The sequence below is a fragment of the Roseobacter sp. EG26 genome (assembly GCF_049830555.1).
Lineage (GTDB): Bacteria > Pseudomonadota > Alphaproteobacteria > Rhodobacterales > Rhodobacteraceae > Roseobacter.
This window is the reverse complement of the sequence record NZ_JBNBLH010000004.1, coordinates 333285-389890: the sequence shown is the minus strand read 5'-3', so window position 1 is coordinate 389890 and position 56606 is coordinate 333285. Positions and strand designations below refer to the sequence as shown.

General features: G+C 58.9%; 55 protein-coding genes (2 of these 55 cut by a window edge). 31 read left to right on the top strand and 24 right to left on the bottom strand.

From position 1 onward, the window contains the following. Both aspS and ACOTTU_RS12115 read left to right on the top strand, forming a co-directional pair. Window positions 1-150, top strand: the final stretch of a protein-coding gene (gene aspS / locus ACOTTU_RS12120; RefSeq protein WP_425658278.1) for an aspartate--tRNA ligase. It extends 1626 nt beyond the left edge of the window; 150 of the gene's 1776 nt are visible here — the last part of the coding sequence; the start codon falls outside the window, past its left edge; its stop codon occupies window positions 148-150. 50 nt (window positions 151-200) lie between these two features. Continuing rightward, on the top strand, window positions 201-944 hold the full coding sequence (locus ACOTTU_RS12115) for a GNAT family N-acetyltransferase (protein ID WP_425658277.1): 744 nt from the start codon (window positions 201-203) through the stop codon (window positions 942-944). Here ACOTTU_RS12115 and ACOTTU_RS12110 read toward each other — a convergent pair. After that, window positions 933-1652 carry a response regulator gene (locus ACOTTU_RS12110; RefSeq protein WP_425658276.1) on the bottom strand — a complete coding sequence of 240 codons (720 nt, stop codon included), beginning with the start codon at window positions 1650-1652 and terminating at the stop codon, window positions 933-935. The genes ACOTTU_RS12115 and ACOTTU_RS12110 overlap by 12 nt on opposite strands. Before the next feature lie 162 nt (window positions 1653-1814). Between ACOTTU_RS12110 and mce the strand changes: the two genes are divergently transcribed. Both mce and ACOTTU_RS12100 read left to right on the top strand, forming a co-directional pair. Continuing rightward, complete coding sequence (mce, locus tag ACOTTU_RS12105; protein ID WP_425658274.1) at window positions 1815-2219, top strand: methylmalonyl-CoA epimerase; 405 nt, start codon at window positions 1815-1817, stop codon at window positions 2217-2219. Window positions 2220-2241: 22 nt separating this feature from the next. Next, a complete protein-coding gene (locus ACOTTU_RS12100) occupies window positions 2242-2538 on the top strand; it encodes a DUF1467 family protein (RefSeq protein ID WP_425658273.1) in 297 nt (98 codons plus the stop codon). Here the strand turns inward: ACOTTU_RS12100 and ACOTTU_RS12095 are convergent. From ACOTTU_RS12095 to ACOTTU_RS12080, 4 genes are all read right to left on the bottom strand, one after another. Next, window positions 2492-3193, bottom strand: a complete 702-nt coding sequence (locus tag ACOTTU_RS12095; protein ID WP_425658271.1) for an EI24 domain-containing protein — start codon at window positions 3191-3193, stop codon at window positions 2492-2494. The genes ACOTTU_RS12100 and ACOTTU_RS12095 overlap by 47 nt on opposite strands. Continuing rightward, entirely contained in the window at window positions 3190-3768 is a 579-nt protein-coding gene (locus ACOTTU_RS12090; protein WP_425658270.1) for a nitroreductase family protein, read from the bottom strand. The genes ACOTTU_RS12095 and ACOTTU_RS12090 overlap by 4 nt, the downstream gene beginning before the upstream one ends. A 16-nt stretch (window positions 3769-3784) precedes the next feature. After that, window positions 3785-4885 carry a class II histone deacetylase gene (locus ACOTTU_RS12085; protein WP_425658268.1) on the bottom strand — a complete coding sequence of 367 codons (1101 nt, stop codon included), beginning with the start codon at window positions 4883-4885 and terminating at the stop codon, window positions 3785-3787. 84 nt (window positions 4886-4969) lie between these two features. Continuing rightward, complete coding sequence (locus tag ACOTTU_RS12080; RefSeq protein WP_425658266.1) at window positions 4970-5449, bottom strand: VOC family protein; 480 nt, start codon at window positions 5447-5449, stop codon at window positions 4970-4972. Between the two features lie 220 nt (window positions 5450-5669). On the opposite strand from ACOTTU_RS12080, the gene ACOTTU_RS12075 reads away from it, so the two are divergent. Beyond that, a complete protein-coding gene (locus ACOTTU_RS12075; RefSeq protein WP_425658265.1) occupies window positions 5670-6176 on the top strand; it encodes a hypothetical protein in 507 nt (168 codons plus the stop codon). Here ACOTTU_RS12075 and trpS read toward each other — a convergent pair. Then, the gene (gene trpS, locus ACOTTU_RS12070) at window positions 6173-7189 is read right to left on the bottom strand and encodes a tryptophan--tRNA ligase (protein WP_298919552.1); all 1017 of its coding nucleotides are present in this window, start codon (window positions 7187-7189) and stop codon (window positions 6173-6175) included. The genes ACOTTU_RS12075 and trpS overlap by 4 nt on opposite strands. 77 nt (window positions 7190-7266) lie before the next feature. Between trpS and ACOTTU_RS12065 the strand changes: the two genes are divergently transcribed. Then, the gene (locus ACOTTU_RS12065) at window positions 7267-7953 is read left to right on the top strand and encodes a rhomboid family intramembrane serine protease (RefSeq protein ID WP_425658263.1); all 687 of its coding nucleotides are present in this window, start codon (window positions 7267-7269) and stop codon (window positions 7951-7953) included. Window positions 7954-7959: 6 nt separating this feature from the next. Here the strand turns inward: ACOTTU_RS12065 and murJ are convergent, their stop codons facing one another. The 3 genes from murJ to ACOTTU_RS12050 are packed head-to-tail and all read right to left on the bottom strand — an operon-like array spanning window position 7960 to window position 13467. Then, the gene (gene murJ / locus ACOTTU_RS12060) at window positions 7960-9504 is read right to left on the bottom strand and encodes a murein biosynthesis integral membrane protein MurJ (RefSeq protein ID WP_425658261.1); all 1545 of its coding nucleotides are present in this window, start codon (window positions 9502-9504) and stop codon (window positions 7960-7962) included. Continuing rightward, the gene (locus ACOTTU_RS12055) at window positions 9501-12278 is read right to left on the bottom strand and encodes a [protein-PII] uridylyltransferase (protein WP_425658259.1); all 2778 of its coding nucleotides are present in this window, start codon (window positions 12276-12278) and stop codon (window positions 9501-9503) included. The genes murJ and ACOTTU_RS12055 overlap by 4 nt, the downstream gene beginning before the upstream one ends. 10 nt (window positions 12279-12288) lie before the next feature. Continuing rightward, entirely contained in the window at window positions 12289-13467 is a 1179-nt protein-coding gene (locus ACOTTU_RS12050) for a penicillin-binding protein activator (RefSeq protein WP_425658257.1), read from the bottom strand. A gap of 84 nt (window positions 13468-13551) precedes the next feature. Between ACOTTU_RS12050 and rsmI the strand changes: the two genes are divergently transcribed. The 3 genes from rsmI to gshB all read left to right on the top strand — a co-directional run bounded on the left by rsmI (window position 13552) and on the right by gshB (window position 15795). Next, window positions 13552-14409 carry a 16S rRNA (cytidine(1402)-2'-O)-methyltransferase gene (gene rsmI, locus ACOTTU_RS12045; RefSeq protein ID WP_425658255.1) on the top strand — a complete coding sequence of 286 codons (858 nt, stop codon included), beginning with the start codon at window positions 13552-13554 and terminating at the stop codon, window positions 14407-14409. Between the two features lie 3 nt (window positions 14410-14412). Next, window positions 14413-14793 carry a YraN family protein gene (locus ACOTTU_RS12040; protein WP_425658253.1) on the top strand — a complete coding sequence of 127 codons (381 nt, stop codon included), beginning with the start codon at window positions 14413-14415 and terminating at the stop codon, window positions 14791-14793. Between the two features lie 66 nt (window positions 14794-14859). Continuing rightward, window positions 14860-15795 carry a glutathione synthase gene (gshB, locus tag ACOTTU_RS12035; RefSeq protein ID WP_425658251.1) on the top strand — a complete coding sequence of 312 codons (936 nt, stop codon included), beginning with the start codon at window positions 14860-14862 and terminating at the stop codon, window positions 15793-15795. Here gshB and ACOTTU_RS12030 read toward each other — a convergent pair. The 4 genes from ACOTTU_RS12030 to cobU all read right to left on the bottom strand — a co-directional run bounded on the left by ACOTTU_RS12030 (window position 15792) and on the right by cobU (window position 19224). Then, entirely contained in the window at window positions 15792-17306 is a 1515-nt protein-coding gene (locus tag ACOTTU_RS12030; protein WP_425658249.1) for a YifB family Mg chelatase-like AAA ATPase, read from the bottom strand. The genes gshB and ACOTTU_RS12030 overlap by 4 nt on opposite strands. 78 nt (window positions 17307-17384) lie before the next feature. Next, window positions 17385-18065, bottom strand: coding sequence for a glutathione S-transferase (locus ACOTTU_RS12025; protein WP_425658247.1), 681 nt, complete (start codon window positions 18063-18065; stop codon window positions 17385-17387). 59 nt (window positions 18066-18124) lie between these two features. After that, window positions 18125-18706 (bottom strand): histidine phosphatase family protein, encoded by a 582-nt coding sequence (locus ACOTTU_RS12020; RefSeq protein WP_425658245.1) that lies wholly within the window; start codon window positions 18704-18706, stop codon window positions 18125-18127. Next, window positions 18703-19224 carry a bifunctional adenosylcobinamide kinase/adenosylcobinamide-phosphate guanylyltransferase gene (gene cobU / locus ACOTTU_RS12015; protein WP_425658363.1) on the bottom strand — a complete coding sequence of 174 codons (522 nt, stop codon included), beginning with the start codon at window positions 19222-19224 and terminating at the stop codon, window positions 18703-18705. Before cobU ends, ACOTTU_RS12020 begins: the two co-directional genes overlap by 4 nt. 97 nt (window positions 19225-19321) lie before the next feature. Here cobU and ACOTTU_RS12010 point away from each other — a divergent pair, with 97 nt between their 5' ends. From ACOTTU_RS12010 to ACOTTU_RS11985, 6 genes are all read left to right on the top strand, one after another. Next, entirely contained in the window at window positions 19322-20200 is an 879-nt protein-coding gene (locus ACOTTU_RS12010; protein ID WP_298919536.1) for an RNA polymerase factor sigma-32, read from the top strand. Then, a complete protein-coding gene (locus ACOTTU_RS12005) occupies window positions 20197-21021 on the top strand; it encodes a ChaN family lipoprotein (RefSeq protein ID WP_425658244.1) in 825 nt (274 codons plus the stop codon). Before ACOTTU_RS12010 ends, ACOTTU_RS12005 begins: the two co-directional genes overlap by 4 nt. A gap of 72 nt (window positions 21022-21093) precedes the next feature. After that, window positions 21094-22287, top strand: a complete 1194-nt coding sequence (gene coaBC, locus ACOTTU_RS12000) for a bifunctional phosphopantothenoylcysteine decarboxylase/phosphopantothenate--cysteine ligase CoaBC (RefSeq protein ID WP_425658242.1) — start codon at window positions 21094-21096, stop codon at window positions 22285-22287. 27 nt (window positions 22288-22314) lie between these two features. Further along, a complete protein-coding gene (gene dut, locus ACOTTU_RS11995; RefSeq protein WP_298919531.1) occupies window positions 22315-22767 on the top strand; it encodes a dUTP diphosphatase in 453 nt (150 codons plus the stop codon). Beyond that, window positions 22767-23828, top strand: coding sequence for a HesA/MoeB/ThiF family protein (locus ACOTTU_RS11990; RefSeq protein WP_425658240.1), 1062 nt, complete (start codon window positions 22767-22769; stop codon window positions 23826-23828). The genes dut and ACOTTU_RS11990 overlap by 1 nt, the downstream gene beginning before the upstream one ends. A gap of 74 nt (window positions 23829-23902) precedes the next feature. Continuing rightward, a complete protein-coding gene (locus ACOTTU_RS11985) occupies window positions 23903-25918 on the top strand; it encodes a M3 family metallopeptidase (RefSeq protein ID WP_425658238.1) in 2016 nt (671 codons plus the stop codon). A 2-nt stretch (window positions 25919-25920) separates the two neighbouring features. Here ACOTTU_RS11985 and ACOTTU_RS11980 read toward each other — a convergent pair whose 3' ends face one another. The 7 genes from ACOTTU_RS11980 to ACOTTU_RS11950 form a co-directional block, all read right to left on the bottom strand. Further along, on the bottom strand, window positions 25921-26853 hold the full coding sequence (locus tag ACOTTU_RS11980) for a 2-hydroxyacid dehydrogenase (protein ID WP_425658236.1): 933 nt from the start codon (window positions 26851-26853) through the stop codon (window positions 25921-25923). Window positions 26854-26862: 9 nt separating this feature from the next. Beyond that, window positions 26863-28002 carry a rod shape-determining protein RodA gene (rodA, locus tag ACOTTU_RS11975; protein ID WP_298919524.1) on the bottom strand — a complete coding sequence of 380 codons (1140 nt, stop codon included), beginning with the start codon at window positions 28000-28002 and terminating at the stop codon, window positions 26863-26865. Beyond that, entirely contained in the window at window positions 27999-29942 is a 1944-nt protein-coding gene (mrdA, locus tag ACOTTU_RS11970; protein WP_425658235.1) for a penicillin-binding protein 2, read from the bottom strand. Before mrdA ends, rodA begins: the two co-directional genes overlap by 4 nt. 31 nt (window positions 29943-29973) lie before the next feature. Continuing rightward, window positions 29974-30513, bottom strand: coding sequence for a rod shape-determining protein MreD (locus ACOTTU_RS11965; protein WP_298919520.1), 540 nt, complete (start codon window positions 30511-30513; stop codon window positions 29974-29976). Next, the gene (mreC, locus tag ACOTTU_RS11960; protein ID WP_298919518.1) at window positions 30510-31412 is read right to left on the bottom strand and encodes a rod shape-determining protein MreC; all 903 of its coding nucleotides are present in this window, start codon (window positions 31410-31412) and stop codon (window positions 30510-30512) included. The genes ACOTTU_RS11965 and mreC overlap by 4 nt, the downstream gene beginning before the upstream one ends. Before the next feature lie 74 nt (window positions 31413-31486). Further along, window positions 31487-32527 carry a rod shape-determining protein gene (locus ACOTTU_RS11955; RefSeq protein WP_195819615.1) on the bottom strand — a complete coding sequence of 347 codons (1041 nt, stop codon included), beginning with the start codon at window positions 32525-32527 and terminating at the stop codon, window positions 31487-31489. A 333-nt stretch (window positions 32528-32860) separates the two neighbouring features. Continuing rightward, a complete protein-coding gene (locus ACOTTU_RS11950; RefSeq protein WP_425658232.1) occupies window positions 32861-34429 on the bottom strand; it encodes a 2-isopropylmalate synthase in 1569 nt (522 codons plus the stop codon). 276 nt (window positions 34430-34705) lie between these two features. Between ACOTTU_RS11950 and ACOTTU_RS11945 the strand changes: the two genes are divergently transcribed. The 9 genes from ACOTTU_RS11945 to ACOTTU_RS11905 all read left to right on the top strand — a co-directional run bounded on the left by ACOTTU_RS11945 (window position 34706) and on the right by ACOTTU_RS11905 (window position 43651). Continuing rightward, window positions 34706-35371: an SDR family NAD(P)-dependent oxidoreductase gene (locus ACOTTU_RS11945; RefSeq protein WP_425658230.1), complete on the top strand. Its 666-nt coding sequence runs from the start codon at window positions 34706-34708 to the stop codon at window positions 35369-35371. Next, window positions 35368-36885, top strand: coding sequence for a cryptochrome/photolyase family protein (locus ACOTTU_RS11940; RefSeq protein WP_425658228.1), 1518 nt, complete (start codon window positions 35368-35370; stop codon window positions 36883-36885). The genes ACOTTU_RS11945 and ACOTTU_RS11940 overlap by 4 nt, the downstream gene beginning before the upstream one ends. 247 nt (window positions 36886-37132) lie before the next feature. Next, the gene (locus ACOTTU_RS11935; RefSeq protein ID WP_425658227.1) at window positions 37133-37810 is read left to right on the top strand and encodes a response regulator; all 678 of its coding nucleotides are present in this window, start codon (window positions 37133-37135) and stop codon (window positions 37808-37810) included. Continuing rightward, window positions 37797-39158 carry an ATP-binding protein gene (locus ACOTTU_RS11930; protein WP_425658225.1) on the top strand — a complete coding sequence of 454 codons (1362 nt, stop codon included), beginning with the start codon at window positions 37797-37799 and terminating at the stop codon, window positions 39156-39158. The genes ACOTTU_RS11935 and ACOTTU_RS11930 overlap by 14 nt, the downstream gene beginning before the upstream one ends. 237 nt (window positions 39159-39395) lie before the next feature. Beyond that, entirely contained in the window at window positions 39396-40028 is a 633-nt protein-coding gene (locus tag ACOTTU_RS11925) for a MarC family protein (protein ID WP_425658223.1), read from the top strand. Then, entirely contained in the window at window positions 40025-40324 is a 300-nt protein-coding gene (locus tag ACOTTU_RS11920; RefSeq protein WP_425658221.1) for a YrhK family protein, read from the top strand. The genes ACOTTU_RS11925 and ACOTTU_RS11920 overlap by 4 nt, the downstream gene beginning before the upstream one ends. 3 nt (window positions 40325-40327) lie before the next feature. Next, on the top strand, window positions 40328-41008 hold the full coding sequence (locus ACOTTU_RS11915) for an endonuclease/exonuclease/phosphatase family protein (protein ID WP_298919507.1): 681 nt from the start codon (window positions 40328-40330) through the stop codon (window positions 41006-41008). Continuing rightward, on the top strand, window positions 41008-42438 hold the full coding sequence (cls, locus tag ACOTTU_RS11910) for a cardiolipin synthase (RefSeq protein WP_425658219.1): 1431 nt from the start codon (window positions 41008-41010) through the stop codon (window positions 42436-42438). The genes ACOTTU_RS11915 and cls overlap by 1 nt, the downstream gene beginning before the upstream one ends. Before the next feature lie 106 nt (window positions 42439-42544). Beyond that, window positions 42545-43651, top strand: coding sequence for a S1C family serine protease (locus tag ACOTTU_RS11905; protein WP_425658217.1), 1107 nt, complete (start codon window positions 42545-42547; stop codon window positions 43649-43651). 80 nt (window positions 43652-43731) lie between these two features. On the opposite strand, the gene ACOTTU_RS11900 is transcribed toward ACOTTU_RS11905, so the two are convergent. After that, a complete protein-coding gene (locus ACOTTU_RS11900; RefSeq protein ID WP_425658215.1) occupies window positions 43732-45414 on the bottom strand; it encodes an amidohydrolase in 1683 nt (560 codons plus the stop codon). A gap of 208 nt (window positions 45415-45622) precedes the next feature. Here ACOTTU_RS11900 and ACOTTU_RS11895 point away from each other — a divergent pair, with 208 nt between their 5' ends. After that, window positions 45623-46987: a diguanylate cyclase domain-containing protein gene (locus tag ACOTTU_RS11895; protein WP_425658213.1), complete on the top strand. Its 1365-nt coding sequence runs from the start codon at window positions 45623-45625 to the stop codon at window positions 46985-46987. A 184-nt stretch (window positions 46988-47171) separates the two neighbouring features. Here ACOTTU_RS11895 and ACOTTU_RS11890 read toward each other — a convergent pair whose 3' ends face one another. Then, window positions 47172-48560 (bottom strand): MORN repeat-containing protein, encoded by a 1389-nt coding sequence (locus tag ACOTTU_RS11890; protein ID WP_298919499.1) that lies wholly within the window; start codon window positions 48558-48560, stop codon window positions 47172-47174. A 181-nt stretch (window positions 48561-48741) separates the two neighbouring features. Here ACOTTU_RS11890 and ACOTTU_RS11885 point away from each other — a divergent pair, with 181 nt between their 5' ends. Next, entirely contained in the window at window positions 48742-50400 is a 1659-nt protein-coding gene (locus tag ACOTTU_RS11885) for an NAD+ synthase (RefSeq protein ID WP_425658210.1), read from the top strand. A gap of 81 nt (window positions 50401-50481) precedes the next feature. Continuing rightward, complete coding sequence (locus tag ACOTTU_RS11880) at window positions 50482-51291, top strand: alpha/beta hydrolase family esterase (RefSeq protein ID WP_425658209.1); 810 nt, start codon at window positions 50482-50484, stop codon at window positions 51289-51291. A 36-nt stretch (window positions 51292-51327) separates the two neighbouring features. Here ACOTTU_RS11880 and ACOTTU_RS11875 read toward each other — a convergent pair whose 3' ends face one another. Then, entirely contained in the window at window positions 51328-52257 is a 930-nt protein-coding gene (locus ACOTTU_RS11875; protein WP_425658207.1) for an MBL fold metallo-hydrolase, read from the bottom strand. A gap of 104 nt (window positions 52258-52361) precedes the next feature. Here ACOTTU_RS11875 and ACOTTU_RS11870 point away from each other — a divergent pair, with 104 nt between their 5' ends. From ACOTTU_RS11870 to ACOTTU_RS11860, 3 genes are read left to right on the top strand one after another with little or no spacing between them, the layout of a single operon-like run. Further along, a complete protein-coding gene (locus ACOTTU_RS11870; RefSeq protein ID WP_425658205.1) occupies window positions 52362-52772 on the top strand; it encodes a DUF1801 domain-containing protein in 411 nt (136 codons plus the stop codon). Between the two features lie 60 nt (window positions 52773-52832). Next, window positions 52833-54158 (top strand): glutamate--tRNA ligase, encoded by a 1326-nt coding sequence (gene gltX / locus ACOTTU_RS11865; protein WP_425658203.1) that lies wholly within the window; start codon window positions 52833-52835, stop codon window positions 54156-54158. Between the two features lie 30 nt (window positions 54159-54188). After that, on the top strand, window positions 54189-55586 hold the full coding sequence (locus ACOTTU_RS11860; RefSeq protein WP_425658201.1) for an MATE family efflux transporter: 1398 nt from the start codon (window positions 54189-54191) through the stop codon (window positions 55584-55586). On the opposite strand, the gene ACOTTU_RS11855 is transcribed toward ACOTTU_RS11860, so the two are convergent. After that, window positions 55533-56123: a gamma-glutamylcyclotransferase family protein gene (locus ACOTTU_RS11855; RefSeq protein WP_425658199.1), complete on the bottom strand. Its 591-nt coding sequence runs from the start codon at window positions 56121-56123 to the stop codon at window positions 55533-55535. The genes ACOTTU_RS11860 and ACOTTU_RS11855 overlap by 54 nt on opposite strands. 173 nt (window positions 56124-56296) lie before the next feature. Between ACOTTU_RS11855 and gcvH the strand changes: the two genes are divergently transcribed. Further along, window positions 56297-56606, top strand: partial view of a glycine cleavage system protein GcvH gene (gene gcvH, locus ACOTTU_RS11850; RefSeq protein ID WP_425658197.1) — the 5' portion only. The gene runs 53 nt beyond the window's last position; 310 of the gene's 363 nt are visible here — the first part of the coding sequence; its start codon is at window positions 56297-56299; the stop codon falls past the right edge of the window.

Here is a 56606-nt window from a genome sequence, read left to right as displayed (position 1 = left end):
GTGATGTTGCTTGCTGAGGAGAGTAATATTCGCGAAGTCATTCTCTTCCCAATGAACCAACGTGCCGAAGACCTGATGATGGCGGCACCCTCCGATCCGACAAGCGATCAGCTTATGGAGCTTGGCCTGCGTGTGATCCCGCAGGAATGACCCTGTGAATTGTGGTTGGCGTCGTGCCAACCGCAGTCTAACCTCCCCACATGCAAGGTTCTGACGATATGAAACCCGCTTTGGGTTTTCCCGTACCCAATTGGTCTGTGCCACCCGCCCCGGAAGGCATTCCCCTGAAGGGTTCATACGCAGAGCTTGAGCGTCTGGATGCGGACGCACATGCCGCCTTGCTGTACCGGGCCTACGAGGGTGAGGATCAGGTATGGGACTATCTGCCCTATGGCCCGTTTTCATCCTCAGCGCTGTACCACCGCTGGGTCAGGGAAGCGGGAGGGTATCCTTCGACGCTGTTTTACGCCGTTCGCAACCTGGAAAGTGGAAACTGGGAAGGGGTTGCGAGCTATCTCAGGATTGACCCGCAAAATGGCTCGATCGAGGTGGGCCACATCAATTACAGCCCTTCGCTGCAGCGCACACGCGCAGCGACAGAGGCGATGTACCTGATGATGGAGTGGGCGTTCGCAAACGGATATCGGCGCTACGAATGGAAATGCAACGCACTCAATCTGGGTTCGCGCCGGGCCGCACAGAGATATGGGTTCAGTTTTGAAGGCGTTTTTCGTCAAGCCACAGTGATCAAAGGCCGCAATCGCGACACTGCGTGGTTTGCAATCATTGATGCCGAATGGCCAGCCCTGAAATCCGCGTTCGAAGCCTGGCTCGCCCCATCAAACTTTGACACTGATGGTCGGCAGCGGGAGCGCCTGGGTGACTTGACGCAGCTGGTGCGCGTTGCAAGCGACCCGGCACTTTTGCCGGCATCAGATAGCTAGCTTCTGCGTCAACCGCTCTTGAATAAGGCCCGCTATCACTGCCGTTTCGGAGCCGGCCGGCTCACCTGCCGCACGCTTTTTCGCCAAGGCGGCGGCGGCCTTCTCTAATCCGTGATCTTGTGCAGATCTTGCAACGCCGCCAAGGAATTGAGCCACATAATCAAGTGCACGATCATCAGGTGGGTCTTCCAGAACATCGGCGATATGCGCCATGTCATCCTGAAAGGCCATGCGGTCAGGGTGTATCACTTCGTCAGAAAGTTCCCGCAACCCGACAGGCTGGCGATCTGCTGGAAGATTGGACAAAACGGCCTGCTGGAACGCTGCAAGGGATGTGATCGGCTTTTCAAGAAACCCGTCAGCGCCAGCCTGTAGGGCCAGCTCTTGCCCGGTTGTATCACCGGAAGTGCCCAAAACCACGTCAACGCGTGGTTCGGATTGGGTCAACTCGGTGATCAAATCCACGCCGTTCCCGTCAGGGAGACCGAGATCGACGATAACAACGGAAGGGCGGTAGACCTGCAGGTGGCGACGGGCCGATCGCAGACAATCTGCGCGTCTGATCCGCGCGCCGCTGCGCAAGCACAACAGCCTCATCGCTTCGCAGGCAAAACGGCTGTCTTCGATCACAAGTACCGTCAATCCAAGCAACGGGCGTGTGGCCGTGGGCGCGGGTATTGTCGCAGCAAAAGGGTCGTTCTTGTCCATAATCGCCTCCAGGGTGACTCGGGTTTCGACTCAGCATGGCGCATATATGGCTAACAGCGCGTTAATGGCGAAGCAGGCCTGCCTGCGGCGGTCCGTCACTTGCATAAGCCGTGGCATCACAGCATAAACTCGCTCAGTAAAAATAGCGTTGGAGCACGCCCCATGATCGGTCGTTTGAACCATGTCGCCATTGCGGTGCCTGACCTTGACGCCGCTGCCGAACAATACCGTTCAGCGCTTGGTGCCCAGGTTGGCGCGCCACAGGATGAGCCTGATCACGGCGTGACAGTCATATTTATTGAGTTGCCCAACACCAAGATTGAACTGCTTTATCCGCTGGGTGAAGCAAGCCCTATTCAGGGGTTTCTGGATAAGAACCCCGCAGGCGGCATTCATCATATCTGCTATGAAGTGGATGATATTCTGGCGGCCCGCGATCACCTCGTGCAAACCGGTGCGCGGGTACTGGGGTCTGGCGAGCCGAAGATCGGTGCGCATGGCAAACCCGTCCTCTTTCTGCACCCCAAGGACTTCAATGGATGCCTTGTCGAACTGGAACAGGTTTGACCTTTGAAAAGGAGACGCCCCGATGGGGATAACATCCGCACTTGTCTTATTCGCGGTCATCTGGGCAATGACGTTTCTGGTCGTTCTACCCATTCGGGTGCAAACACAGGGTGATCTGGGTGAGGTCGTGCCCGGTACCCACGCAGGGGCGCCAGAAGTTCATAACCTGCGCAAAAAGGCATGGATCACTACCGCGGTCAGTCTGGTGTTATGGGCGATCATCGCCTCGATCATCGTTTTTGAAGTGATCACCGTGCGCGATCTGGACTGGTTTAACCGCGGCGCTCCTTCAGTTGAGTCAAGTGGAACAGGTGGGTAAAGGTTGCTGCACCCAATATCGGGATCACCAGATTCAGAAGCGGCACTGACAAGGGAATGGCCATCAACACGCCAGCAGTCCAGATTGTCGCCATGTGACGGGATCGCAGGTCTTTGGCTTCGGTGCGGCCAACGCGGCGCATGGCAGCAAGCATGAAGTATTCACGACCGAGCAGAAATCCGTTCAGGCCCCAGAAAATCAACGGCGCGGCGGGTGCGAAGATCAAATACAGGATCAGGGCCAACAGGTTGGCACCAATCAATACCCCAAGGAAATTCACCGTATCACGAATGGCATCGCCAATGGGGACAGCGCTCGCTTTTGGCAGATGGGGGTAATGCTCGTCTTCGACGGCCTGGGCCACGGTGTCGAGGAACATGGAGGTGATCGCAGAGGCCACCGGAACCATCAAGAAGACCGAGAGTATTGCCAGCAAAAATGCTGACCCCCAGCCCACCAGGTCATTGAGCCAGCGCACGTCACCAATGAACGGCAGTGTCGTTTGGTCACCTACCAGCCCCGACAATAGCCAGACAAAGCCGGCGGAAACAGCGATAAGCAAGGCAAGGGTCAGTGCGACCCCAAGCAGTAGTACCCGCCTGAAACGCGGGTCTGGCAATTGGCCCAAGGCAGCGAAAAAGGCGTTCAGGATCATACGTTTATCCAGGTGGTGATGCTGTCGAGATCGGGGCGGGGCCGTTCAGGTGGGGCGGTTGTTTCCGTGCCAATATGGATGAAGCCTGCGATACGTTCATGGGGTTCCAGACCGAGCGCTTGTTGCATAAAGGGGCGGTCATGGCTTGGCCAGCCGCTGAGCCAATTGGCCCCCCAACCGGACGCAAGTGCGGCGTTCAGCAGCGCCAGGCAAACGGCACCGGCGGAATAGGTCTGCTCAAGCGCTGGAATTTTCTCGGAAGGTTTTTGAACTTCGATGACGGCAATAGCTAGGTGGCCCTGATCGAATTGTGTGCGACCCTTGGCGATCTGATCGGCATCTAGTCCCAGCGCTTTTCCACGGGTTTCCGCGATCCCGGCCAGTCTGGCCATTGCGGGTTTTTCCACGACGATAAAGCGCCAGGGTTCCAGTTTGCCATGATCAGGGGTGCGCGCCGCGGCCAACAGCAGAGGTTTCAATGCGTCTGCTGATGGCACCGGGCCTATCAATGTCTTGGCCGGGCGTGATCGTCTGGTCAACAAGAAGTCAAGGGCGTCGGGGTTTGGTTTGGGCATTAAGGGAATCCAGCGGTTAGAGTTGTTGAGCGAGGTAGTCGATTTCACCTTTGAGAAAGGCGTCAAACCGTGGACCTGGCTGTCGAACGTCGAGGGCTGGGCCGAGAGGGTCAGGGGCAGTGATTTTGCTACCAGAGAGAGCCTCTAGCGTCGCGTGGCCGCAAAACGGCACATAGACCTCAGAATAGCCGCCTTCGTGAACAAGCACCAGACGGCCACCGCAATTCTCCTCCGCGATTTGCTTGATGCGCAATGTCATCTGGCGAAACGTGTCCGCTGTGGCCAACATCCGTGCCAGGGGATCAATCGCGCTGGCGTCAAAGCCGCAGGCAACAATAATAATGTCGGGTTGGAACGCAGCGATCCGGGGCAGTACGATTGTGTCCATCGCATGCAGATAGGCGGTGTGACCAGCTCCGGCAGGCAAGGGCAGGTTGATGTTGAACCCTTCGCCTGCGCCACGCCCTCTGTCGGCGATTGCACCGGTATCGAGTGGATAGTTTCCTTCTTGGTGCAGCGAAATGGTCAATACGTCGTCACGATCATAGTAGATCGCTTCTGTGCCATTGCCGTGATGCACATCCCAATCCAGAACGGCAACACGTTGCGCCATGCCTTTTGATTGCGCGTGCTCAATGGCGATGGCGATATTCGCCAGAAGACAAAAGCCGTTTGGGAAATCCGGCAGACAATGGTGGCCGGGGGGACGTGACAGCGCATAGGCATTGTCGAGCGCGCCTGTCATCACCGCATCAACGGCAGCCACGGCAAGCCCTGCGGAGAGAGCGGCAATTTCATATCCTCCGGCAGCAAAGGGCGTGCGACGCCCCAGTTCCCCGCCTCCCGCGTCAGACAAGCGCTTGAACTCATCCAGATAGCCTTCCGGATGCACCCGCAACAAATCTTCACGGCTGGCCATGGCTGCGGAGCGCATGTCGAGATCGGACGAAAGCCCCGTTACATCCATCAGGTTCTTGAGACGTCTCTTTGTCTCGGGGTTTTCAGGTAGACCGCCCGCGGCCAAAGGCTGAACATGGCCGCCAAGAGGGAGCGTGTAGGCGTAGTTGCCCCCGGCATGCCAAAAGCACTTCTCATCCCAGAAAAAGCCTGTCGCCATCGTTTTCTCTCTGTATTCAGTTGATCGGAAACTGACCCAGCAGGTTGGAATTGTCCATGCATCCAAGCCTGCGCGCCAAAGCGGTTAGTCGGTCTCCTTGAGCAAGGCCGCCACATCCAATGGCTCGTTTACCATTGCAAGCTCTCCATCGCTGTCGCGAGGCCAGGCATTCGGAGCGCGATCGCGGTAGAGTTCAATACCGTTTCCGTCAGGGTCCTTGAGATACACAGCCTCACTCACACCATGATCTGCAGCGCCATCCAAGGAGAGGCCAGCATCCAGGACCCGTTTTAAAACGCTCGCGAGGCTCTTGCGATCGGGATAAAGAAAAGCCGCGTGATAGAGTCCGGTGTGACCCTTGGGCGGAGGTGTCCCACCCGCGCTGTCCCAGGTGTTCAGCCCGATGTGATGGTGATAGCCGCCAGCTCCCAGAAACGCTGCGGCGTCGCCATATCTCTGGGTCAGATCAAACCCCAAAACATCCCGGTAAAACTGGATCGCGCGATCCAGATCGGCCACTTTCAGATGAATGTGACCAACCGAAGCCTGTTTGGCATTATCCATTTTTGATCCCCTCGAGTTTCTGCATTTGTCCCCACATAGGGGTCGACGGGCCGTGTCGCCAGCTACGAAACCGCGCATCCCCTGTGCGTCACTAAAAAATCACGATCGGCGAAAACTCGCCCTTTGCGGGAAGAAACTAAGAGAATTTTCGCTGCTCGTGGTATGATTTTTATTGTTACGGGGAGGTAACACCATGTCACGCTTCGGAAAATTCCCCAGATTGGCTGATCTGGTAAGAAAAGTCACGCATTCCACTCACACGGGATACTTGTCGCTTTGTCTGGCTTTGGTGCTGTCTCTGGCGGTGTTGTGGCCAAAATTTTTCTTCATCGTGGGTGCCGGCATCATCGGCGCCGCAGTGGGTTTTTGGCGGCATTATGGGCAATATGCCGAAAACCCTGTTCAGATTTTGAGGCCGACGTTTGGCGTTTCAAGAAAGTGGACAATTGGTCTGATCAGCCTCTTCTTTATGGTTCTCTCGGTCACCTTTTTTCTCAGCGGTTTGTTCGCTCCTGAAGAAAACCACTTCATTTCGGTGCTCTACCTGACCTTCGCAAATGGCTGTTTTTCGTTCAGCATTGCGTATTTCACCGCGGGAAGTATCGCGATATCGGACGCAAAGGAGCGTCTTTCCGCAGCAACGGTCGCGCAAGCGCGCACTTGGCAACAAGAAATCGAGGCGAGCAGCAGTATTAGCATACTGTCTGACCTCTTTCACAAAGCCTAACGCACCATCCCCATGATTTCATAGGTTTTTTCCAGAATTGGCACCGTGATCTCGCGCGCCTGGGCGGCCCCACGCCCCAGGATGCGATCGATCTCGTCAGGCTCGGACATCAAGCGGGCCATTTCCGTCGAAATAGGAGAGAGCTTTGAGACCGCCAGTTCGGCCAATAGCGGCTTGAAAGTACCGAATTGCTGGCCGCCGACCTCGCTTAAAACCTGCTCGACTGTCTGATCGTTCAGCGCTGCGAAGATGTTCACCAGGTTGCGGGCTTCGGGGCGTTCCGCGAGACCGTCAACTTCAGACGGCAAGGCATCGGGGTCGGTTTTTGCCTTGCGAATTTTCTTGGCAATTGTGTCCGCGTCATCTGTCATATTGATCCGAGATGCATCCGATGGGTCGGATTTTGACATCTTCTTGGATCCGTCGCGCAAGGACATTACCCGCGTCGCGGCGCCCTCAATGACCGGTTCGGTCAGCGGAAAGAAGTTAACGCCGTAGTCGTGGTTGAACTTGGCCGCGATATCGCGCGTCAACTCCAGATGCTGTTTCTGATCGTCGCCTACAGGCACATGGGTGGCATGATAGATCAGAATATCCGCGGCCATCAGCGCAGGGTAGCCAAAAAGACCAAGCGAGACATTCTGCGTGTTCTTGCCCGCCTTGTCTTTGAACTGGGTCATCCGCTGCATCCAGCCCATGCGCGCCACGCAGGAGAAAATCCATCCCAGTTGCGCGTGCTCGGGCACCTGGCTCTGGTTGATGAGGATCGACTTTTCCGGGCTGATGCCGCTGGCTATGAAACCCGCTGCCAATTCGCGCGTGTTCCGAAGCAGGTCGGTCGGGTCTTGCCAGACCGTCACAGCATGCAGATCCACCATGCAGTAGACGGTCGGCATGCCCTCATCCTGCATTTTGACAAATCGCTTGATTGCGCCCAGATAGTTGCCAAGTGTCAGCCCGCCCGACGGCTGAATGCCGGAAAAGACACGTGGCGTAAAAGTCGAAGTGGTCATGTCAGGCTCCATTCGGGCTGGAAATGCAATTTGCGCTGGCTTACCCATGGGCCGGAGTATCGTCAAGGAATGAGCCCATGCACGACCACAAAGAAGCGCCTCCGGTCAATCCACTGCCGCCTGTCGTTGTAGTCCTCTTTCTGGCCGTGGCCCTGCCGGAGGCGGCATTCAGTCTGGGCGCACAAGGTCTGATCGGCGGGCCTGAAGCGGTTGGATGGCGTCTGGCCGCCATTCAAACCTACGGATTTTCCGGCGATATTTTCGACTGGATGGTGAGCAATGGGCGCTGGTTGCCCGAACACATGATACGTTTCCTCACCTACCCATTTGTGCACACCAGTTTTACCGGCACGCTATTCGCGGCTGTCTTTCTGCTGGCACTGGGCAAACTGGTTGGCGAAATCATGGGGCAAATCGCGGTCCTTATCCTCTTCTTCGGGAGCGGAATTTTCGGTGCCTTGGTCTACGCGCTTTTACTGAATGATCCGGAATGGCTCGTCGGTGGGTTTCCCTCTGCCTATGGCCTGATCGGCGGGTATTCTTTTGTGATGTGGCAAAGCCTCGCGGCGCGCGGTGAGGAGCAATTGCGCGCATTCAGCCTCATTGCGATGCTGATGGGTCTGCAATTGATCTGGGGTGTGTTTTTTGATGTGGGCAACGGATGGCTGGCCGATCTTTTCGGCTTTGTATTCGGTTTCGCAGCCTCAGCGGTTTTGGTGCCCGGTGGCATTGCGCGTGTCCTGGCGGTCTTGCGGCGCAACTAGGCGACATCAGGCAGATCGTCGAAACGCCCCTTTGATTTCGGAGAGTTTGATCGCCCCGATTATATGCGCAATTCCGAAATAGCTGATCATGCCTATCGCAATGAGGGCGGTCAGCGCCAGAGCCCGCCACCAGGGCAGGCCTAAAAACGGGCTCAGGGCAACATTGCTGAACCAAAGAGCAATGCCCATCAGGCCGGAAGCCAGGACCAAACGCCATATGCGTTGGCGAAATCGCGTATCGAAACGCGCTACATCGCCATATTCGGCGGCACCTGTGCGCAGCAGAGCAACCATCAGCCAGGCGGCCAGGGTCGTTGCGATGGCAGGCGCAATCCAACCAATGAAAGGTGCAAGCCCGATGGCGACCGCTGCGTTCACCACCATGGACACAACCGCGTAGTGAAAGGGTCGGCGCGTATCCTCGCGTGCAAAAAACAGAGGCTGCAGTATCTTTTGCAACACGAATGCAGGAAGCCCCAGCCCGTAAATGGCAACGGCGGTGGCGATGGCCGCCGTGTCATCGACCGTTGCAGCTCCGCGTTCAAACAAAACAGACACCAAGGGGAATGGCACCACAATCAGAGCCACGGCCGCCGGGATCGTCAGCGCGAGGGATATTTCGGCAGCCCGGCTCAAGGCCAGTTTGGCTCCTGCATCGTCGTTGGCCTGAAGGCGGCGCGAGAGATCAGGTAGCAGCACGACGCCAACCGCGATGCCCACAACGCCCAAGGGAAGTTGATAAAGCCGATCCGCTGCAAAGAGCCATCCGACGGCCTTGTCGAAATAGCTGGCCACCTGTTGTCCGACCAGCAGGTTGATCTGTACGACCCCACCCGCCAGCGCCGCCGGAATGGCGACCTTGATCAACCGTCGCATGTCCGGTGTCAGACGGGGCCGCCTCGGCATGATCGAAAACCTTGCGCGTTTGGCTGCATGCCAGAGCAGCGCCAATTGTAGGACACCGGCAACGGGAATGGCCCAGATAAGCGCGCGCGCGATATCCCCGCCAAGATAGGCGGCAGTCGCCATGGCGGAGATCAGCAGGATGTTAAGCAGAACGGGTGCCGCTGCCGCCGCTGCGAACCTGCCAGCGGCATTCAACATGCCCGACAGCAAAGCCGCCAGCGAGATGAAGAGAACATAGGGAAAGGCGACGCGCCCGAATTCGACGGAAAGACCAAATTGCTCCTGCCCTGCAAAACCAGAGGCCAGCGCGTAGATCAGCCATGGCATGGCGGCCATGGCAATCAGCGTCAGTATGATCAGGATGCTGGCCAGCCCCGCAAAAGCGTCAGAGGCGAAACCATCGGGGTCATCGCCGCTTTCCAGGCGCTTAGAGAACATCGGCACAAAGGCCATGTTGAAAGCGCCCTCGGCAAAGAAACGGCGAAACATGTTGGGCAATCTGAAGGCCACGACATAGGCCTGATACAGCGGCCCTGTGCCCAGATACGCCAGGATCATAGCGTCCCGCACAAAGCCCAGAATACGGCTCATCAAGGTCCAGCCGCCAACGGTGAAAAAGCCGGACATCAGGCGGATGGGCTTCACGCGCTGGCCCTTTCAACGCCTTCGTCAATGGCCTGGCGGAGTTTTTTCTCCAACGTGCGCTGTTTGCTCTGAGAATAGTATTTGAGGCCGAACATGTCCTTCACATAGAAGGTGTCGACCACCTGTTCGCCGTAGGTCGCAATGACTGCATTTGCGATATAGACGTTCGCCGCCGCCAATGTGCGGGCAAGATCATACAGCAGGCCCGGACGGTCGCGGGTATCCACCTCGATGATCGTGTAGATTTCGGACCCGTCATTGTCGAATGTGATGTGGGTTGGCACCTTGAAGGCACGCTCGCGTTTCTTGATCTTGTCGCGGGATTTGAAGGCTTCGCGCGCGACAACTTCACCGCCCAGCGTCTTTTCGATCATCTGGCGCAGTCGTGGCAGGCGCGCGGCATCATAGGGGTTGCCGTCGCTGTCCTGTATCCAATAGGCGTCGGTCACCATACCGTCCTTGGTCGTGTAACTGCGCGCGTCCACAACGTTCGCCCCGACCAGCGCCAGTGCACCGGCAAGCCGTGCAAAGATCCCCGGATGATCGGCCATCACAAAACACACACGGGTGGCATCCCGGTCGTCATCGGGATGCAGGTCAATCAGGATTTCATCGTCTTTCACATCCCTTAGCATCTGTGCAAAGACCACATGTGCCGTTACGTGCAGCGCCTGCCAATACGGGTCATAGTGTCGTGAGGTTTCTTTTTGCAGGTCCTTGCGGGGCCAGTCGCTGAGGGCCTCGCGCAGCGCGCGTTTGGCCTCCGCACCGCGGTTTTCGCGGTTCAGGTCTTCCAGACCGGTTTCCAGCGCGCGCCGGGTCTGACGGTATAACGCGCGGATCAGGACAGCTTTCCAATTGTTCCACGTATTCGGTCCAACGCCGCGAATATCGCAGACCGTCAGCACACAGAGTAAATCCAGCCGTTTCACGGTTTGGACAGCCTTGGCAAAATCGCGCACCGTGCGTGGATCAGCAATATCGCGTTTCTGGGCCATGTCGGACATCAGCAGATGGTAGCGCACCAACCATTCGACGGTATCCGTATCCGTTTTCGACAGCCCGAGACGCGGCGCAATTTTCCGCGCCATCTGTGCCCCCAGAATGGAGTGATCTTCCGGGCGTCCCTTACCGATGTCGTGAATGAGCAGTGCGGTGTAGAGAACCTTGCGATCCACCCCGCGCTTCAGGATCGAGGAGGCAACGGGCAGGTCTTCTTCAAGCTCACCCCGTTCGATCTGGGCCAGATTTGCGATACACTGGATGATGTGCTCATCCACCGTGTAGCTGTGATACATGTTGAACTGCATCATCGCGACAATATGCTCGAACTCCGGCAAAAAGGCAGACAGCACGCCCAGCTCATTCATCCGGCGCAGCGCTCGTTCCGGGTTGCCGTGTTTGAGCAGCAGATCGAAGAAAATGCGCCGTGCTTCGGGGGCCGCGCGGACATCGTCGTCGATCAGGTTTAGATTGGATTTGACCAACCGCATCGCATCGGGGTGGATCAGCATGCCCGTGCGCAACGCTTCCTCGAAGAGCCGCAGGAGATTTAGCTTGTCGGACAGAAAGGATTGGTCATCTTTCAGCGCAATGCGGTTACGCATGACCTTAAACCCCTCCCGAACCTTTGGACGCCGCCGGAATATCCGTTCCAGAATGGGCTCCGCCTTGACGTGATCAGCTTCCAGTTTCGTCAGGAAGATGCGGGTCAGATCACCCACCTCGGTTGCATGCAGGAAGAACTGCTGCATGAAGATTTCAACGCCGCGACGGCCCCGCGCGTCTTCATAGCCCATGGCTTCGGCCACCATGACCTGCATGTCGAATGTCAGCTGTTCCGACGCGCGGTTATTGATCAGGTGAAGATGTCCACGCACCGCCCACAGAAAATTTTCTGCGGCGACAAACCCACGGTATTCATCGGCGGTGAAGACATCCAGACCCACCAGATCAGCAGCATCTTTGACGCTGTGAATGTACTTGGCGATCCAGTAGAGCGATTGTAGGTCACGTAATCCGCCCTTGCCTTCCTTGACATTCGGCTCAACCACATAGCGCTGACCGTGCTTGATGTGCCGGGCTTCACGCTCGTTCAGTTTCGCTTCGACAAATTCCCGCCCGGATCCTGAAAACAGCTCCGTGCGCAGACGGTCGGCGAGATCCTGGGTCAGCGCTTCATCGCCCGCCAGATAGCGGTGTTCCAGCATGGCCGTGCGGATGGTGAAATCTTCGGCTCCCAAACGCAGGCATTCTGCAACGGTTCGGCTGGCATGTCCGACCTTGAGTTTCAGGTCCCACAGGATGTAGAGCATGGATTCGATCACGCTCTCGGCCCAGGCGGTGATCTTGTAAGGCGTCAGAAACAACAGATCGACATCTGAAAATGGGGCCATCTCTCCGCGGCCATAGCCGCCCACGGCGATCACGGCGAGATGCTCGCTGGCCGTCGGGTTGGGTTTCGGATGCAACACCTCTTGCGCCACATGCAGCGCAGATTTCACCAAACAATCGGTCAGATAGGTATAGGCACGCGTCATCGGTCGCGCTTCGAAGGGATGGTTCTGAAAAGCCTCTGCGATCTCAGCACGCCCCTTTTTTTGCTGAGCTTTCAGAATTTTCACGGCCTGCGAACGAATGTCGGCAGGCGTGGATGCTTTCTGCAAGGCCGCCGTGAGGTCGCGGTTGAATGCCTGCGTGTCAAAAATCTGTTCGGACGCACAGATCAAATCGCCCACCGTGGGCACATCAATCTGCTGAACTGAAAGGGCCATTTCTGAAGCCTTAGAAACCCGCGCCGCCAAACGATTGCGGTGCCGGGCTGAGTATGACGACCTGAGCGTCCGAAATGGTAGCCACCGCAAGTCCGCGCTCGTTCGTGCCGTCAGGACGCAAACGGAAAATGCCGCTGGCACCCCGGAACCCGGCGCCTTGTGTCAGTGCCCCTCCAGTCAGGGCATCCGACTGCCCTTGGCTGACCAGCGCGCCGATCGCTGCAATGCCATCAAAGGCGAGGCCCCCGATGGGGTGAGGCAGGCTGCCATAGGCGCCTTGGTACTGCGCGCTGAAATTGGCGGTTGCAGAAGGGTCGGGGACCGCGAACCATCCGCCCTGCACGCCTGGTAGGCTGAGTGTCTGAGGTGGAATATCCCAGCGCGTGAGGCCGATGAATTGTGATGTCGCGGTTGTGACCCCGGCTTCGGGTAGCAATTGTGACAGAAGCGGAAGTGCCGTCGCCGTGTCGGTTGTCATGAAAACAGCGTCCGCGGCATTGCTTTGCACGGCAGACTTGATTTGCGGGATGGCTGCGATCACGTCTTGCTGCGATAGCGCGTAGCCAACGGAGCCTACCACTGAGGCACCTTGCGCATTGACCGCATTGCTAATCGCGTCGCGACCCTGGGTGCCGGCATCATCCTGCCCATAAACCACCACAAACCGCTCTTTTCCCTGAGCGCGTGCGTGGCCCACCATTCGATTTGCCGTGTTTTGAAAGGTCTGGCCAAGGATGAAAACATTCCCGCCAGCAATCGCGGCGTTGTTGGAAAATGACAGAACGCTGACACCTTTCCCGGATACGGCGTTGCCAACCGCATTTGCGGAAGCTGCATAAACCGGCCCGAGGATGATCTTTGCGCCTTCATCAATGGCCTGTTCGGCGCGTGCAGCGGCCGTTCCGGCGTCGCCCGCCGTTTGATAAACACGCAAGTCAATGGTCGCGCCATTGAGATCCCGCATTGCCAGTCTTGCCGCATTTTCAAGGCTTTGTGCCAAAATCGCATCGCCGGTCTGTCCGGATCCGCTAGGCACAAGCAAAGCCACTGGCACAGCTTCGCCCGTGTTGATGCTGGGCCCGATCCCGAAGCCACCGGGAACCTGATCGCACGCTGCAACGGCCAGCGCAACAAGAGGTAACAGGGCGGCGCGCAAGACCTTGCGGGCGAATGGGAAAACGGCAAACATATGCGGGTACTCCAGCAGTCAGGGTGTTCGCGCGGATGCGCGGATTTGGAGCAATCATAAACGTCACGAAAGGCGGGTCCAGCTTTGAATTTCCAAAAGGTGGCTTTGAGCGCAGGTCTCTACTTCATTGGCGTCCCTATCGGTACCGCGCGGGACATTACACTGCGCGCCCTTGATGTCTTGGCCTCTGCCGATGTGCTGGCCGCCGAGGATACACGCAGTTTGCGGCGATTGATGGATATTCACGGGGTGCCGCTGGCCGGTCGTTCCTTGGTTGCGTTGCACGATCACAGTGGGGCGGGGGTCACTGAGCGCCTGATCCGAGCCATCGAAGAGGGACGTTCTGTTGCCTATGCTTCGGAGGCCGGAATGCCCCTGATTGCCGACCCGGGTTTCGAATTGAGCCGGGCGGTTGGGCAGACAGGGCATTTGCTGACCTGTGCACCGGGCCCTTCAGCGATTTTGACCGCGCTTGTTCTGGCGGGCTTGCCAACAGATGCCTTTCACTTCGCTGGTTTTTTGCCAAGTGCCAAAGCCGCTCGTCGTAGCGCGCTGGAAACCCTGCGAGACGTTCCCGGCACGTTAGTATTCTATGAGAGCCCAAAGCGGCTGGCAGCGATGCTGGAGGATGCGCAAGCTGCGCTCGGCGCTACGCGTTCCGCCGCTGTGTGCCGTGAACTGACCAAGAAATTCGAAGAGACCAGGCGTGGAACACTCCGGGAACTAGCCGAAGCCTATGCGGGTAACGCCCCAAAGGGCGAGGTTGTGGTCCTGATTGACCGTAACCGTTCAGAAACCATTAGCGAAGATAACTTACGGGGTGATCTGGAAGGCGCGTTGGAAAGGATGTCGATGCGGGATGCCGTCGATATGGTCTCCAAAGCGCACAAATTGCCCCGTCGCCAAGTCTATCAACTGGCTTTGGAGCTATCAAAAGGGTGAAGCATGGCGGCAAGAAATGCGCGTGTTGCAATGGGTCAAATGGCTTTTCATGCAGGCTGTGCCGCTGAGGAGAGTGCGGCAGCAGCCTATGAGCGCCGGGGATTTGCCATTCTGGAAAAGCGGTGGCGGGGACAAGGTGGCGAAATCGACCTCATTGCGCGCAAAGATGGCGTGGTCGTGTTCATTGAGGTCAAGAAAAGCAAGAGTTTCGCAGCCGCGGCATCCTATATCGTGGCCTCTCAAATTAAGCGTATCACGGTCTCGGCTGAGCAATATCTGAGTACTCAGCCCGCAGGACTACTGACCGAAGCTCGCTTTGACGCGGCATTGGTTGACAGCGTGGGGTCAGTTCAGATCATCCCGAACGCATTTGATGCATCATGAGATTGTGAGGGCATTGCACCTTAGGGGATGCTGCGCCATGTAAGGGGCAGCAATGCAGGAGTGGCTATGAAAATTGCCTTTCAGATGGACCCGATCGCCAACGTAGACATCAATGCGGACAGCTCGTTCCGCCTTGCGGAGGAAGCGCAGGCGAGGGGGCATGAGCTTTTCTACTATGCGCCGGACCACCTGGCCTATCAGGAAGGACGGATTACTGCGCGCGGGCACGATTTGCGCGTGCAACGCGTCCAGGGCGAGCATGCTCAACTGGGCCATGCCCGCGAAGTCGACCTCGCGGATTTCGATGTCATCTGGTTGCGTCAGGACCCACCGTTTGACATGCACTACATCACCTCAACCCATCTTCTTGATCGTCTGACACCGGGAACGCTGGTGGCGAACGACCCGTTTTGGGTAAGAAACTATCCGGAAAAGCTGCTGGTCCTCGATTATCCGGATCTGACGCCACCCACCAGCATTGCGCGCGATCTCTCCACCATAAAGGCCTTCAAGGAAAAGCACGGAGATATTATTCTCAAACCACTTTATGGCAACGGCGGCGCCGGGGTGTTCCGTCTGGACGCGAATGATCGCAATCTGAGTTCATTGCATGAGCTCTTCACCGGTTTTTCGCGCGAGCCATTGATCGTGCAGAAGTTCCTTCCCGATGTGTCGAAAGGCGACAAACGCATCATTCTTGTGGACGGTGAAGCGGTGGGCGCAATCAACCGGGTGCCAGCAGCGGGCGAGACCCGCTCGAACATGCATGTTGGCGGTCGGCCAGAAAAAATTGGCATGACGGAACGCGATCTGGAGATTTGTGCCGCTATTGGTCCGTTGCTGAAGGAAAAGGGGCAGGTTTTTGTGGGTATTGATGTGATCGGTGACTACCTGACAGAAATCAACGTCACGTCACCCACCGGCATCCAGGAACTGGAGCGCTTTGATGGCGTGAATATTGCCGCGAAAATCTGGGAGGCGATCGAGCTCCGCAAAGGTTAAGCCTCTGCCGGACTGGCAAGACGAAAGCTGACGGCTTCTGCGACGTGCGGGCTGCGCACGTGTTCGGATTGATCCAGATCAGCGATGGTGCGCGCAACGCGCATCACCCGGTGATAGCCGCGCGCGGAAAGCTTGAAACGCTCTGCCGCTCGCAAGAGTAGCGCGCGCCCTTCGGCGTCTGGCTTCGCGATTTCTTCAAGAGCCTCGCCTGCGGCATCGGCATTTGTGCGCATGTCTGCGTGATGTGCGAAGCGGTGGTGCTGCACCGCCTGGGCTGCGGCCACGCGCGCGGCGATGGTCGCGGATTTTTCTCCGTTCGAAGGTAAATCGAGATCCGTATAGGCCACGGGTGGCACGTCGATCCGCAGATCGAAGCGGTCCATAAGCGGGCCTGAAATGCGCCCGAGGTAGTCTTCTCCGCAGAATGGCACCCGCGCACAGGCTCTTTCTGGATCGGAGAGATATCCGCATTTGCATGGGTTTGCGGCGGCAACCAACATGAAGCGGCAGGGATATTTCACATGCGCATTTGCCCGCGAGATCATGACCTGCGACGTTTCCAGCGGTTGGCGCAGGGTTTCCAGAACGTTGCGCTGGTATTCGGGAAATTCGTCCATGAAGAGAACGCCGTTATGGGCCAGGGAAACTTCACCAGGTTTTGCCAACCGGCCGCCGCCGATGATCGCTGCCATGGATGAGGTGTGATGCGGATCACGGAAGGGCCGGTCGCGTGTAATGCCGCCTTCATCCAGCAGGCCGGCGATCGAATGGATCATGGACGTCTCAAGCGCTTCCATCGCGGTCATGGGCGGCAATATTCCGGGCAATCGTTGGGCCAGCATGGATTTTCCGGAACCTGGTGTGCCTACAAAAATCAGATGATGACGGCCAGCCGCGGCAATCTCCAGCGCTCTTTTGGCACGCTCCTGTCCTTTGACTTCTGACAAATCCATGGTCTGGGGTGTAGGGGCAACTTCACCGGGACGCGCCTGTGCGATCGGTACCTGGCCGGTGAAATGACGCACGACATCGCCCAGCGATTTGGCGGCGGTAACACGTGCATCACTTACCCAAGCGGCTTCGCGCCCGCATTCCTCGGGACATAGCAAGTCAAACCCTTCGCTCGCTGCCGTCATCGCGGCGGGCAGCGCGCCTGTGACAGGTACGATTTTGCCATCAAGAGAAAGCTCTCCCAGAGCGATCACGGATTGGGTGATGTCTTTTGGGATTATCTCCAGAGCGGCCAGAAGGGAGACGGCAATGGGAAGGTCAAAGTGGCTGCCTTCCTTGGGCAGGTCCGCGGGGCTGAGATTGATGGTGACTTTCTTGGACGGGAAAGCGATAGCCATGCAAGCCAGCGCTGCGCGTACCCGTTCTTTTGCTTCGGATACGGCCTTGTCGGGCAGGCCAACGATACTGAAGCCGGGTAAACCCGGAGACAATGAACATTGCACTTCGACAAGGCAGGCTTCCACCCCCCGAAAAGCAACCGAATGGGCCAAAGATACCACGATACCCCCTTTGGATCGATATGGTTAATCGGTACTTTACGGGGGTTGATGAAAGGTTAACTCCGACCCGTGTCTGGATCAGACTGGCCAGGCGCGCGTTTGTGCCGTTTTGGGATAGGGGAAAGGATCGTAAGTCTTTTTGAGACCCTCAGCGCGCCATCTTTGAAATACCTGATCGCGGATGACTTGCATGCAGTAGTCGCGCGCCTGATCCGAAACGGGTAGATCGTACCCGATGATCCGCGCCGCGACCGGGGCATAAAAAACATCAGCCAACGAGTAGTCGCCGAATATCCAGCCAGCTTCCGCATCTGACAAGCTGCGCGCTCCGGCCCAAAGCTCTTCAATACGATCAAGATCAGCAAGAACTGCCTCTGATGCCTCAAAACCCTTGTTCACATGCTGCAGCTGCATCGGGCAGGCGTCTCGCAGTGCAAAGAAGCCTGACGCCATCTCCGCGCAGAGCCATCGGGCGCGTGCGCGTTGGGCCGGGTCGGTTGGCCACATCGCCTTGTCAGGATGTCGCTCTGCCAGCGTTTCTGCCATTGCCATGGTTTCTCCCACCACAAGGCCGTCAGCTGTTTTCAGAACGGGAACAAGGCGCGCTGGTGCCAAGTTCGCCAGATCAGATGTCATGGTGCCGCTGTAAAGCCCGATCATGTGAGAGCGAAATGAGAGATCGAATTTCTCCAACATCAGCCAGCCACGCAAGGACCAGCTCGAGAAAGTGCGATCACCGATATATAGATCATAGGTCATGGATGGACCCTAGTCGTGCAGCACCAAGTTAGGCAAATTGTGATCTGTGCGCTGCCCGATCACGGAAGGTGATTGATCTCGGAGACACGCGCCCCCTCTGTCGTCAACGTGATACGGGTAACAGAAAGATTATCGATCTTCTGCGCAATTGCCTTTTCAGGCGTGATTTCCAGCGCGCGCTGTATCTGGGTGAGGATGACACCAATATGTGCAACGGCAATAATATGCTGCGCGGTGTGGGCATCCGTGAGCCGCAGCACAGTTGACGCAACGCGCTCCGCCGTCATGTTCCAGCTTTCGCCTTCGGGTGGTCGCACATCACCGGGCATTTCCCAAAAGGCGCGGCTGAGGTCAGGGTCCCGCTCGGCGACGTCCTTGAAGTGCATTCCGTCCCAGACACCAAAGTTCATCTCCCTCAATCCGCGGTCGTGCGACAGGCGCGTGTGACGGCTGCCGGCAATGGCGTCCGCGGTCTGTACGGCACGTATCAGGTCCGAGGAGATCAGCAGGGCGTTCTGCGGCAGATAGGCGCGTAACCGGGCGATCTGATCGGCATCCGACAAATCCGCTGGTACGTCGCGCCAGCCGACAAAGGCTTTCTCATGGGTCGGACCATGTCGAACCCAATGCCAGGTTGTCATGGCAGACGTCCCTTCAAAACGCTCGGTAATCCCGCCGTGATCATGACAGCGGTGTCTGCCTGAGCGGCCAGGGCGATGTTGAGCCTTCCTTGCGCCTCTCGAAATTTTCGGGCCAACGTGTTGTCTGGCACAATCCCATGACCAACTTCATTTGAGACGATAACAACGGGCGCAGGCGACCCGGCGAGTGCAGTCAAAAGATCGGATTGTGCGGCATCCAAATCGCGTTCATCGATCATTTGATTGGTTAACCACATGGTTGCACAATCCACCAAAACGGCTTGATCTGATTCCAATCGGGACAAGATGGGAGAGAGATTCAAATCTGCCTCAAAATTGAGCCAATTGTCATTTCTGCGGGATTTATGCACCTCGACCCGCATTTTTACTTCGTCATCAAATATTCTTGATGTCGCAATGTAAACCGGAGCTAAACGACTGCTTAACAAAAGGTTTTCGGCCCAAACCGATTTACCCGAGGCCGCACCCCCTAGTACGAAGCTCAATTTTGGCAACATTTTATAAACCTTTGCGGTGAACCAATCGTCTGCATTGTGCGTATCTATATCAATTGTACACGGCAAGGTGTGCTTCATCTGACTGGGAGATGTCGCTATGGCTTTGGATACAGTAAGAGATATGTCGCTCTCGCGGAAAGCGATGAAGGCCGAGTTGTTGGACGCGGAAACAGAGTTGCGACTGGCCTATGCCTGGCGCGACGATCGATGTGAAAAATCCCTTCACCGACTGATCACGGCCTACATGCGGCTCGCGATCTCAATGGCCTCAAAGTTCAAGCGGTACGGCGCGCCCATGAACGATCTGATCCAGGAAGCAGGTCTGGGTCTGATGAAAGCGGCCGATAAATTCGATCCAGACCGCGGCGTTCGTTTCTCTACCTATGCCGTATGGTGGATCAAAGCCTCTATCCAGGACTACGTGATGCGCAATTGGTCGATGGTTCGGACCGGTTCGACGTCTTCACAGAAATCTCTCTTCTTCAACATGCGTCGCGTACAGGCCCGCCTCGAACGTGAGAGTGCTGCGGTGGGCGAGACGCTGGACCGCCATCAGCTGCGCCAGATGATTTCATCTGAGATCGGTGTTCCCCTGCACGATGTCGAGATGATGGAGGGGCGATTGTCGGGTTCGGATTACTCACTGAACGCGACGCAATCGACAGAGGATGAGGGTCGCGAGTGGATTGATGCCTTGGAAGATGACAGTGTCCAGGCGGCAGAAACCGTCGAACACCAGCACGACACCGAACAACTGCGCGCCTGGTTGCTGAAAGCAATGAACGATCTGAACGAGCGGGAGCGGTTCATCGTGCGGGAGCGCAAGCTTCGGGATCAACCGCGCACGCTGGAAAGCCTGGGGCAGGAGTTGTCTCTCAGCAAGGAACGCGTCCGGCAGCTTGAGGCGGCGGCCTTTGGGAAAATGCGTAAATCACTTGAAACGCAATCGCGCGAAGTGCATCACTTCCTGATGTGAACACGTCCATTATTCCGCTTCTGATTATTGCCGGATCAGTCTTTTCGACTGCATCTTCTGTCTGGTCAGAAGATATTATTCCGCCGCCGCCGCAGGTTGCGCGCGCTGCCGATGTGGTTTTCATCGGTGAGCAGCACGACAATCCCGGTCATCACCAACTGCAAGCCCGCTGGGTCGAAGCGCTGGAGCCCAGAGCTCTGGTCTTCGAGATGCTCACACCTTTGCAAGCTGAGGCCGTCACGGAGGACAATCGCCAGGATGAGGCTGCCCTGAAATCCGCGCTGGCATGGGAGACTTCAGGCTGGCCGGATTTTGCGATGTACTATCCGGTTTTCGAGGCGGCACCTCTGGCCAGAATCTACGGGGCAGGTGTGCCTCGTGACGAAGTGCGCAATCTGATGACTGCGCCATTGGGCGCGGCATTCGGGGCGGAAGACGCGATCCGGTTCGGAATAGACAAGGCTTTGTCTGAGGTTGAGCAAATGCAACGTGAACAGATACAGCGCATCGCCCATTGCGATGCGTTGCCGGAAGAGATTCTTCCGACCATGGTATCCATCCAACGCCTGCGAGATGCTGTTTTGGCGCGCGCGTCTAGCAAGGCGCTATCACAGACGGGCGGACCCGTTGTGGTGATAACGGGCAATGGTCATGCCCGAACCGATTGGGGGGCGCCTTTTTTGCTGGCGTTTTCTGACCCGGACATAGAGATTTTTTCGCTGGGGCAGGGTGAGGCAGAGACTGATCCGGATGGCGTTTTTGACACGATCGTGGACGGACCTTCGGTGGATCGTGGCAATCCATGTGATGCCTTCAACTGAGCTTCGGGGGCTGGTGATCGGTTTGTTGGCGGCTTATGGTCTGGGAAAGTTCACCCCGGACAAGGGCGCAAAATGCTGACCGGAAAACATATTTTATTGATCATCGGTGGCGGTATCGCCGCCTTCAAATCGCTCGACCTGATCCGTCGGCTGCGCGAACGAGGGGCAGTCGTCACACCGGTGCTTACCAACGCCGGAGAAGCGTTTGTCACGCCACTGTCTGTATCGGCTTTGGCAGGGCGCAAAGTTTTCCGTGATCTCTTTGACCTGACGGACGAAGCGGAAATGGGTCATATCCAACTCAGCCGCGTTGCCGATCTGGTCATTGTTGCGCCCGCCACGGCGGATTTGATGGCGAAGATGACAAGCGGCGTAGCGAACGATCTGGCAAGCACGTTGCTTCTGGCAACCGACACGCCGGTCATGATCGCGCCCGCGATGAATGTGCGCATGTGGCAGCACGCCGCAACGCAACGCAACCTGGAGACCTTGCGGCGAGATGGCACACAAGTGGTAGGACCCAACGAGGGGGATATGGCTTGCGGTGAATTCGGTCCGGGGCGGATGGCCGAGCCCATGGAAATCATCGCGTCGATTGAGGCGCATCTGACCGATGGACCCCTTTCAGGCAAGCGCATTCTCGTAACCTCCGGTCCAACCCATGAGCCCATCGACCCGGTTCGCTATATCGCGAACAGATCATCGGGCGCGCAGGGAACCGCAATTGCTCGTGGGTTGATTGCACTCGGCGCAGAGGTGATTTTCGTGACTGGGCCGGCTGAAGTCTCTCCGCCGGAAGGTGCACAAGTCGTTTCCGTACAGACTGCCCAGGAAATGCTCACGGCGGTACACGCCGCTTTACCTGTGGAAGCTGGTATTTTCGCCGCCGCGGTGGCGGATTGGCGCGTGGCGGGTGCAAGCGAGCGAAAGCTCAAGAAATCCAAGGATGGTGTGCCGCGCCTTGAGTTTGCAGAGAACCCGGACATTCTTAAAGAGGTGTCGCATCTTGAAGAGAACCGCCCGAAGCTGGTGATTGGATTTGCCGCAGAGACCAACGATGTTGTTGATAACGCCGTTGCGAAGTGGAAGCGTAAAGGCTGTGACTGGATCGTGGCCAATGATGTCTCGACCGGCAGTGGGGTTATGGGGGGCTCTGAAAATACGGTGATGCTGATTGATAAAAATGGTGTCGAGAACTGGCCTACCATGCCAAAGACCGACGTCGCCAGGCGGTTGGCGGAACGCATCGCACAGGCATTGGCGTGATTTTTACCGGTGGCAGAGGGTGATATTTTGGTTCAGATCAAAGTGACCTGGGTCGACGGGGCGGACCGCGAGGTGCCGCTACCCACCTATCAGACGGCGGGAGCTGCTGGCGCAGATGTACGCGCAAATCTGCTCCATGGTGCAGTGACATTACAGCCGGGTGCGCGGGCGTTGGTTCCTACGGGTTTCCAGATTGAAATTCCGGAGGGGTATGAGGTTCAGGTGCGCCCTCGTTCCGGGCTTGCGTTGAAGCATGGCATCATGTTGGTCAATAGCCCGGGCACAATTGACAGCGATTATCGTGGACCCGTTGGCGTGATCCTGTTGAACGCGGGTGAGGGTGCATTTGTCGTGACCCATGGCATGCGTATTGCGCAACTGGTTGTTGCCCCGGTTGTTCGCGGTCGATTTGAAATATCTCAACAGCTTAGCGAGACGGCGCGCGGGGTCGGTGGATTTGGCTCAACCGGAGGCGATTGATGCTGTTAGTCCTGATCATGGCGGCCGCGCTTTGGGGGTTCGGCGCGCTCATGGGCGCCCCCCGTTCAACACGGTTGATGATGCTCGCGGTTCTTTACGTAGGAGTTTTGATCATTCAACTCACCTTACCCACCGGTAACGCGCTGCGTCTCGCGACAGGTGGCAGCGCCGCACCCTGGCTTCTTATAGGAGGCTTTGCAGTCATAGTGCTGGTTTATCGGCGGGTTCTCAAAGCTCTCCGCACAAAGGCGGATGCGGCCCAGGCGCGGCCCCAGACCGACGGTCCCAAACCTGCTTTCAGCGATACGGAACTCAATCGTTACGCCCGCCATTTCGTGCTGCGTGAAATCGGCGGACCGGGGCAAAAAAAGATCAAAGAGGCTCGCGTTCTGGTGGTCGGCGCAGGGGGTCTGGGCGCGCCCGCATTGCAATATCTGGCAGCTGCCGGGGTAGGTACAATTGGCGTGATTGATGACGATGTAGTTGAGAACGCGAACCTGCAACGTCAGGTCATCCACAAAGATGCGGCGATCGGGACACCCAAAGTGTTCTCCGCCCAATTAGAGATGATCGCGCAAAATCCTCACGTGACCATACGTCCCTATCACCGGCGTTTGACCAAAGACATCGCGGCCGAGCTCTTTGCAGATTATGATCTTGTCTTGGATGGAACCGATAATTTTGAGACGCGATATCTGACCAACAGCGTCGCGGTGACGCGCAAAATCCCACTTATCTCCGGCGCGCTCAGCCAGTGGGAAGGACAGCTCAGTGTGTTCGATCCGGCAAATGGCGCGCCTTGCTATCGTTGTATTTTCCCGCAAGCACCGGCCCCCCATCTGGCACCATCCTGCGCGGAGGCGGGGGTGCTGAGCCCCTTGCCCGGCGTCATTGGGGCGATGATGGCCGCTGAAGCTCTCAAGATTATCACTGGCGCGGGTGCGGCCCTGCGCGGACAGATGGTCATATACGACGCGCTTTACGGTGAAAGCCGGACCATTTCAGTCGCGCGCCGGGAAGATTGTCCGACCTGCGGGATCGCGCAAGCAGGAACGGGCTGACGCTGGAAAAGAACAAGGGGGGTGGTTGTGCATCCAGAAGGTGCGGCCTAGCTTGTGCCTCAAAGGAGATATCCATGAAAAATCCGTTGCTACAAGACTGGAAGGCACCTTTTCAGATTCCCCCTTTTGATCAGATCACGGACGAAGATTTCGCCCCGGCTGTCGAGGAGGCGTTGGCGCAACATGCGGCTGAAATTGATGCCATAGCAACGACGGACGCGCCAGCGACTTTTGCCAATACGATTGAGGCGCTGGAGGCAGCGGGCAAGATGCTGGACACGGTTCTGGGGGTTTTCTTCAACGTTGCCGGAGCAGATAGTAACCCGACAAGAGAGGATTTGCAGCGGCAGTTCTCCCCCTTGCTTGCAGCTCATTTTTCGGAAATTTCGAGCAATGAGGCCTTGTTCGCGCGGGTCGCCGAGGTCTGGAATCAACGCGATACATTGACGTTAGCGCCAGAACAATCACGGGTTCTTTTGTTGACCCATCGCGGATTTGTGCGATCCGGTGCCGCTTTGTCCGCAGATCAAAAAGAGCGCATGAAGCAGATCAAGGGACGGCTGGCTACACTTGGCACCAAGTTTACCCAAAACTTGCTGGCCGATGAGCGGGATTGGTTCATGCCCCTCTCAGAAAGCGACATGAAAGGATTACCTGATTTCGTAGTTGACGCTGCCCGTGCCGCCGGGGAAGAAAAGCAGGCGGGCGGTCCGGTTGTCACCTTGTCGCGGTCGTTGATTGTGCCGTTTTTGCAGTTTTCCGAGCGAAGAGATTTGCGCGAAAAGGCCTTCGCCGCCTGGACAGCACGCGGGGCCAACGGCGGTGATACGGATAATCGCGACATCGCGGCAGAAATACTGAGTTTGCGCGAGGAACGAGCAAAACTCCTCGGCTATGAGAATTTCGCCGCCTACAAGCTGGAAACAGAAATGGCCAAGTCCCCGGAGGCCGTGCGGGATCTGCTGATGGCGGTATGGGCGCCTGCGCGACAGCGGGCCGAGGCGGATGCCGAAATCTTGACCCGCATGATGCAGGAAGACGGTGTGAACGGGCCACTGGCACCCTGGGACTGGCGCTATTATTCCGAAAAACGCAGGGTGATCGAGCATGATCTGGATGAGGCTGCCCTGAAACCCTACTTCCAGCTTGACCGTATGATTGACGCGGCTTTTTCCTGTGCAACGCGGCTTTTCCGGCTGGAATTCAAGCCGCTGGAGGTGGCATTTTATCATCCTGACTGCAGGGCCTGGGAGGTCACACGGGACGGGCACCATGTGGCGGTGTTCGTCGGGGATTACTTTGCGCGCGGATCAAAACGCTCTGGCGCATGGTGCTCTGCCATACGGTCGCAGGCGAAATTCCCGAAAGCGCAAACGCCCGTAGTGTTGAATGTGTGCAATTTCGCCAAGGGTGATCCGGCTTTGCTCTCCTATGACGATGCGCGCACGCTTTTCCATGAATTTGGTCACGCGTTGCATCAGATGCTTTCCGACGTGACCTACGAGACCGTTTCCGGAACTTCCGTTGCACGGGATTTTGTCGAGTTGCCAAGCCAGCTTTATGAACATTGGCTCGATGTGCCGGCCGTTCTGGCAGAGTTTGCAACCCACGCCCAAACCGGCGCGCCCATGCCCGAAGACATGCTGGAACGCGTGTTGGCAGCAGCGACCTATGACATGGGGTTTCAAACAGTTGAATATGTCGCTTCAGCGCTTGTTGATCTGTCCTTCCACGATGGCGATGCTCCCAAAGATCCGATGAAGAAACAGACGGAAGTGCTTGCCGCATTGGGCATGCCTGATGCGATCACGATGCGCCATGCAACGCCGCATTTTGCGCATGTCTTTGCGGGCGACGGGTATTCCAGCGGGTACTACAGTTACATGTGGTCGGAGGTGATGGATGCGGACGCCTTTGAAGCCTTCGAGGAGGCTGGCGGCGCATTTGATCCCGAACGGGCGCAGGCGCTCGAAGAACATATTCTGTCAACCGGCGGCAGTCGCGATGCGGCGGAACTCTACACCGCATTCCGGGGGCGTTTGCCGGGGGTCGAAGCCTTGTTGAAAGGGCGTGGCCTGGCGGCGGAGTAAGCTCAGTAGCCGTTGGCGCGGTCAACAAGGTGCATGAAGGGTTCACCTGCCTCGCCGCGCCGCACGTTTTCGGCAATGACCTGAGAAGCCGTGATTGGCCGCGTTTCTGCCGCAACATGAGGGGTCACTGTGACATGCGGATGGGTCCAGAATGGGTGATCTTGCGGCAATGGCTCGGTTCGAAACACATCGAGCGTTGCATGCGCGATCTTGCCACTGTCCAAAGCTGTCAGAAGAGCGGCGTCGTCGATCAGCGGTCCCCGCCCGGGATTGATGATAAATGCCCCGTCAGGCAACTGGGCGAGGGTTTTTGCGTTGAGCGTGTTTTCTGTCTCCGGCGTATCGGGCATCAATAAGATCAGAATCTCGGCATTGGAAAGCGCATCTGCCAAGCCGTTGGCTCCGTGATACAGAGTCAATCCGCTTATTGATTTGGGTCGGCGGCTCCATCCGCTCACATCAAAATCAAGACTTTTGAGTGTTTGGGCCACCGAACTGCCAAGCGCGCCCAGGCCCAGGATGCAAACGCTACGCTCCGCCGCCAAGGGCGGCGTATGCGGTTCCCAGGTGTGATCAGGATTGTTGATGTGGCGATCCATCCCAAGATGGTATCGCATGACATGACCAACAACCCATTCCGTCATCGACCGTGTCATGCCGGGGTCGACCATGCGGGCGAGCGGGATGTTCAGGGTATCGTTGTCGACCACAGCTTCGACTCCGGCCCATAGATTCAGCACGGCTTTGGCGCGTTTGAAAGGGGTGAAATCCTGAAGCGGAGAATTGGGCGCGTAGACGATGTAGTCGACTTCTGCGGCCGCAATCTCCGGCGATAAGTGTACGTTGAGGTCAAGCGCCGAAAACGCGGATTTCAGCGGGCTCCGGTAAGTCTCCCAACGATCAATATGGGCGGCGAACAATACGTTGATGGTCATTCCAGAAAACTACCTGAGGCGATGGACATGGGCGCTCTGCATCAGTCCGAACGCCAGCATCAACACGAGCATGGCCGAACCACCGTAGCTGACGAGAGGCAAAGGTACCCCGACAACCGGTGCCAGCCCCATGACCATCGACATGTTCACGGCAAAGAACAGGAAGAAGTTGAGCGCGATGCCCAGAATGAGAAGGGATGAAAACCGATCCTTGTTCATCAGGGCGGACCAGACGCAAAAGACGATGATCAGCGCGTAGAGACCCAGCAAGGAAAAACCACCCAGAAATCCGAATTCCTCCGCCAGGGTGGTGAATATGAAATCGGTATGTTTTTCAGGCAGGAAATTCAGACGGCTTTGGGTTCCTTGCATAAAGCCGCGCCCGGTCCATCCCCCTGACCCCAGTGCGATCTTGGATTGCGTGATGTGATATCCCGCACCCAGCGGATCAGAGCTGGGATCGAGAAATGTATCAATACGGCGGAACTGATAGTCTTTGATCAGTTGCCAGGACGTCCCGCGCGATTTGAATACGGTCGTGACGAGGCCGATCGCGCTGGCCAGAACGGCGGCAAAATATGCCCAATGAACACCGGCCAGAAACATCAAACCGCCCCCGGCGGCCAGCAGCAAAATGGATGTGCCAAGATCTGGCTGACGCAATACCAAAAACGTCGGGATAATGATGACGATGACAGGCAAAATAACCCAGAATGGGTGGGACGTGCGTTTGGCGGGCAACCAATCGTAATAAGCGGCCAGAAACATCACCAGCGTGATCTTCATCAACTCTGAGGGTTGCAGGCGCATGAATCCCAGGTCAATCCAGCGCTGAGCGCCCATACCCACCGTGCCGAAAAGCTCCACCGCGACGAGCAACCCGATGGTGACCAGATAGGCAATTCCCGCCAAACTGCGCCAAAACCAGATCGGCACCATGGCGACGCCGAGCATCAGGACGAAGCCCATCAAAAACCGCTTCATTTGAGGTTCCGCCCACGGGCTGAACGACCCGCCCGCTACGGAATAAAGCATCAAGAAACCCGCGCCGGAGACCGATGCGAGCAGGATGGCGACGGGCCAGTTCAGATGGAGGATCTTGCGAAAGCCGGTCGGCGCTGTTTTGACCGCATATTCAAGATAGCTCATGCCTGATCCCGCCCGATGAAGGAAGCCTGAGGTTGCATATCGCGGAGTTTTTCCTGCTGTAGCTCGATGCGTTCGCGATCCTTGGCGGGGTAGGCTTCAAGCGGCGGGGCAGCGCCGTAAAGCGCTTGCAGCATGATGTCGCGTGCAATGGGGGCTGCAGCTTTTGAGCCCCCACCACCATGCTCGACCACAACAGCAGCGGCGTATTTTGGTTTATCAATCGGGGCGAAGCTTACAAACAAAGCGTGATCGCGCCGTTCCCAAGGCAAATCTTCATTGCGAATGACGCCCGCACGCCGTTCGGCTGCTGTGATGTTGCGCACTTGACTGGTGCCGGTTTTCCCCGCCATGCGCATGGTGTCCTCGATGATCCGGGAGCCATAGGCAGTGCCGCGACGATCATTGACGACCGCGTTCATAGCGCGGCGCATTTTTCTCAGGTTATTTTCGTTCAAACCGAGATCTTCGCCACCGCGAGAGGGCGTTTCAACGCCATCGATTGACTTGATCAGGCGCGGCTCTACCGCGCGACCAGTGGCGATACGCGCGCTCATCACCGCCAGCTGCATCGGTGAGGCCAGCATAAATCCCTGGCCAATCGAGACATTTACCGTGTCACCAACGCGCCAGTCCTGACCGTAATTGGTTGCCTTCCAATCCATCGTTGGCGCGATCCCTTGTGCAACGGCAGACATCGGGACGTCATGCCGGATGCCGAGGCCGAAACGCTTTGCCATGGCAGAGATTTTTTCGATCCCAATCTTGATGGCCAGATCATAATAGTAGACGTCGCAAGAGCGTTTGAGAGAGGTTTGCAGATCGACCCAGCCATGCCCGGCTCGTTTCCAGCAGTGGAAACGGCGGCCTGAAACCGTCAGATGCCCGGGGCAGTATACTGTTTCGTCGGGCCCTATCAGGCCAGCTTCCAGAGCCGCCATAGCCGTCATCATTTTGAAGGTCGATCCGGGAGGGTAGAGACCCTGCACAGTCTTGCTTGCGAGCGGCCGGTACTTGTTTTCCGTCAGGGATTTGTAATCTTTGACGGAGATGCCCCGGACGAAGAGATTGGGATCAAACGTGGGTGCTGATGCGCAGGCAACAAGATCTCCGTTGTCGCAGTCGATGACAACAGCACTTGCGCTTTCCTCGCTCAAACGGGCCTGAACATAGCCCTGCAGTTTCGCATCGATGGTCAGTTGCAGATCAGACCCCGGGGTGCCTTCGCGCCGATCAATCTCGCGCATGACCCGTCCGGCAGCATTGACCTCGACCCTTTTCGCGCCGGCTTTCCCGCGCAGCATCGGTTCCAGTTTCGTTTCCACGCCGACCTTGCCAATCTGAAAGCGGGGGATGCGCAATACGGGCTCGGGATCGGTGATTTTTTCCAGATCATAATCTGATACCGGGCCGACATAACCCAATACATGCGCAAAATCAGACCCTTGCGGATAAACTCGGCTCAACCCGACCTCCGGCGTGACGCCAGGCAGTGCCGGTGCATTCACAGAGACACGGCTGATGTCATCCCAACTGACATCTTCCGCAATCGTGACGGGCAGGAAGGAGGGCGATCTTTTTAATTCCAGCCTTGTACGCTCTAACGTCTCTTCGTCCAAGGCAATGATCCTGGAAAGCCTTTCAAGGACGAGATCGGTATCCCCTGCATCTTCGCGCACAATCACGATGCGGTAGGATGGCGCATTCTGTGCAAGCCTGAGGCCATTGCGGTCGAAAACTTCGCCGCGCGATGGCGGGATAAGACGAACATTGATCCGGTTTTCCTCGGCCAAAAGCCGAAACTGATCCGCCTGATCAACCTGCAGGAACCGCATGCGTGCCGCGAGCCCGCCAATAAACAATAGCTGTGCGCCGCCCAGCAAGGCCGCACGCCGCGTGATGCGGCGATGGCTGAAGTCTGTTTCCGCGCGGGTTTTTTTCATTGTAGAACCCCTGATCGAAAGGCGGAGTGTTTCATATTCGGCCTCCTGACCCATCCATGTCGCCGGGCATGGCCTTGCGCACGCGCATCAACCCATGGGTGACCGCAACGACAAGCGGATAGAAGAGCATTGTCATGATCGTCTCGAACAGCGTCAAGCCAAAGGCAGGCAATTCCACCAGGGTGATTATCAAAAGCGCGCGATATGCCAAAGCGACGCCTGCCACCACAATGCAAACCGTAAGCCATTCGCGGGCAAACCCTGTGTCACGCAGTCCCCGCGCGCGGTTTTTCAGCCTTTCGCATGCCACAAGTGCCAGAAGCGCCCAAAGCCCGGGGGGGCGTTGCAACAGGAGATCGGCCAGCAAAAAAAGCAACGCGAGGGCAATCGCCGGAACGTATTCGGGACGCCGAATTGACCACGCACAAGCGAAGGCCAAAAGTAGATCCGGCCCAACCCACCGGCGCGGCGTCGTGTCGAGTGGCAAAAGGTGGAAAAACAGGATGACACACACCAGCAAGGTGAAGCCGAGACGCATTGTCCAAAGTCTGGTTTGAGGAAGCTCGCTCACTGGCTGACCTCCTCTTGTGCTATCTGAGCGGGGGTGGGCAATTGAGGGCCGATGATACGGGCCGTGTCAGTGACCGGATCGGTGCCGTGATGGCGCAGCACCCGCAGAAACTCCAGCCGTTGGTAATCGGCGGCCAGCCGCACGCGCAGTTTACCGGCCGGATCGGAGGCGACCTGACCGATCAGAAGCCCGGCGGGGAAAACACCGCCATCGCCTGAGCTGATGACACGGTGTCCCGGTCGTACCAGATCACTATCTTCGAGAAAGTCGATGGGAGGTGCGGAGGTATTGTCGCCCGACACGATCACCCTCTGCCCGGAGGGTTGGATGATCGCCGGAATACGACTGGAGGCATCGGTCAGCAAAATCACGCGTGCGGTGTTCTGCGCAACTCCCGAGATGCGCCCAACGACACCAATGCCATCCATCGTGGCCCACCCGTCAACGACCCCATCGCGGGCACCGACGTTCAGCAGCACCGATTGACGAAAAGGCGATCCGCTATCTGCCAGAACAACGCCGGTAATATACGTCAACCGGGGATCCAGCCGAACCTTGTTCAAATCCAGCAGGCGGGCGTTCTCCTGCTCCAGCTGCAATGCGGCCTCTTTCCAGGCTTGCATCCGGCGTAGTTCAGATCGCAGCTCGCTGTTTTGTTCTGCCAGCCGCTGGTAGCTTTGAAAGTCCTGCAGCAGGTTGACGACACCGGTAACCGGGGCCATCGCCCATTCAAGGTTGGGGACAAAGCGGTCGGCAACCTGCGCACGGAACCGCTCCACGCGCGGGCTGTCGATGCGCCAGACCAGAAAAATGCCCAAAAGACACAAAACCAGAACGCTCAGCAGCAGCCGACGTACCGGGCCGGTAAATTCGCTGCTATTCGATCGGTCCGTTGCCATTTCTTGGCGTCTCCTGCCCCTTCGTCAGCCTGGGCAAACCCTGCCGCAGATTTCGGGCAAATTACCTTCAGGTCTCAGCTGTCATAGTCGATAGCGTGGCGCAATTGCTTCTCGTATTCCAGTGCTTTGCCGGTTCCCAGCGCCACGCAGTTCAGGGATTCATCGGCAATCGAAACGGCCAAACCGGTCTGTTCGCGCAATGCAAGATCGAGATCTCCCAACAACGCGCCGCCGCCCGTGAGCATGACCCCGCGATCAACAATGTCGGCCGCCAGATCGGGCGGAGTGGTTTCCAGCGCGGTCATGACCGCCTCGCAAATCTGTTGCACAGGCTCCGCCAACGCTTCCGCAATCTGGGCCTGTGTCACTTCTATTTCTTTCGGTACGCCATTGAGAAGGTCGCGACCGCGAATTTGCATGGAAGTGCCGCGCCCGTCATCAGGCATACGTGCCGTGCCGATGGATGTTTTTACCCGCTCAGCGGTGGTTTCGCCAACAAGAAGGTTCTGCTGTCGACGCAGGTAGCTGATGATCGCCTCATCCATCCGGTCGCCACCGACGCGAACGGAGCGCGCGTAGACGATATCACCAAGGCTGAGAACCGCGACCTCGGTGGTGCCGCCGCCAATGTCCACGACCATATTGCCAGTAGGGTCGGTGATGGGCATGCCAGCCCCGATGGCCGCCGCAATCGGTTCCGCGATCAGACCCGCACGCCGTGCGCCAGCACTGAGAACCGATTGCCGGATGGCACGCTTTTCAACGGGCGTCGCCCCATGCGGCACACAGACGATGATCTTGGGTTTGGAGAAGGTCGAACGTTTGTGGACCTTGCGGATAAAGTGCTTGATCATTTCTTCGGCGGTGTCGAAATCGGCGATAACACCTTCGCGCATGGGCCGGATCGCCTCGATGCTACCTGGTGTCCGCCCGAGCATCAGCTTGGCGTCTTCACCAACGGCCAGCACCTTCTTGACGCCGTCCTTCACGTGATAGGCGACCACCGAAGGTTCCGACAGAATCACGCCGCGCCCTTTTACGTAGACCAGCGTATTCGCGGTTCCGAGATCGATGGCCATATCGGATGAAAACAGCCCGCGGATTTTGTCAAACATTGCGATTTACCTTGCTCGAATTTGCCTTGGCCCGCGACTCCGAAGAGGCGGGCTTTTAACCCCTTATAGGCTTAGGCGGGTTAAGGTGAAAGAGGCGTTAACGATGACGCCAATATCCTGTTGCAAACGTGCTAATTTTACGGTCGGGCGAGATTGAGCGGACTGTCGATCACTTTAGTTGCATGAAATCAACGCTGCTCGACATTCGTTACCCTGGTCACATGGCCCGTACTTCAGGGTAAATCTCAATCTTGCCGGATTTCATTAGGCAAAAGCTTGCGCACGTCTGTCAAAGTGAGCGGGTCGCGAAAACCGCGACCTGCTCAAATCCGGCTAGCTTACGTCTTTGTAGCTGATTTCGGGTTTGTCCTTGCCACCTTTTTCACGACGGACCAACAGGCGGTTCAGCGCGTGGATGTAGGCCAGTGCCGAGGCTACCACCGTATCGGTGTTGGCCGATTGCCCGGTGACGATGCGCCCCTCCTCTTCCATGCGGACAGAAACGGTGGCTTGAGCATCCGTTCCTTCGGTGACCGCGTGCACCTGATACAGTTGCAACCGTGCCTCATGCGGCACCAGCGCCTTGATGGCATTGAAAGACGCATCCACGGGCCCATCGCCTGTCTGGGTTGTCGCGTGGTCTTTGCCATCCACTTCCATCACCAGATCGGCCTGTTGCGGGCCATCCGTGCCGCACACCACCTTGAGCGACTTCAGTTTCAGACGGTCGTTTTCAGCATCCGAAGACGTGCGCATCAGGGCGATCAGGTCGTCGTCGTAGATTTCCTTTTTGCGGTCGGCCAGTTCCTTGAACCGCACGAAGACGTCCTTGAGCTGATTGTCACCCAGTTCGAACCCCAAATCTTCAAGCTTGGAGCGCAGGGCGGCGCGACCGGAATGCTTGCCCATCACCAGATTGGTCTCAGACAGGCCCACGTCTTCGGGGCGCATGATCTCGAAGGTTTCCGCGTTTTTCAGCATGCCATCCTGATGGATGCCGCTTTCATGGGCAAAGGCGTTTTTGCCCACGATGGCCTTGTTGAACTGCACCGGAAAGCCGGAAACGGTTGCCACACGGCGCGAGATATTCATGATCTTGGTGCTGTCCACGCCGGTCTGGAACGGCATGATATCATTGCGCACCTTCAGAGCCATCACCACCTCTTCGAGGGCGGTATTGCCCGCGCGTTCGCCCAAGCCATTGATTGTGCACTCAATCTGGCGCGCACCGGCTTCAACGGCTGCGAGGCTGTTTGCCGTCGCCATGCCCAGATCGTTGTGGCAATGGGTGGCAAAGGTGATCTCATCCGCGCCCGGCACGCGCCGCAGCAGCATCGCGATCAGCTCGGCAGATTCGCGCGGCGCCGTATAGCCAACGGTATCGGGAATATTGATCGTGGTGGCCCCCGCCTTGATGGCAATTTCCACAACACGGCAGAGGTAATCCTCTTCGGTGCGGGTCGCATCCATCGGCGACCATTGCACATTGTCGCAGAGGTTGCGCGCATGGGTGACGGTGTCATGAATGCGGTCGGCCATCTGGTCCATGTCGAGATTGGGGATCGCCCGGTGCAGCGGCGAGGTGCCGATGAAGGTGTGAATGCGTGGACGGCGCGCATGTTTGACCGCTTCCCAGCAACGATCAATATCGCCAAACTGTGCCCGGGCCAGCCCGCAAATCACTGAATTCTGAGCGTTTTTGGCGATCTCACTGACAGCGGCGAAATCTCCCTCCGAAGCGATGGGGAAACCGGCCTCGATGATGTCGACGCCCATCTCGTCCAGCAGCCCGGCGATTTCGAGCTTTTCGGCGTGGGTCATGGTCGCGCCGGGAGATTGCTCGCCGTCACGCAACGTGGTGTCAAAAATCAGGACGCGATCCTGTTTGGCTTTATCTGTCATGTCTGGTTCTTTCGGTTTTCTGCTGTTTTCCCTTGGCGCGCTGCACGATCCTCTGAGCGGACGCGCCGACAGGCACGCTCAGAGGCGGGTTAGCAGCAGCAGAGCGGCGGCAGGGCGCAAAGCGGTGCGCGGGCAGGTGGGGATATGTCTTACCGGTGCCATGGGCCTTTTTATACTCAGCCTGAAGCAAATGGGAAGGTGGTTTTTGCGCCAAATGCGATCCTTCCCGGGCGCAGGGGGGTTGAAGCCTCTATCCATGCCGCTAAGTCGCCGAGAATGAAAAGAGTTTTGATCATAGGGGCGTCGGGGGGGGTCGGCGGCGCGGTGGCCGCCAACTGCCGGGCGCGGGGTGACACGGTGACCACACTGTCGCGCTCAGACGATGGATTTGACGTGACCGATGACGCCATCGTGGACCAGCACCTGAGCGCCTTGCAGGGCAGCTACGATCTGGTTCTGGTGGCCACGGGCGCGCTGGAGATCGCAGGCGCGGCACCGGAGAAATCCATCAAGGGTGTGACGGCCCGCGCCATGATGGATCAGTTTGCGGTCAATGCTGTCGGGCCTGCGCTGATCCTGCGCCATGCGGCGCGTTTGCTGCCGCGCGACAGCCAGGCGTGCATCGCGGTGCTGTCGGCGCGCGTGGGCTCTATCGGTGACAACCGGATCGGCGGTTGGGTCAGCTACCGCAGCGCCAAGGCGGCGGTGAACCAGATCGTGCATACCACGGCCATTGAACTGGCCAGGACCCATAAGCAGACGGTCTGCGTCGCCCTGCACCCCGGCACCGTAGCCACCCGGTTCACGGAAAAATACCTGGGCCGTCACCCCGCCGTTTCGCCGCAGGAGGCCGCGGCTAACCTGTTGCGTGTGATGGATAATCTGTCGCCCGAGCAGACGGGCGGATTTTACGATTGGGCGGGCAAGGAGGTCGTCTGGTGAGCCGGTTGGTTCTGGTACTGGGGGATCAGTTGAGCCTGTCCCTGAGTGCCCTGCGCCACGCTGACCCCGCCCGCGACATCGTGGTCATGGCCGAAGTGGCGGATGAGACCACCTATGTGCACCACCACCCCAAGAAAATCGCGCTGGTTCTGGCGGCGATGCGCCAGTTCGCCGACGCGCTGAGGGAGGCCGGTTGGGACGTCCGGTACAGCCAGCTTGATGACACGCATAACGCAGGCTCCATCGTGGGCGAGTTGCTGCGCCGGGCCGAGGAAACCGGCGCGTCCGAGGTGCTGGTCACAGAGCCCGGTGAGTGGCGGTTGATCACCCACCTCAGACACGCCCCGATCAAGACGCATATTCTGCCGGATGATCGATTTATCGCGTCACATCAGGAGTTTGAAGCCTGGGCCAAGGGGCGCAAGCAGCTTCGGATGGAGTATTTCTACCGCGAGATGCGGCGCAAGACGGGCCTGCTGATGGAGGGTGATGCGCCCGTCGGTGGCAAGTGGAATTTCGATCACGAGAACCGTAAGCCCGCCCCTGATGCGGTTGCTTTCGACGGGCCGAAACGCTTTGCGCCGGATGCGGTGGTTGCGGCGGTGCTGGCGCTTGTGAAGAGGCGGTTTGCCCCGCATTTCGGCACGCTGCACCCCTTCTGGTTTGCCACTACGCGGGCGCAGGCGCTGGATCACTTTGTTTCCAAGGCCTTACCGCTTTTTGGTGACTATCAGGACGCGATGCTGTCGGACAACCGTTTCCTTTATCATTCGGTGATCTCGTCCTATATCAACATCGGCCTTTTGGATCCGCTGGAGGTCTGCCAGAAGGTCGAAAACGCTTATGAAAAAGGTGCCGTGCCGATCAACGCGGCCGAAGGGTTCATCCGGCAGATCATCGGCTGGCGCGAATACATGCGCGGCATCTATTTTCTGGAAGGCCCGGAGTATCCGACACGCAATGCGCTGGGCCATAAACGTGACCTGCCGGCGCTGTTCTGGGGGGCTGAAACGCAGATGCGCTGCCTGGCGAGAACCGTCGGGCAGACTTGCGATGAGGCCTATGCGCACCACATCCAACGCCTTATGATCACAGGGAATTTCGCGCTGCTGGCCGGTATCGACCCGGGGCAGGTGCACGAATGGTATCTGGCCGTTTACATGGACGCTTTTGAATGGGTCGAGGCCCCCAATACGGTGGGCATGAGCCAGTTTGCCGATGGCGGGATCATCGCGTCAAAACCCTATGTGTCGAGCGGGGCCTACATCAACCGGATGTCGGATTACTGCAAGGGCTGCGCCTATTCGGTCAGCAAGAAAACGGGTGAGGGGGCCTGCCCGTTCAACCTGCTTTACTGGCACTTTCTGGACCGTCACCGCGACCGGTTTTCGGGCAATGCGCGGATGGGCAACATGTATCGCACCTGGGACCGGATGGACGCGGAGAAACGCGAAACGGTGATTGCAGAGGCGGAGGATTTTCTGCGCCGCCTTGATGCGGGCGCGCAGGTGTAAATGCGCCGCGCGCCCGAATTTTTGGACCAGATGGGCGAATCACGGTTAACGCCTGTAAATCCGGGCTGAAGCAGGAGGCACCACCCGTACACAGGGCGTGCACAACCTGTGCACCGATTGTGCAGGGCCCGCCGCGCTTAACAGACCGTGCGGTAAGAAATATGACCCCGGTGTTAACACCCGCATCCGTCCGGTATTCAGGCCGGTATATTGTGCAGCCCCGACGATGCGGTCATATTCCGGTCTCATGAAAATCCTGCTGGCAGAAGATGACGTAAAGTCTGCGGAGTTTGTTCAACGGGGACTTGTTGAGCAGGGGTTCGTGGTCGATTGGGTCACCGACGGGCGCGAGGCTCTGTCGCACTGTCTTTACAACGAGGTAGATCTGCTGATCGCGGACCGGATGATGCCGGGCATGGACGGGCTGTCGCTGGTCAAGGCCCTGCGCGCGGCAAAACGTGACCTGCCGGTGATCTTCCTCACGGCTCTGTCGGATGTCGATGACCGGGTCGACGGGCTGATGGCGGGGGGTGATGACTACATAGTCAAGCCGTTCCATTTCTCCGAGCTTCTGGCGCGGATCACCGCCCTGTCCCGCAGACCGAAGACCGCTTCGGAGCGCACGTCGCTGGAGGTGCATGACCTGACGCTGGATCTGTTGCAACGCACCGCCCACCGGCAGGGCCAGACCATCGAGTTGCTGAACAAGGAATTCGCGCTGTTGCAGCTGTTGATGGAGAACGCGGGCCGGGTGATCAGCCGCACCCTGATCCTTGAGCGGGTCTGGGATTTCAATTTCGACCCGGGCACCACGGTCGTTGAAACCCACATCAGCAAGCTGCGTCAGAAAGTTGACAAGCCGTTTGATGTGCCGTTGCTGCATACGCTGCGCGGGATGGGATACACGCTTCGTGCCCCTCGCTAGCCTGATCCGCAGCGAGCCTTTCAAGGCGGCTTTGCGCGTAGCATGCGTTTTTCTGGTGCTATACGGCGCGGCCTCTTGGGCCCTGGTGCGGTCGGTGGAGACCACGCTGCGCGAGGACCTCGCCACCCTGACGCGGATCGAAAGCGAGCTGTTGACCAGCATCTACCAAAAACAGGGGCGTGCCGGGCTGACGGCAGCGATTGCGGCGCTGAGCGGGCAGGGGCAGTTGACCGACCGCGCCTACGGTCTTTTTGACGGGCGTAACCTGAGCCTGACGGGGCCGCTGTCGGTCCGGCCGGATTTTATCGGCATCGACACGCGCGAGGTCAGCGTATTGAGCGGGGGCCGCATTGCGGGGCGCTATGTTCTGTGGGTCGACAAGCTTGACGCGCTGACGCTGGTGGTCGGTCGCAACAGCGGTATGGTGGAAAAGGCAAAGGCGCGGCTGACCCTTGGTCTGGGCGCTTTTGGCGGGGTTTTGGCGCTGGTGACGATTGGTCTGGGTCTATGGGCTGCCTATCGGTCGCAACGGCGGCTCGATGAGATGGAGACCACTCTGCGACGGATTTCCAGAGGTGATCTGGCCGCGCGCCTGAGGGTCGGTGCCCGGCAGGATCAGTTTGACCGAGTGGCCAGCCGCATGAATGAGAATCTGGCGCGTCTGGAACGCCTTGTGGCCAGCGTGAAATCGACCGCATCAGCCATCGCGCATGACCTTAAAACCCCGCTGTCACATGCACAGATTGCCATGCAGCAGGCGGCGGATGCGGTTGAGAAAGGCGAGGATGCGCTGGACAGGATCGACGACGCGCTGGCCGAGACCGACAAGCTGAACAGCATCTTTGAAACGGTGCTGCGACTGTCGCGTATTCAGGCGACGAAAGATCGCAGCCAGTTTGCCCCGGTGGCCTTGCAGGAGATCGCCGAAAAGGCCGTCGAATTTCTGCACCCTGCCGCGGAAGAGCAGGATCAGGTGCTGACGATCACGGGGGGAGACGCGACAATTATCGCTGATCACGCGATGATCCAGCAGGCCGCGGTGAACCTTGTGCAAAACGCCTGCGTTCACGCTGGCCCGGGGGCGCAAATCGAGATCGGCATCGGGGCAGACAGCGCCGGTGCATTCTTTCGTGTCAGGGATGATGGTCCGGGCATTCCACCCCAAGCGCTGGACACCGTGCGCGCGCCTTTCGCCCGGGCCGCTGCTGATCGCTCGGCCCCCGGGCACGGGTTGGGTCTGGCGTTGGTTGAAGCCATTGCAGAGCTGCATGACGCAAATCTGCTGTTGGTCAATACCACGCCCGGCTTTGAGGCCACCCTGGTTTTCCCAAACTTCAAGAATTCCTGAACTTCGCGCAAAGCTGATCCCAGACTAGCGTGTCAGGCTGGTGATGCCCGGGGTGCCTGACGCGGTCATCCCATGCTGGCTCTTTGGCTTCCTCCAGGTCAATCCGGCCCCCTCCTGGAGGACGCGCTCTGCCTGTTCGGGGAGGTCAGGCAGGGCGCAGTTGCAATTATCTACGCCCTATCGGAACCGGAAATCCGGCTCTAGGATCGGGGCAACAACAAAGATCAAGGACCCAGCATGGATTTTGCCGAACTGACCCGCGCCTTTGGCGCTTTCTTTGCGATCATGAACCCTTTCGTGAATTTGCCGATCTTTCTGGCGCTAACCGTTGGTTTTACCGTCGCCGAGCAGCGCACACTGGCCATAAAGGTCACGTTTTTCTCGGCCATCATGTGCGGTGTCATCCTGTTTGCAGGACAAAAGATCATCGGGTTCTTTGGCATCACGGTGGATCAGTTCCGCATCGCCGGTGGCATTGTGCTGGCGCATATCGCGTGGTCGATGCTGAACGGCAGTAGTATCGTCTCGCACCACGGCACCGATCAGGAAAAAGATCATATGCAGGATCTGTCCGGGCTGGCCTTTTATCCCATCGCCTTTCCGATGATCGTCGGCCCGGGGACCATCGCAACCCTGATCATCTATGCCGGTCACGCCAAGGGGCTGGGCGGTCTTCTGGCCGTGGGCGGGATTGTCGGTGCCATTCTGGCCATGCTCTTTGCGGTGCTTTTCTTTGCGTCTTTTTTCGGCAAAGTTCTCAGCGATACCATGCGCGTTATCATGACGCGCCTGATGGGGATGATCCTGCTGGCCATCGCGGTAGAAATGATCGTTGCAGGGGCCAAGGCGGTTTTGCCGGGGCTTGCATGAGCCAAAACGCGAAAGGGCGCAAAATGCGATTGTTCAACCCCGAAAATCATGTGAAATCTGACCGGCACAAGAGGCTTTATGCCTATTGCGAACTGGCCTACACGGTTGTCGATTTTCTGGCGGCGGCCCTGTTTGTCATCGGCAGTATTCTCTTTTTCAACGAGCAGACCACGGTTCTGGGCACATGGTTGTTTCTGGTGGGGTCGATCTTGTTCGGCATGCGCCCCACCATCCGGCTGTACCGGGAGTTGGGCTACCTGCGATTGGGGGATTATGACGATATTGCCAAGGGCTGAACCATGCGCTTGACCAGTTACAACATCCGCAAGGCGGTTGGGCTGGACTGGCGGCGCGACCCGGACCGGATTGTGGACGTATTGGCGGAAATCGACGCGGATATCGTGGTCCTGCAGGAGGCGGATCGCCGGGTTGGGACGCGCGGTGGGGTGTTGCCGCTGGAGCGCCTCGAAGACGATCTTGGCTACAGCCTGACGGAGGTCTCCATGCGCCCGCTGAGCCACGGGTGGCATGGCAACGCCATTCTGGTGCGCCATGATGTCGACTGTCACCCGCCCGCGCGCATTGCCCTGCCGTCGGTAGAGCCCCGGGGCGCTGTCGCCGTCTGCCTTGAAAGCCCCCGGATCGAGGTTGTGGGCGTGCATCTGGGGCTGACACCGGGAATGCGGCGTAAACAGCTGGAGGCGCTGCAACAGGTTGTGGCGGCGCGTGACCATCCGGTGATCCTGGCCGGTGATTTCAATGAATGGAATGCTGCGCGCCTGCGGTTTCCCGCGCCTTTGAAAGTGATCTCCCCGGGGCCTAGTTTTCACACGGCACGGCCCTCGGCGGCGCTGGACAGGTTTGTGCTGTCGGGGGGGCTGCACGCCACTGCGGCCTATGTTCACCACTCGGAATTGGCGGCGCGCGCGTCCGATCATTTGCCGGTGGTGATTGACTTTGACGTGACGGAGCCCGCCTGATGACCTTTCTGCTCTTTGTTCACTTGGTCATCGTTACTGCCTTCACCGCGCGTATCCTGCTGCGTGATAACCTGTCGCCCCCCGCCCGGCTGGCCTGGTTCATCATCCTGAATATCCTGCCTTATTTTGGCGGCTGTATCTATTTTCTCTTTGGTGAAACCGACCTCGGGAACCGCGCCAACAAGCGTCACAAAGAGATATTTGGCGAGATTCGCACCAAGGCCGCTGCGCTGATGGGGGACCAGCAGGACACCGATCGCCTGATTGACCCGCTTTACCGGCCAGCCTTTCGCTACGCGGGGTCGATCAACGGGTTTCATACCGTTGGCGGCAACCGCGCCGAACTGATGGCGGATGCCGCGGAGACCAATGCGCGGCTGGTTGCAGATATCGACGGGGCACGTCAGCATGTCCACGTGCTTTATTATATCTGGCTTGGTGACAAGACCGGCACGCAGGTGGCCGAAGCGCTGATCCGGGCGGCAGAGCGGGGTGTGATCTGCCGCGCGATGGCGGATGGGCTGGGCTCACGCGCCCTGATCCGCTCCGCACTCTGGTCGCGGATGAAGGAGGCCGGTGTGCAACTGGCCGTGGCGCTGCCACTCGACAACCCGGTCCGAACCCTGCTGACCAGCCGCATCGATCTGCGCAACCACCGCAAGATTACGGTCATTGATGGTCAGATCACCTATTGCGGCAGCCGCAATTCAGCGGACCCGGAGTTTCTGGTGAAGGCGAAATACGCGCCCTGGGTTGATATCATGCTGCGGCTTACCGGGCCGGTCGTGACCCAGAACGAACTGCTGTTTCTGAGTGACTGGATGCAGGCCACCGGGGAAGGCTTTGAGAGCTTCGCGCTGACCGCGCAACCGGTTGAGGGCGGATTCCCGGCGCAGGTGATGGGGGATGGGCCCACCGAGCGCCGGGGGGCGACGCCGCAGTTGTTTTCGACACTGATCGCCTGCGCGCAGCGTGAACTGACGCTTTCGACGCCCTATTTTGTGCCCGACGCGACGGTGCTGGAAGCGCTTTGTTCAGCTGCGCATCGCGGCGTGCGGGTGACGTTGATCTTTCCCAAGGTCAATGACAGCTGGATCGTGGCCGCCGTCAGCCGCAGTTATTACCGCAAGCTTCTGTCAGCGGGCTGCGAGATCCATGAATTCAAAGGCGGCTTGCTGCATGCCAAGACCCTGACCCTTGACGGTCGGATTTCCCTTATCGGTTCGTCAAATCTGGACCTGCGCAGTTTCGATCTGAATTACGAGAATAATATCCTGTTGCAGGATCAGGCCGTGACCCGCGCGATCGGGGAGCGTCAGGCCAGCTATGTTGCGCGCTCCGATGTGGTGGCGTTGGGCGAGGTTCTGGGCTGGCCGCGTCACCTGCGTATCTGGAACAACGTGATCGCCACCATCGGTCCGGTGCTTTGACGGATGCCGGAGGGGCGGGCAGGTTCAAGAATATTTAAACTTCGCGACAGGGACGGGTGAGAATGACCCCTTAGATCACCATCACAAACACAGATGGAGATTTGAGATGAGCACAATCAGAACCCTGATGGGGTCCGCAGGTCTGTCCGGCGCGGCCGTAGTTTTGGGCACCTTGTCCATGAGCCCGGCCATGGCGGCGGCCAACGGCGGCAACGGTTACATTGATCTGGTCGAAGAGGTGAGCCCGGCGGTGGTTTTCGTCGAAGTCACGGCGAAGGTTCAAAACGCCAACAGCCAGTCATCGCCCCTGAACGATCCACGGTTCGAGGAGTTCATGAAGCGGTTTGGCCAGGGCATGACGCCGCAGGCGGAACCCGGACCGCGACAGGGCCAGGGGTCGGGTTTCATCATTTCCGACGATGGGCTGATCGTGACAAACCATCACGTCATCGAAGGTGCCGAGACGGTGACCATCAAACTGGCGGATGGTACGCGCCACGACGCCACCGTGATCGGGTCCGATCCGCTGACCGACATCGCCCTGCTGGACATCGAAGGGCAGGATTTTCCGACCGTGGCCTTCGGTTCATCAGAGGAGTTGCGCGTGGGTGAAGAGGTGCTTGCCGTGGGCAGCCCCTTTGGGTTGGGGGGCACCGTGACCTCCGGCATCATTTCGGCCAAGTCGCGCAACATCAATTCCGGCCCGTTCGATGACTTTTTGCAGACCGACGCCGCCATCAACCGGGGCAATTCCGGCGGGCCGCTTTTCAACATGGCGGGCGAGGTTGTTGGCGTGAATACTGCGATATATTCGCCCGGCGGCGGGTCCGTCGGCATCGGGTTCTCGGTGCCTTCTGATCTGGTCACGGATATCGTGGCGGATCTTCAGGACGATGGCGAAATCGAGCGCAGCTGGCTGGGTGTGCAGATCAAACCGGTGACCGGGGAGGTGGCCCATGTGCTGGGTCTGACCGCCGATCAGGGCGTGATGATCGAAGATGTGGTGGCAGGCAGCCCCGCAGAGAAGGCCGGTCTGCAGGCGGGCGATGTGATCCTGCGGTTCGGGGCACATGATATCGCGGATATGCGGGACCTGACCCGCAATGTTGCCTCCGAGAGTGCCGGCACGGAAACCGAAGTGGAGGTCTTTCGGGGTGGGGAGAGGATCGCGCTGGATGTCGTGCTTGCCACGCGGTCAGACAAGGAAACCTAAGCGCAACACCGGATGGCCGCTGTTCTCACCGGCGGCCATTCTGCTTTTGGGCATCGCGCCGATCCAGTTTTCCTGCTTGCTCACCGGTCTCGCTGATAGGTGATCTGGCCATCGCAGATGGTGACGCAGGCGAAGGCGGTGGTGATCTCCTCTGCGGCGAGGGTGGTCAGATCGTGGCTCATGACCACCACATCGGCCAGCATCCCCACCTTCAGCTTACCCTTGTTCCTTTCGTTGAATTCCACCCAGGCATTGTCGCGCGTGTAGCTGGCAAGGGTCTCTTCCAGCGATTGGCTCTGATCAACCCATTCGGGGCCCAGATCGAGCGGCGCAATGGCCGCCCTGATGTTGGGCATCACATCGACGGGGATCACCGGCCAGTCTGTCGAGAATATCACCCGGGCGCCCGCCTTGCGAATGCTCTGCCAGGCAAAGGCACCCGCGATCTGATGGGGATGCAAATACTGATCTTCGCTGCCGGGCGGAAAGAAATGCCCGGTGGGCGCGTGGCCGGGCTGTAACGAGGCCACGATCCCCAGATCCGCCAGCCGCGGAATGTCATCTGGATGAATGACCTCGATGTGTTCGATCCGGTGGCGGCTGTCGCGACGACCATTGTGGTGTTGTGCCGCCTCGAAAGCGTCGATTGTGCGCCGCACGCCTGCATCCCCAACAGCGTGGACGGCGATCTGGAAGCCAAGACGGTCGGCTTCGATGCAGCAGGCCACGAAATGATCCTGGGTGAAGACCTCATCACCGGTATTGCCATTCGCCCCCAACGCGCCCGGATAGGGTTCCAGCATCAGGGCGGTGCCGCTTTCCATCACGCCGTCGATGAACATCTTCACATGGCTGCACCGCACCATGTCGCCCTGAAATCGGTCCCGCATCACCGGCGCCTCGGTCGTGAGCCGTTCAAGCGGGTCGGTCCCCTTCATGTGGAACGGCACGTGGCAGCGGCACAGCAACCGCCCTTCGGCCTCCAGTTCGGACAGCAGTTCGAGCTGATAGGTATTGCCGTCCATCAGATGCAGCCCGGTGATGCCCTGCGCCGCGCAATGCGCAAGCCCCCGTGCAAGGACATCCTTGTCCATCGTGCGTTGAGCCAGCGTGGCGGGCGGCACGGGGTCCTTGCCCGTCGTCAACCCCAGCATCTCGCGCCCGCCGTGGCGGGTGAGCGCCAGAATGGGGCTGTAGGCCCCGGGTTCCAGCAACTCACCACTAGCCAGCCCATCATCGCCCATCACGATTTCGGACCCCGCATCAACCGTGCCGCCTGGCAAAAGACCCGTGGTCTCAAGCGCTGCGGTATTGGCCCAGATGGTGTGATGGTCGGGCGCGAACATCGCCAGCGGCCGGTCACTGAGGATTTGATCGAGGTCCTGACGGGTCGGGGTCTTGCCGGTACCCAGAATGCCGTAATCGGCCATGACGCAGAAAACCAGATCGTCACCCGGGTTGGCCTCGGCATAGGGTCGGATGGCGGCGCACATCGCGTCAAGCCCTTCGACACCGTAGAGATCAAGACAATCCAGTTCGACCGAGCCGCCGAACAAATGCACATGACTGTCGATGAACCCGGGCAGCACCGTGCCGCCATGCGCGTTGATGCGTATCGTCGCGTCACCCGCCAGCGCAAGCACATCGGCATCCGAGCCAAGGGCGGTGATCTGGCCGTCTGCGATTGCCAGCGCCTGCGCCGACGGCCGCGCGTCATCAAAGGTCATTAGGACACCGTTGTGGATGATGATATCCGGGGGCATGGCGGGCTCCGTCAAATGAGATACCTCCCCGCTGAACCGGGGCTGGATCATCATCGGTTACTTCTGCAACCCGGTCCAGATGGCGCGTAACGCCTTGTGGCCGCTGGCACCTGAATCCGCACCCGGCAAACTGCGCTCTTTACCGGAATTCACCCTGTCTTAAGGGGTTCAATCTAGAGTGATGTCCTTTGACAAAGGGCAGAGGCCGATGCAACAAATCTCGTGGCGGTATATCTTCTGGATGCATGGCCTTTTGGGGGTATTTGCAACGGCATCGGTGCTGGGCATGCTGTTCTGGATGACCGGGCGCATTGATCAGACCGAACGGGAACGGACACAGGATGTGCTGAACCTGTCGATTGAGGAACATACCAAAAAGCTTGTCCTGTCGGTCGAGGATTATGCGTATTGGACGCTTGCCTATGAGGTTGTGCAAGCTGACGATGCTGCGGAGATTTACGAAAACATTGGCTCCGGCGCGACCGAGAGCGAATTGTTCGACCAGCTTTTTATTCTGAATGAGAGCGGTCAGTTGCGACATGCCTATGATGAAAGCTTGGGTGCGCGGGCGCATAGCATGTTTGACGCAGCTGCCTACAGGGGTCTGGTTTCGCAGTTGAGAATGAATGCAGCAGAAGACTATCAATCTGTCTCCGGCGTCGTCGAGATTGACCAGCAGTTCTATCTTGCCGCGGCGGCCTGGATCACGCCTGATGATGTTGCAGAAGTCCCGCGCGCGCCTTACCCGATGATGATCGGCATTACCAAGCTGGACCAGAACTGGCTGTCGACTCTCGCCAAACGGGCACGGGTGAATAGCCTGTCTTTTGAACACGAGACGGGTGATGCGGGTAACGATACGCCGTTTTTGGCAGACGCCATGGGTCAGCCGTTGGTGGCGTTGAACTGGGTGGCGGAACATACCGGCACAAAGCTGAGACGTGAGATGATGCCCAGCCTGATCCTTTTTTGCCTTGGTCTGCTGGGTATCTGCGGATCGGCGACCCGGTATTTTCACAATCAGCACAAATCGCTTGAACGGGCAAAACAGATTGCCACCACGGATCAGCTGACTGGATTGCTCAACCGTGCCGGTCTGGAAGCGCTGCTGCAGCGCCGGGATGTGGCGGCGATGCTGGAGAACGGGCAGCTGGCAACGGTTTACATAGACTTGAACAAATTCAAAGAGTTGAACGACACGCATGGGCACAGTGCCGGCGATATAGCGCTCAAGGTCACGGCGGAGCGGCTGGTGGAGGCCGCAGGTCCGTCAGATTACGTCGCCCGGCTCGGCGGGGACGAGTTCCTATGCGTGGTTCTGGATCGCAACCCGGAGGAACGTTCGATTGCCGTTGCCGACCGGTTTTCCGCACTGGGCAGGAAACCGATCAGCTTTGCCGATCATGATCACGTTGTGGAAGCCTCGGTTGGGGTATCGGTCGCCAATCCCGGCACGCAGTGGGAGACGCTCCTGTCGCAATCTGATGCAGCGATGTACTGGTCGAAAAAGAAAAACGCGAAAGAGCCGGTTTTGTTTTGCAAATCAATGGATGGTGCCGGTTCGCTGGCCTGAAGCTCGGGGTTCTGGGGGGCCCATCCGCATTATCGAAGACGCAGCCTGTCTGGCAAAGACGCAGGCAAACGCGGCCTGATGGCGTCACTATGAAGGCGCGGATTTCGGGCGTGTCCCCGACAGGAGCGGTTTGCAAAACAGGGCCATATCGCCGAGCTGCGGGGTCGAAATTTGAACGTGCTTTTCAGCCGCCGTCGGTCAGAGCCCCGTTTTCCCAATCACCACTGGCCTCTTCACCGGTCGCATAGCGCATGGTGCCGGTGCCCTGTCGTTTGCCAGCCTTGAACGTACCTTCATAGACGTCGCCGTTGGCATAGGTGGCCACGCCTTCGCCTTCAATCTCGCCTTCGACCCAGGACCCTTCATAGGTAAACCCGCTTGGCATGGTGATCTTGCCGGCCCCATGCCGCTGACCATCCTCGAAGGTGCCCGAATAGATGGTGCCATCAGGATAGGTTGCCGTGCCCAGCCCCTGACGTTGCCCGTCAACCCAATTCCCGTCGTATTTGTAGCCATCCGCATAGGTCATGGTGCCCTGACCATGGTTGCGGGCATTTTTGAAACCGCCCTCGTAAACCACACCGTTGGTGTAGGTCGCCTTGCCTTCGCCGTCGATCACCCCGGTTTTCCACGCGCCGTCATAGGTGGAGCCATCAGGATAGGTGATCAGACCGGTGCCATCCGCAAGCCCACCTGAAAAATCACCCACGTAGACCGACCCGTCAGGATAGGTCACGCGCCCTTTGCCCTCGATCTCGCCCGCAACCCAGGACCCGGTGTAGGTGTAGCCGTCCTGAGCCGTGAACGTCCCCTGGCCATCGCGCAGGTCATTGGCAAAGGAGCCCTCGTAGACATCGCCATTGGCATAGATCACCTTGCCCTGACCTTCGCGGCGTCCTCCGGAAAGCTGGCCTTCGTAGATGTCACCGTTGGCCTGTGTCAGCTTGCCGGTGCCGTCAATCTGGCCGTCGCGCCAGAGGCCGACATAGACCAGACCGTCGGGCATGGTGAGGGTGCCCTGACCGGCGCGTTTGCCGCCGCGGATTTCACCTTCGTAAACGGCCCCGTCAGGGTAGGTGATGGTGCCGAAGCCTTCCTTGGCGCCGTCGATCCAATCGCCCTTGTATTCATAGCCGCCCGGGCTTTGCATCGTGCCTTTGCCATGGTGCTTGGCATTGCGGAACTGGCCTTCGTAGCGCACGCCATTGGCATAAAGCGCAATGCCGGTGCCCATGATGGCACCCCCCTGCCACTCGCCCTCATAGGTGCCGCCATCGGCAAAGATGATCTTGCCGACGCCATCGGGTTTGCCCTTGGCAAAGAGTCCTTCGTAGACCGAGCCGTTGGGAAAACGCGCAACACCTTCGCCCTTGATCTCGCCATCGACCCACTGGCCGGAATATTCATAGCCGTTGGGCAGCTTGTAGGTGCCCGACCCATGCTGAACCCCGCCTCGGAAGGTGCCTTCATAGACCCCGCCGTCATCATATTGTTTGGTCAGAACCTGACCCTCCTGCGCCATCAAAGGCGCAGGCAAAACCGCGAGGCAGAAGATCAATCGTCGAAGAAACATAACAAACCTTGCAATTCTTTTACGGCGTGATGCGAAGCCCGACCCCCCGTAGGACCCCAGCCAGAACTTAAGCAAAGCCCGACCGGGGGGCAATCTTCTTTTGCAGATTGGGCGGCGATGGGCTTTTCACGCGGGCGCAATCTGCTACATCACGACAAATCGAGCAAAGAGGCCTGTATCTATGGCGGATGGTTTTCGTATCACTTTGGGTCAGATGAACCCGACGGTTGGGGATCTGAAGGGTAATGCAGCCCTTGCGCGGCAGACCTGGGAAGCGGGCCGCGACGCGGGTGCGGACCTCGTGGCGCTGCCGGAGATGTTCATCACCGGGTATAATGCGCAGGATCTGGTGATGCGCCGCGCCTTCCAGCTGGATGTGGCCGCCCATATCGAACAATTGGCCGCCGATTGTGCCGACGGGCCTGCGCTGGCCATCGGTGCCCCATGGGTTGAAGGCACGAAGCTTTACAACGCCTATCTGATTCTCAAGGGCGGACGCATCGCCAGTCAGGTGCTCAAGCATCATCTGCCGAATGAGACCGTGTTCGACGAGGTGCGCATTTTTGATGCGGGGCCTTTGGGCGGGCCCTATTCGGTGGGCAATTCGCGGGTGGGCAGCCCGATCTGCGAGGACGCCTGGCATGAGGATGTGACCGAAACCCTGGCCGAGACGGGCGCGGAGTTCCTGCTGGTGCCCAACGGATCGCCCTATTACCGCGACAAGTTCGAGACCCGGCTCAATCACATGGTGGCCCGCGTGATCGAGACGGATTTGCCGCTCATCTACCTCAATATGGTCGGTGGGCAGGACGATCAGGTGTTTGATGGCGCTTCCTTCGGGTTGAACCCCGGCGGGCATCTGGCGGTGCAATTGCCGGTGCTGGTGGAGGCCGTGGCCCATGTGGATCTGGAGCGAACGCCTGAGGGCTGGCGTATCGCGGAGGGCGAAAAGGCGCCGCACCCCGACGCCTGGGAGCAGGATTACCGCGTCATGGTGCAATCCTTGCGCGATTACTGCCGCAAGACCGGGTTCGGCAAGGTGCTGTTGGGCCTGTCAGGCGGTGTGGATTCAGCCATTGTCGCGACCATCGCCGTGGATGCGCTGGGCGCGGAGAATGTGCGCTGCGTGATGTTGCCCTCTGAATACACATCGAAGGCATCGCTGGAAGACGCGGAAGCTGTCGCAAAGGCGCTGGGCTGCCGATATGATTACGTGCCCATATCCGAGGGGCGGGCGGCGATCACCGGCACGCTGGCCCCGTTGTTTGAAGGGCATGCGCCCGGTCTGGCGGAGGAAAACATCCAGTCGCGCCTACGCGGGCTGTTGTTGATGGCGCTCAGCAACAAGTTCGGCGAGATGTTGCTGACCACGGGCAATAAATCCGAGGTAGCCGTGGGCTATGCGACGATTTATGGCGACATGGCGGGCGGCTATAACCCGATCAAGGATCTCTACAAGACGCGCGTGTTCGAGACCTGCCGCTGGCGCAATGCCAATCACCGTGACTGGATGATGGGCCCAGCAGGCGAGGTGATCACGCCGCGGGTAATCGACAAACCACCCTCGGCCGAGTTGCGTGAAGATCAGAAAGACAGCGACAGCCTGCCCGATTATCCTGACCTGGATGCGATGCTGGAAATTCTTGTCGATCAGGCGGGGTCCATAGAGGATTGCGTGGCGGCCGGTTTTGAGCGTGCGGTGGCGAAAAAGGTCGAGCATCTGATCTACATTTCCGAGTACAAGCGCTTTCAGTCCGCCCCGGGCGCGCGTTTGACCAAGGGGGCGTTCTGGCTGGACCGGCGCTATCCGATTGTGAACCGCTGGCGCGATCCTTCCTGAAGCCGCCAACCTTACGATGTTGTGACTTGAGTGGCCGCTGGCGACACGCCAATGTCCGGGCAAAAGTTGTGAGGATTATTCATGCGCCTGCTGTCCACCGTGTCCTTTTTGTGCCTTACCGCCGCCCTGCCGGCCTATGCCTGCGGGCCTGACACGGACTGCGTGCTGGGCGACCGGCACTACCGCATTGCCATGCCCGAAGGGCACGATGGTACCACGCGCGTGCCTGCAATTGTCTTCTCGCATGGCTATCGCGGCTCGGCTCAGGGGGTGATGCGCAATGGGTCGCTGCGGCGCATGGCGTCGGAGCTGGGGGCTGCGCTGATCGCGGTGAAGTCGAAGGACGACGACTGGGTGATCCCGAATGCGCCGCGCCACATGGACAGCGACGGGGCGGAGGAATTCGCCTATTTCGATGCGGTGCTTGAGGATGCGGCCCGGCGATTCGCGGTGGATGACAGCCGTGTCATGGCGACTGGCTTCAGCGCGGGGGGCATGATGACATGGAACCTTGCCTGCGCGCGCAGCGACCGCTTTGCTGCTTTCGCGCCAATCTCGGGCACCTTCTGGCTGACGCCGCCGGAAACCTGCGCAGGGCCGGTGGCCAATGTCATTCACATCCACGGTGATGCCGACCGCACGGTGCCACTGACAGGGCGGCGTATTTTGCAAACCAAACAGGGGGAAGTTCGCGAGGCGCTGGACATGTACGGGCAATACGGTGGTTTTGGTCCGTCCCACCCCAGCACCCATGACGCGCTGCGGTGCGAAGAAAGGCGCAACGACGCAGAGGATATTCTGGATTTCTGCCTCTTTGAAGGAGGGCATTCGTTTCGCACCGAATATGTGCGTTTCGCCTGGGAACGGTTCCGGCAGGCAGGGCGGCTTTGATCTGACCTCAAGGCCAGACCGCCGCCCCGCGGGTTGTTACAGCATCAATTGGTAGCTGTGCGGCACGTAAGCGTAGCCATCGCCGCGCTTTTCAACATAGCCCACACCGGGCCATGGCATGTGATAGCCGACAAAGGCCGTCTTGTCGGCGGCCATCATATCCAGAATGCGCCGCCGCGTGGCCGCCGCCGCCGCTTTGTCCATGTCGAACTTCACTTCCCAATCGGGATGGGCCAGCGACCAGACATAGTGGTTGGCAAAATCCGCCCCCAGAATGAGCTGCGTGCCGTCTGATTCCACCCTATAGGTCATATGCCCGGGCGTATGACCAAAGGCCGCCATTGCCGTCAGCCCGGAGGCCACGTCGCCGCCATCCTCAAGGAAGGTGAAATTCTCCGCAAAGGGCTGAATTTTGGCTTTGAAATTATCGTTATCCGCCTTGGCCCAGGCGTCGAATTCGGCCCGGCCCGTGACAAAGCGCGCATTGCCATAGGTGGCCGACCCGTCCTCTTTTGTCATGCCGCCAATATGATCCCCATGCATGTGGGTGATGACCACGGCATCGACCTGATCGGCGGTATACCCGGCGGCCTCCAGTGCTGCGGTGGTGCCAGCCGCCGATAGTCCGGTGTCGAAAAGCACCAGCTCCGAGCCGGTATTGACCACCGTGGGCGTGAAGAAGAATTGCGAGATATCGGTGGGCAGATTAGCCGCCGCAGAGACCGAGGCAAAGGTATCGGCATCGACGTTCAGGCCAAAGATGTTGTGCGGCCCCTCAACGGCACGGGTGCCTGCGAGCAGTGTCGTGACCTCGAAATTGCCGACCTTGACGCGGTTGAAAGGGCTCATTGCGACGCCTTTCATTTCCGCACCGGCGCGCGCAACGCCAGCGGTTGCCGCGGCCAGAGGCAGGGCCGCCGCACCGGTCAGCGCGGCGCGACGGGACAGGGTGATCTGATGAGACATGATCATTTTCCTTTTGTGTTGGACGCTACCAAGGGTAGTGTTCTGGTGGCTGACGCCAATGCCAAATCGCCACAAACCGATCATATTTCTGCGAGGAGGACCCCATGAGTGCAAATGCAGAGGTTGCGGCCTTTCTGGAAACGGTCACACCAGAGCGCCGGTTTCGCGAAGCCGCTCACTTGGACAGGTTGTTTCAGGAGACCACCGGCTGGCAGCCGCAGTTCTGGCGCGGGGGCATGCTGGGCTATGGCACCTATGACTATACCTACAAATCCGGGCGTACGGGCACATGGTTCGCGACGGGATTTGCGCCGCGCAAGGCTAAACTGTCGGTCTATATCATGCCCGGATACGCCGATTTTGGGCATATTCTGTCGGGTCTGGGCAAGCACAAGATCGGCAAATCCTGTCTTTACATCAACAAACTGGAGGACGTGGATCTGGACGTGCTGAAGAGGTTGATCCGCGCCGGTCTGGAAGATCTGGCCACCCGTTGGCCGGTGCAGCCCACATAAGCCGGATTGCTGGACAATTGCGCGCCCCTGTGACACCACGCGCTGCAACAGGAGACAGTCATGACCACCACCCGTTTTGCCCCATCGCCCACCGGCTACATCCATATTGGCAACCTGCGCACCGCCCTGATGAACTACCTGATCGCGCGCAAAGCGGGCGGAACGTTTATCCTGCGCATCGATGACACCGATCCGGAACGTTCCAAGGAAGAATATGTCGATGGGATCAAGCGTGATCTGGAGTGGCTGGGCCTGCATTGGGACCGGGTGGAGCGGCAATCGGCGCGGCTGGATCGCTATCACGCGGCGGCAGATGCCCTGCGCGAAAAGGTGCGGTTTTACGAGGCTTTCGAGACGCCGACGGAACTCGATCTGAAACGCAAAAAGCAGCTCAACATGGGCAAACCGCCGATTTATGACCGCGCGGCGCTGGCACTATCGGAAGCCGAAAAAGATGCCCTGCGCGCCGAGCGGGGCAATGGCGTGTGGCGCTTCAAGCTCGATCAGCAACGCATCGGATGGAAAGACGGCATTCTGGGCGATATCTCGATTGATGCGGCCAGCGTGTCCGATCCAGTGCTCATCCGGGGCGACGGGCAGGTGCTCTACACGCTGGCTTCGGTGGTCGATGACACGGAAATGGGCGTGACCCATGTGGTGCGGGGTTCCGACCATGTGACCAATACCGCTACGCAAATCCAGATCATCGAAGCCCTGGGCGGCACGGTGCCGGATTTTGCACACCACTCGCTGCTGACCGGGCCGCAGGGGGAGGCGCTGTCCAAACGTCTCGGCACGCTCAGCCTGCGGGATTTGCGCGCGCAGGGCATCCAGCCGATGGCGCTTTTGAGCCTGATGGCGCGGCTGGGCTCGTCTGACCCGGTGGAACTGCGCGCCGATATGGCCGAACTGATCGAGGGCTTTGACATTGGCCGCTTTGGCTCCGCGCCGACCAAATTCGATGTGGATGACCTTCTTCCGCTGACCGCGCGCCATCTGGCGGGCCAGCCGCTGGCGGCGGTGCAGGACAGCATCACGGCGGCGGGCGTGCCCAATGACAAGGCCGCGCAGTTCTGGGAGGTCACCCGCGAAAACATCACCACGTTGAGCGATCTTGCTCCCTGGTGGGAGATGATGCGCGACGGGGCCGAGCCGCAGATCGACGCGGAAGACGCGGAATTTGTGGCTGAGGCCATGGCGTTGCTGCCGGAGGCCCCCTTTGACGACCAGACCTGGGGCACCTGGACCGCGGCAGTCAAGGAGGCCACCGGGCGCAAGGGGCGCGGGCTTTTCATGCCGCTGCGAAAGGCGCTCACGGGGCAGGCGCATGGGCCGGACATGTCCGCGCTGATGCCGCTTTTGCAGGTGGTCAAGGCGCGCGGATGACCGGGCGGCCCGCACAAAAGGCGGCGGGCCATGGCTGACGCGCAGGCCAAATTCCTGACGGGCAACCTCTTTCGGCATGTGTCGGTGATGTCGCTGACCGCCTCCGTGGGGCTGATGGCGCTGTTTCTGGTCGATTTCGTTGACATGATCTTCATCGCCATGCTGGGCAAGGCGGAACTGGCCGCCGCCGTGGGCTATGCCGCAACGATCCTCTTTTTCACAACCTCCTTCGGCATCGGCATGTCGATTGCCGCAGGGGCACTTGTCGCCCGGGCATTGGGGGCCGGGGACGTGCAACTGGCGGAAGAACGCAAAACCCATTCACTGCTCTACGGGTTCGGCTTTGGCGTCGTTTTTGCGGCCGTGGTCTGGGCCAATCTGCCGCTGCTGGTCGCGCTGCTGGGGGCCACGGGAGAGATCGCGGCGCTGGCGGTGTCCTATCTGCAAATCATCGTGCCCAGCCTGCCGTTTCTGATGATCGGGATGATGGGCGGGGCGATCCTGCGGGCGCATGGCGATGCGCGCCGGGCGATGATGGCCACGATCTACGGCGGTGCGGTCAATGCGGTGCTGGACCCTATCCTGATCTTCGGGCTGAACCTGGAATTGACCGGTGCGGCGCTGGCCTCGGTCGCGGCACGGCTGGTGATCGCCTATGCCGCCCTGCTGCCACTGATCCAGTTTTATGGCGGCGTCGGACGCCCGCGTCCGGGCGGCATGCTGCGCGATCTGATCCCCATTGCAACCATCGCCTTTCCGGCCATTCTGACCCAGCTTGCCACGCCCGTGGGGCAGGCCATTGTCACCCGCGCCATGGCCGGTTTCGGGGAGGAGGCCATCGCCGGGATGGCGATTGTCGGGCGGCTGGGCATGGTGGCCTTTGGCGTTATTTTTGCGCTTTCAGGGGCGGTGGGGCCGATCCTTGGCCAGAACCACGGGGCGGGTGATCATGACCGGGTGCGCGCGGGGTTTCGCGCCGCGATCCTGTTCAACGGTATCGTGATCCTGAGCGTTTCCTGCTTGCTTTATCTGCTGCGCGCGCCGATTGCGGATCTATTCACCGCCACCGGTGTCACGCGCGATCTGGTCTATCTTTTCTGCGGCCCGCTGGCGCTGCTCTTTTTCTTCAACGGGGTGCTCTTTGTGGCCAATGCGGCGTTCAACAACCTGGGCCACCCGTTCTATTCCACCTTTCTGAACTGGGGGCGCAATACGGTTGGCATGCTGCCGCTGGTGCTGCTGGGGGCGGGGATATTCGGAGCGCAAGGCGTGCTGATCGGGCAGGCGCTGACAGGCGTGATCTTTGGCCTGCTGGCCTGGGCGCTGGCACGACGGGTGATAGTTGCCCCTGCCGGGGCGGCGGCTGCGCCGGTTTCAGAATTCGGGCGGCAGGGGCGCCTCATGTCGCTGCTTCACCTGCGCCGATAGCCGCGCAAGATGATGGTCCACAAGGGCCGTCTGATCCTTCGTCAGCTCTTGGTGGCGCGGGTAGACCGGATCGGCGCGATCGTTCAGGATCGGCGTGTCCCAACCGTCGGTGGTGTCGAAAAAACCCTGCACACCGGTCTCGCCAAAGACCTCGTGAAATCCCTGTACTACCACGTCGAGATAGCTGAGCAGGATCATATGTTCGGCCCGTTCCAGCCGGTTTTCCGGCGCGACCGCATAGACGGCGATCTCTGGCGTGGCGGGGTGGTCATGGGTGACCGATCCGTTGGCGGACAGGCGATTGTACCCGCCTTCGCGTGCGTCAAGGGCCGCCCAGTCGGCACCGGGAACAGCAGCGATCAGCCCCTGAATGCTGTGGCCGGGCGCGCGCACGCCGGTCAGCAGGACCACGCCAAAGCGCGGTGTGGCGACCCAGGCCCTGCGCCAGCCGTGCAGGGTTGCGGGCCGTGGGTCCGGGTAGTCATGGCTTTTGGTGTTCACAAGGCTGCCATAGCCAAAGAAATAGGGATCGTTCATGGTCGCCTCATGCAGAATTGGACGCAGTCAATCATTCCGGGGGCGGGGGGGCAAGGTGCCTTGACCGATCTGCCGGGCACGCACTAGCGTCACCTTGTTGCCGGGGCGTTTATGGTGCCGCCCATGCCGGCTTATCAGTTGATATCGAGACAGGAAGAACAGGAGAAGACAGGATGAAGTTCACAGAAGAGCATGAATGGCTGCGCGAAGAAGAAGATGGCGTGATGCTGGTGGGCATCACGGCCCATGCTGCCGAACAGCTGGGCGACGTGGTGTTTGTGGAACTGCCCGAGGAAGGCACGACGGTCAGCAAGGATGATGAAGTGGTCGTGATCGAATCCGTCAAGGCCGCGAGCGATATTCTGGCGCCGGTTGATGGTGAGATTGTCGAGGTCAACACTGCCCTGGCCGAGACCCCCGGTCGCATCAACGAGGACCCGCAGGGCGAGGCGTGGTTCTTCAAGATGACCGTCAGTGATCCCG

Excerpts from the sequence above, each read along its gene's own strand:
- ACOTTU_RS11920 (WP_425658221.1), top strand. The coding sequence starts at position 40,025 with ATGAGCCAAAACGCGAAAGGGCGCAAAATGCGATTGTTCAACCCCGAA.
- ACOTTU_RS11890 (WP_298919499.1), bottom strand. The coding sequence starts at position 48,560 with ATGTTTCTTCGACGATTGATCTTCTGCCTCGCGGTTTTGCCTGCGCCT.
- ACOTTU_RS11980 (WP_425658236.1), bottom strand. The coding sequence starts at position 26,853 with ATGACCATCAACGTATTGTTCGCCGCCCATATTGATCGTTGGGAGACT.
- gltX (WP_425658203.1), top strand. The coding sequence starts at position 52,833 with ATGACCACCACCCGTTTTGCCCCATCGCCCACCGGCTACATCCATATT.
- cobU (WP_425658363.1), bottom strand. The coding sequence starts at position 19,224 with ATGTTGCCAAAATTGAGCTTCGTACTAGGGGGTGCGGCCTCGGGTAAA.
- ACOTTU_RS12040 (WP_425658253.1), top strand. The coding sequence starts at position 14,413 with ATGGCGGCAAGAAATGCGCGTGTTGCAATGGGTCAAATGGCTTTTCAT.
- ACOTTU_RS11915 (WP_298919507.1), top strand. The coding sequence starts at position 40,328 with ATGCGCTTGACCAGTTACAACATCCGCAAGGCGGTTGGGCTGGACTGG.
- ACOTTU_RS12050 (WP_425658257.1), bottom strand. The coding sequence starts at position 13,467 with ATGTTTGCCGTTTTCCCATTCGCCCGCAAGGTCTTGCGCGCCGCCCTG.
- ACOTTU_RS11905 (WP_425658217.1), top strand. The coding sequence starts at position 42,545 with ATGAGCACAATCAGAACCCTGATGGGGTCCGCAGGTCTGTCCGGCGCG.
- ACOTTU_RS11900 (WP_425658215.1), bottom strand. The coding sequence starts at position 45,414 with ATGCCCCCGGATATCATCATCCACAACGGTGTCCTAATGACCTTTGAT.
- ACOTTU_RS11885 (WP_425658210.1), top strand. The coding sequence starts at position 48,742 with ATGGCGGATGGTTTTCGTATCACTTTGGGTCAGATGAACCCGACGGTT.
- ACOTTU_RS12010 (WP_298919536.1), top strand. The coding sequence starts at position 19,322 with ATGGCTTTGGATACAGTAAGAGATATGTCGCTCTCGCGGAAAGCGATG.
- ACOTTU_RS11945 (WP_425658230.1), top strand. The coding sequence starts at position 34,706 with ATGAAAAGAGTTTTGATCATAGGGGCGTCGGGGGGGGTCGGCGGCGCG.
- ACOTTU_RS11855 (WP_425658199.1), bottom strand. The coding sequence starts at position 56,123 with ATGAACGATCCCTATTTCTTTGGCTATGGCAGCCTTGTGAACACCAAA.
- ACOTTU_RS11935 (WP_425658227.1), top strand. The coding sequence starts at position 37,133 with ATGAAAATCCTGCTGGCAGAAGATGACGTAAAGTCTGCGGAGTTTGTT.
- ACOTTU_RS12080 (WP_425658266.1), bottom strand. The coding sequence starts at position 5,449 with ATGGATAATGCCAAACAGGCTTCGGTTGGTCACATTCATCTGAAAGTG.
- ACOTTU_RS11990 (WP_425658240.1), top strand. The coding sequence starts at position 22,767 with ATGCTGTTAGTCCTGATCATGGCGGCCGCGCTTTGGGGGTTCGGCGCG.
- ACOTTU_RS12085 (WP_425658268.1), bottom strand. The coding sequence starts at position 4,885 with ATGGCGACAGGCTTTTTCTGGGATGAGAAGTGCTTTTGGCATGCCGGG.
- gshB (WP_425658251.1), top strand. The coding sequence starts at position 14,860 with ATGAAAATTGCCTTTCAGATGGACCCGATCGCCAACGTAGACATCAAT.
- mce (WP_425658274.1), top strand. The coding sequence starts at position 1,815 with ATGATCGGTCGTTTGAACCATGTCGCCATTGCGGTGCCTGACCTTGAC.
- trpS (WP_298919552.1), bottom strand. The coding sequence starts at position 7,189 with ATGACCACTTCGACTTTTACGCCACGTGTCTTTTCCGGCATTCAGCCG.
- coaBC (WP_425658242.1), top strand. The coding sequence starts at position 21,094 with ATGCTGACCGGAAAACATATTTTATTGATCATCGGTGGCGGTATCGCC.
- ACOTTU_RS11985 (WP_425658238.1), top strand. The coding sequence starts at position 23,903 with ATGAAAAATCCGTTGCTACAAGACTGGAAGGCACCTTTTCAGATTCCC.
- ACOTTU_RS12055 (WP_425658259.1), bottom strand. The coding sequence starts at position 12,278 with ATGGCCCTTTCAGTTCAGCAGATTGATGTGCCCACGGTGGGCGATTTG.
- ACOTTU_RS12090 (WP_425658270.1), bottom strand. The coding sequence starts at position 3,768 with ATGCCCAAACCAAACCCCGACGCCCTTGACTTCTTGTTGACCAGACGA.
- ACOTTU_RS12100 (WP_425658273.1), top strand. The coding sequence starts at position 2,242 with ATGGGGATAACATCCGCACTTGTCTTATTCGCGGTCATCTGGGCAATG.
- ACOTTU_RS12020 (WP_425658245.1), bottom strand. The coding sequence starts at position 18,706 with ATGACAACCTGGCATTGGGTTCGACATGGTCCGACCCATGAGAAAGCC.
- cls (WP_425658219.1), top strand. The coding sequence starts at position 41,008 with ATGACCTTTCTGCTCTTTGTTCACTTGGTCATCGTTACTGCCTTCACC.
- ACOTTU_RS12115 (WP_425658277.1), top strand. The coding sequence starts at position 201 with ATGCAAGGTTCTGACGATATGAAACCCGCTTTGGGTTTTCCCGTACCC.
- mrdA (WP_425658235.1), bottom strand. The coding sequence starts at position 29,942 with ATGAAAAAAACCCGCGCGGAAACAGACTTCAGCCATCGCCGCATCACG.
- mreC (WP_298919518.1), bottom strand. The coding sequence starts at position 31,412 with ATGGCAACGGACCGATCGAATAGCAGCGAATTTACCGGCCCGGTACGT.
- ACOTTU_RS12110 (WP_425658276.1), bottom strand. The coding sequence starts at position 1,652 with ATGGACAAGAACGACCCTTTTGCTGCGACAATACCCGCGCCCACGGCC.
- ACOTTU_RS12065 (WP_425658263.1), top strand. The coding sequence starts at position 7,267 with ATGCACGACCACAAAGAAGCGCCTCCGGTCAATCCACTGCCGCCTGTC.
- ACOTTU_RS11875 (WP_425658207.1), bottom strand. The coding sequence starts at position 52,257 with ATGTCTCATCAGATCACCCTGTCCCGTCGCGCCGCGCTGACCGGTGCG.
- ACOTTU_RS11925 (WP_425658223.1), top strand. The coding sequence starts at position 39,396 with ATGGATTTTGCCGAACTGACCCGCGCCTTTGGCGCTTTCTTTGCGATC.
- ACOTTU_RS12095 (WP_425658271.1), bottom strand. The coding sequence starts at position 3,193 with ATGATCCTGAACGCCTTTTTCGCTGCCTTGGGCCAATTGCCAGACCCG.
- rodA (WP_298919524.1), bottom strand. The coding sequence starts at position 28,002 with ATGAGCTATCTTGAATATGCGGTCAAAACAGCGCCGACCGGCTTTCGC.
- ACOTTU_RS11880 (WP_425658209.1), top strand. The coding sequence starts at position 50,482 with ATGCGCCTGCTGTCCACCGTGTCCTTTTTGTGCCTTACCGCCGCCCTG.
- ACOTTU_RS11870 (WP_425658205.1), top strand. The coding sequence starts at position 52,362 with ATGAGTGCAAATGCAGAGGTTGCGGCCTTTCTGGAAACGGTCACACCA.
- ACOTTU_RS11950 (WP_425658232.1), bottom strand. The coding sequence starts at position 34,429 with ATGACAGATAAAGCCAAACAGGATCGCGTCCTGATTTTTGACACCACG.
- ACOTTU_RS12025 (WP_425658247.1), bottom strand. The coding sequence starts at position 18,065 with ATGACCTATGATCTATATATCGGTGATCGCACTTTCTCGAGCTGGTCC.
- ACOTTU_RS11860 (WP_425658201.1), top strand. The coding sequence starts at position 54,189 with ATGGCTGACGCGCAGGCCAAATTCCTGACGGGCAACCTCTTTCGGCAT.
- ACOTTU_RS11955 (WP_195819615.1), bottom strand. The coding sequence starts at position 32,527 with ATGTTTGACAAAATCCGCGGGCTGTTTTCATCCGATATGGCCATCGAT.
- ACOTTU_RS11895 (WP_425658213.1), top strand. The coding sequence starts at position 45,623 with ATGCAACAAATCTCGTGGCGGTATATCTTCTGGATGCATGGCCTTTTG.